Origin of the sequence: Paenibacillus massiliensis 2301065 = DSM 16942 (genome assembly GCF_000377505.1) — a bacterium.
GTDB classification, from domain to species: domain Bacteria; phylum Bacillota; class Bacilli; order Paenibacillales; family Paenibacillaceae; genus Paenibacillus; species Paenibacillus massiliensis.
Genome location: NZ_KB898207.1, coordinates 1 through 57,671, shown reverse-complemented (window position 1 = coordinate 57,671; position 57,671 = coordinate 1). Strand labels below are relative to the sequence as shown.

Annotated in this window: 56 protein-coding genes, 1 tRNA gene, 1 rRNA gene, 1 other RNA gene and 1 riboswitch (1 of these 60 running past the window's edge); of the genes, 43 read left to right on the top strand and 16 right to left on the bottom strand. The window is 49.0% G+C overall.

Features of this window, described 5'->3' with window-relative positions:
- The 10 genes from D328_RS0126795 to D328_RS0126750 form a co-directional block, all read left to right on the top strand.
- Nucleotides 1-368: the 3' end of a D-alanyl-D-alanine carboxypeptidase family protein gene (locus tag D328_RS0126795; RefSeq protein ID WP_026281398.1), read on the top strand. 1,018 nt of this gene lie to the left of the window's left edge; 368 of the gene's 1,386 nt are visible here — the last part of the coding sequence; the start codon falls outside the window, past its left edge; the stop codon is at nt 366-368.
- 157 nt (nt 369-525) lie between these two features.
- Nucleotides 526-1,407, top strand: coding sequence for a pyridoxal 5'-phosphate synthase lyase subunit PdxS (gene pdxS, locus D328_RS0126790; RefSeq protein ID WP_018888129.1), 882 nt, complete (start codon nt 526-528; stop codon nt 1,405-1,407).
- A 13-nt stretch (nt 1,408-1,420) separates the two neighbouring features.
- The gene (gene pdxT, locus D328_RS0126785; RefSeq protein WP_018888128.1) at nt 1,421-1,996 is read left to right on the top strand and encodes a pyridoxal 5'-phosphate synthase glutaminase subunit PdxT; all 576 of its coding nucleotides are present in this window, start codon (nt 1,421-1,423) and stop codon (nt 1,994-1,996) included.
- Nucleotides 1,997-2,156: 160 nt separating this feature from the next.
- Nucleotides 2,157-3,437: a serine--tRNA ligase gene (gene serS, locus D328_RS0126780; protein ID WP_018888127.1), complete on the top strand. Its 1,281-nt coding sequence runs from the start codon at nt 2,157-2,159 to the stop codon at nt 3,435-3,437.
- Nucleotides 3,438-3,520: 83 nt separating this feature from the next.
- Nucleotides 3,521-3,609 (top strand) — tRNA-Ser (locus D328_RS0126775).
- A 121-nt stretch (nt 3,610-3,730) separates the two neighbouring features.
- Nucleotides 3,731-4,198: a DinB family protein gene (locus D328_RS0126770; protein WP_018888126.1), complete on the top strand. Its 468-nt coding sequence runs from the start codon at nt 3,731-3,733 to the stop codon at nt 4,196-4,198.
- Between the two features lie 159 nt (nt 4,199-4,357).
- Nucleotides 4,358-4,699, top strand: coding sequence for a hypothetical protein (locus D328_RS0126765; protein WP_018888125.1), 342 nt, complete (start codon nt 4,358-4,360; stop codon nt 4,697-4,699).
- A 100-nt stretch (nt 4,700-4,799) separates the two neighbouring features.
- A complete protein-coding gene (locus tag D328_RS29870; protein WP_018888124.1) occupies nt 4,800-5,039 on the top strand; it encodes a hypothetical protein in 240 nt (79 codons plus the stop codon).
- 164 nt (nt 5,040-5,203) lie between these two features.
- Nucleotides 5,204-5,356 (top strand): small acid-soluble spore protein P, encoded by a 153-nt coding sequence (locus D328_RS0126755; RefSeq protein WP_018888123.1) that lies wholly within the window; start codon nt 5,204-5,206, stop codon nt 5,354-5,356.
- A gap of 324 nt (nt 5,357-5,680) precedes the next feature.
- Complete coding sequence (locus tag D328_RS0126750; protein WP_018888122.1) at nt 5,681-6,757, top strand: hypothetical protein; 1,077 nt, start codon at nt 5,681-5,683, stop codon at nt 6,755-6,757.
- Between the two features lie 187 nt (nt 6,758-6,944).
- Here the strand turns inward: D328_RS0126750 and D328_RS0126745 are convergent, their stop codons facing one another.
- The gene (locus tag D328_RS0126745; protein WP_018888121.1) at nt 6,945-7,517 is read right to left on the bottom strand and encodes a GNAT family N-acetyltransferase; all 573 of its coding nucleotides are present in this window, start codon (nt 7,515-7,517) and stop codon (nt 6,945-6,947) included.
- On the bottom strand, nt 7,514-7,999 hold the full coding sequence (tadA, locus tag D328_RS0126740) for a tRNA adenosine(34) deaminase TadA (RefSeq protein ID WP_018888120.1): 486 nt from the start codon (nt 7,997-7,999) through the stop codon (nt 7,514-7,516). Before tadA ends, D328_RS0126745 begins: the two co-directional genes overlap by 4 nt.
- A 324-nt stretch (nt 8,000-8,323) precedes the next feature.
- Here tadA and D328_RS29865 point away from each other — a divergent pair, with 324 nt between their 5' ends.
- Nucleotides 8,324-10,171, top strand: coding sequence for an ATP-binding protein (locus D328_RS29865; RefSeq protein WP_233426249.1), 1,848 nt, complete (start codon nt 8,324-8,326; stop codon nt 10,169-10,171).
- Nucleotides 10,172-10,176: 5 nt separating this feature from the next.
- Nucleotides 10,177-10,878 carry a pseudouridine synthase gene (locus D328_RS0126730; RefSeq protein WP_018888118.1) on the top strand — a complete coding sequence of 234 codons (702 nt, stop codon included), beginning with the start codon at nt 10,177-10,179 and terminating at the stop codon, nt 10,876-10,878.
- A 175-nt stretch (nt 10,879-11,053) separates the two neighbouring features.
- Here the strand turns inward: D328_RS0126730 and motB are convergent, their stop codons facing one another.
- Together motB and motA are read right to left on the bottom strand one after the other, a co-directional pair.
- On the bottom strand, nt 11,054-11,851 hold the full coding sequence (gene motB / locus D328_RS0126725) for a flagellar motor protein MotB (RefSeq protein WP_018888117.1): 798 nt from the start codon (nt 11,849-11,851) through the stop codon (nt 11,054-11,056).
- On the bottom strand, nt 11,844-12,638 hold the full coding sequence (motA, locus tag D328_RS0126720) for a flagellar motor stator protein MotA (protein ID WP_018888116.1): 795 nt from the start codon (nt 12,636-12,638) through the stop codon (nt 11,844-11,846). The genes motB and motA overlap by 8 nt, the downstream gene beginning before the upstream one ends.
- A gap of 259 nt (nt 12,639-12,897) precedes the next feature.
- Here motA and D328_RS0126715 point away from each other — a divergent pair, with 259 nt between their 5' ends.
- The 3 genes from D328_RS0126715 (at nt 12,898) to rbsK (ending at nt 14,690) form a co-directional block, all read left to right on the top strand.
- The gene (locus D328_RS0126715; protein ID WP_018888115.1) at nt 12,898-13,191 is read left to right on the top strand and encodes a hypothetical protein; all 294 of its coding nucleotides are present in this window, start codon (nt 12,898-12,900) and stop codon (nt 13,189-13,191) included.
- A 139-nt stretch (nt 13,192-13,330) separates the two neighbouring features.
- Complete coding sequence (locus D328_RS0126710; RefSeq protein WP_018888114.1) at nt 13,331-13,630, top strand: 4a-hydroxytetrahydrobiopterin dehydratase; 300 nt, start codon at nt 13,331-13,333, stop codon at nt 13,628-13,630.
- 94 nt (nt 13,631-13,724) lie between these two features.
- The gene (rbsK, locus tag D328_RS0126705; protein ID WP_018888113.1) at nt 13,725-14,690 is read left to right on the top strand and encodes a ribokinase; all 966 of its coding nucleotides are present in this window, start codon (nt 13,725-13,727) and stop codon (nt 14,688-14,690) included.
- 103 nt (nt 14,691-14,793) lie between these two features.
- Here the strand turns inward: rbsK and D328_RS0126700 are convergent, their stop codons facing one another.
- From D328_RS0126700 to D328_RS0126680, 5 genes are all read right to left on the bottom strand, one after another.
- The gene (locus D328_RS0126700) at nt 14,794-15,294 is read right to left on the bottom strand and encodes a GNAT family N-acetyltransferase (RefSeq protein ID WP_018888112.1); all 501 of its coding nucleotides are present in this window, start codon (nt 15,292-15,294) and stop codon (nt 14,794-14,796) included.
- 268 nt (nt 15,295-15,562) lie between these two features.
- Nucleotides 15,563-16,063 carry a C40 family peptidase gene (locus tag D328_RS0126695; RefSeq protein ID WP_018888111.1) on the bottom strand — a complete coding sequence of 167 codons (501 nt, stop codon included), beginning with the start codon at nt 16,061-16,063 and terminating at the stop codon, nt 15,563-15,565.
- Nucleotides 16,064-16,068: 5 nt separating this feature from the next.
- A riboswitch (cyclic di-AMP (ydaO/yuaA leader) is annotated at nt 16,069-16,206 on the bottom strand.
- 334 nt (nt 16,207-16,540) lie between these two features.
- Nucleotides 16,541-16,996: a hypothetical protein gene (locus D328_RS29860; RefSeq protein ID WP_154659333.1), complete on the bottom strand. Its 456-nt coding sequence runs from the start codon at nt 16,994-16,996 to the stop codon at nt 16,541-16,543.
- 170 nt (nt 16,997-17,166) lie between these two features.
- Nucleotides 17,167-18,006: a hypothetical protein gene (locus D328_RS0126685; protein ID WP_018888109.1), complete on the bottom strand. Its 840-nt coding sequence runs from the start codon at nt 18,004-18,006 to the stop codon at nt 17,167-17,169.
- A gap of 12 nt (nt 18,007-18,018) precedes the next feature.
- A complete protein-coding gene (locus D328_RS0126680; protein WP_018888108.1) occupies nt 18,019-19,992 on the bottom strand; it encodes a M1 family metallopeptidase in 1,974 nt (657 codons plus the stop codon).
- Nucleotides 19,993-20,160: 168 nt separating this feature from the next.
- Between D328_RS0126680 and D328_RS0126675 the strand changes: the two genes are divergently transcribed.
- Nucleotides 20,161-20,664 (top strand): YwhD family protein, encoded by a 504-nt coding sequence (locus D328_RS0126675; RefSeq protein ID WP_018888107.1) that lies wholly within the window; start codon nt 20,161-20,163, stop codon nt 20,662-20,664.
- 139 nt (nt 20,665-20,803) lie between these two features.
- Here the strand turns inward: D328_RS0126675 and D328_RS0126670 are convergent, their stop codons facing one another.
- The 3 genes from D328_RS0126670 to D328_RS0126660 form a co-directional block, all read right to left on the bottom strand.
- Entirely contained in the window at nt 20,804-21,544 is a 741-nt protein-coding gene (locus D328_RS0126670; protein WP_018888106.1) for an MBL fold metallo-hydrolase, read from the bottom strand.
- Between the two features lie 117 nt (nt 21,545-21,661).
- The gene (locus D328_RS0126665) at nt 21,662-22,357 is read right to left on the bottom strand and encodes a DNA-3-methyladenine glycosylase (protein WP_018888105.1); all 696 of its coding nucleotides are present in this window, start codon (nt 22,355-22,357) and stop codon (nt 21,662-21,664) included.
- Nucleotides 22,358-22,636: 279 nt separating this feature from the next.
- Nucleotides 22,637-24,637 carry a transglycosylase domain-containing protein gene (locus D328_RS0126660; protein ID WP_154659334.1) on the bottom strand — a complete coding sequence of 667 codons (2,001 nt, stop codon included), beginning with the start codon at nt 24,635-24,637 and terminating at the stop codon, nt 22,637-22,639.
- A gap of 253 nt (nt 24,638-24,890) precedes the next feature.
- On the opposite strand from D328_RS0126660, the gene speE reads away from it, so the two are divergent.
- The 6 genes from speE to D328_RS0126630 all read left to right on the top strand — a co-directional run bounded on the left by speE (nt 24,891) and on the right by D328_RS0126630 (nt 32,658).
- Nucleotides 24,891-25,718 carry a polyamine aminopropyltransferase gene (speE, locus tag D328_RS0126655; protein WP_018888103.1) on the top strand — a complete coding sequence of 276 codons (828 nt, stop codon included), beginning with the start codon at nt 24,891-24,893 and terminating at the stop codon, nt 25,716-25,718.
- 323 nt (nt 25,719-26,041) lie between these two features.
- Nucleotides 26,042-27,244 (top strand): WD40/YVTN/BNR-like repeat-containing protein, encoded by a 1,203-nt coding sequence (locus D328_RS0126650; protein ID WP_018888102.1) that lies wholly within the window; start codon nt 26,042-26,044, stop codon nt 27,242-27,244.
- 219 nt (nt 27,245-27,463) lie between these two features.
- Entirely contained in the window at nt 27,464-29,161 is a 1,698-nt protein-coding gene (locus tag D328_RS0126645; RefSeq protein ID WP_018888101.1) for a methyl-accepting chemotaxis protein, read from the top strand.
- A gap of 156 nt (nt 29,162-29,317) precedes the next feature.
- Complete coding sequence (locus D328_RS0126640; protein ID WP_018888100.1) at nt 29,318-29,740, top strand: DUF1934 domain-containing protein; 423 nt, start codon at nt 29,318-29,320, stop codon at nt 29,738-29,740.
- On the top strand, nt 29,740-31,419 hold the full coding sequence (argS, locus tag D328_RS0126635; protein WP_018888099.1) for an arginine--tRNA ligase: 1,680 nt from the start codon (nt 29,740-29,742) through the stop codon (nt 31,417-31,419). Before D328_RS0126640 ends, argS begins: the two co-directional genes overlap by 1 nt.
- A gap of 267 nt (nt 31,420-31,686) precedes the next feature.
- Nucleotides 31,687-32,658, top strand: a complete 972-nt coding sequence (locus D328_RS0126630; RefSeq protein WP_018888098.1) for an MBL fold metallo-hydrolase — start codon at nt 31,687-31,689, stop codon at nt 32,656-32,658.
- A gap of 119 nt (nt 32,659-32,777) precedes the next feature.
- Here D328_RS0126630 and D328_RS0126625 read toward each other — a convergent pair whose 3' ends face one another.
- The gene (locus D328_RS0126625; protein WP_018888097.1) at nt 32,778-33,677 is read right to left on the bottom strand and encodes a LysR substrate-binding domain-containing protein; all 900 of its coding nucleotides are present in this window, start codon (nt 33,675-33,677) and stop codon (nt 32,778-32,780) included.
- Between the two features lie 183 nt (nt 33,678-33,860).
- On the opposite strand from D328_RS0126625, the gene D328_RS0126620 reads away from it, so the two are divergent.
- Genes D328_RS0126620 through D328_RS0126605 form a run of 4 tightly spaced genes read left to right on the top strand, consistent with a single transcriptional unit; the run spans nt 33,861 to nt 38,970 of the window.
- Nucleotides 33,861-34,844, top strand: a complete 984-nt coding sequence (locus D328_RS0126620; RefSeq protein ID WP_018888096.1) for an ABC transporter ATP-binding protein — start codon at nt 33,861-33,863, stop codon at nt 34,842-34,844.
- A gap of 19 nt (nt 34,845-34,863) precedes the next feature.
- Nucleotides 34,864-35,922: an ABC transporter substrate-binding protein gene (locus D328_RS0126615; RefSeq protein ID WP_018888095.1), complete on the top strand. Its 1,059-nt coding sequence runs from the start codon at nt 34,864-34,866 to the stop codon at nt 35,920-35,922.
- 13 nt (nt 35,923-35,935) lie between these two features.
- Nucleotides 35,936-37,603: an ABC transporter permease gene (locus D328_RS0126610; RefSeq protein ID WP_018888094.1), complete on the top strand. Its 1,668-nt coding sequence runs from the start codon at nt 35,936-35,938 to the stop codon at nt 37,601-37,603.
- Complete coding sequence (locus D328_RS0126605; RefSeq protein ID WP_018888093.1) at nt 37,600-38,970, top strand: MBL fold metallo-hydrolase; 1,371 nt, start codon at nt 37,600-37,602, stop codon at nt 38,968-38,970. The genes D328_RS0126610 and D328_RS0126605 overlap by 4 nt, the downstream gene beginning before the upstream one ends.
- Before the next feature lie 227 nt (nt 38,971-39,197).
- Here D328_RS0126605 and D328_RS0126600 read toward each other — a convergent pair whose 3' ends face one another.
- Both D328_RS0126600 and D328_RS0126595 read right to left on the bottom strand, forming a co-directional pair.
- The gene (locus D328_RS0126600; protein ID WP_018888092.1) at nt 39,198-39,806 is read right to left on the bottom strand and encodes a DUF1349 domain-containing protein; all 609 of its coding nucleotides are present in this window, start codon (nt 39,804-39,806) and stop codon (nt 39,198-39,200) included.
- A gap of 307 nt (nt 39,807-40,113) precedes the next feature.
- Nucleotides 40,114-41,271 (bottom strand): S8 family peptidase, encoded by a 1,158-nt coding sequence (locus tag D328_RS0126595; protein ID WP_018888091.1) that lies wholly within the window; start codon nt 41,269-41,271, stop codon nt 40,114-40,116.
- A gap of 342 nt (nt 41,272-41,613) precedes the next feature.
- Here D328_RS0126595 and rpoE point away from each other — a divergent pair, with 342 nt between their 5' ends.
- Both rpoE and D328_RS0126585 read left to right on the top strand, forming a co-directional pair.
- Complete coding sequence (gene rpoE / locus D328_RS0126590; protein WP_018888090.1) at nt 41,614-42,159, top strand: DNA-directed RNA polymerase subunit delta; 546 nt, start codon at nt 41,614-41,616, stop codon at nt 42,157-42,159.
- Nucleotides 42,160-42,654: 495 nt separating this feature from the next.
- Nucleotides 42,655-44,256 carry a CTP synthase gene (locus D328_RS0126585; RefSeq protein WP_018888089.1) on the top strand — a complete coding sequence of 534 codons (1,602 nt, stop codon included), beginning with the start codon at nt 42,655-42,657 and terminating at the stop codon, nt 44,254-44,256.
- 211 nt (nt 44,257-44,467) lie between these two features.
- Here D328_RS0126585 and D328_RS0126580 read toward each other — a convergent pair whose 3' ends face one another.
- On the bottom strand, nt 44,468-44,848 hold the full coding sequence (locus tag D328_RS0126580; protein ID WP_018888088.1) for a hypothetical protein: 381 nt from the start codon (nt 44,846-44,848) through the stop codon (nt 44,468-44,470).
- Nucleotides 44,849-45,160: 312 nt separating this feature from the next.
- On the opposite strand from D328_RS0126580, the gene D328_RS0126575 reads away from it, so the two are divergent.
- From D328_RS0126575 to D328_RS0126510, 15 genes are all read left to right on the top strand, one after another.
- Nucleotides 45,161-45,541, top strand: coding sequence for a response regulator (locus D328_RS0126575; RefSeq protein WP_018888087.1), 381 nt, complete (start codon nt 45,161-45,163; stop codon nt 45,539-45,541).
- A gap of 484 nt (nt 45,542-46,025) precedes the next feature.
- Nucleotides 46,026-46,880: a class II fructose-1,6-bisphosphate aldolase gene (fba, locus tag D328_RS0126570; protein ID WP_018888086.1), complete on the top strand. Its 855-nt coding sequence runs from the start codon at nt 46,026-46,028 to the stop codon at nt 46,878-46,880.
- Between the two features lie 216 nt (nt 46,881-47,096).
- On the top strand, nt 47,097-48,350 hold the full coding sequence (locus D328_RS0126565) for a UDP-N-acetylglucosamine 1-carboxyvinyltransferase (protein WP_018888085.1): 1,254 nt from the start codon (nt 47,097-47,099) through the stop codon (nt 48,348-48,350).
- A gap of 262 nt (nt 48,351-48,612) precedes the next feature.
- Nucleotides 48,613-49,953, top strand: coding sequence for a transcription termination factor Rho (gene rho / locus D328_RS0126560; RefSeq protein ID WP_018888084.1), 1,341 nt, complete (start codon nt 48,613-48,615; stop codon nt 49,951-49,953).
- A 139-nt stretch (nt 49,954-50,092) separates the two neighbouring features.
- Complete coding sequence (locus D328_RS0126555) at nt 50,093-51,370, top strand: radical SAM protein (RefSeq protein WP_018888083.1); 1,278 nt, start codon at nt 50,093-50,095, stop codon at nt 51,368-51,370.
- Between the two features lie 56 nt (nt 51,371-51,426).
- Nucleotides 51,427-51,954: a hypothetical protein gene (locus tag D328_RS0126550; protein ID WP_018888082.1), complete on the top strand. Its 528-nt coding sequence runs from the start codon at nt 51,427-51,429 to the stop codon at nt 51,952-51,954.
- A 130-nt stretch (nt 51,955-52,084) separates the two neighbouring features.
- Entirely contained in the window at nt 52,085-52,282 is a 198-nt protein-coding gene (gene rpmE / locus D328_RS0126545; RefSeq protein ID WP_018888081.1) for a 50S ribosomal protein L31, read from the top strand.
- Nucleotides 52,283-52,445: 163 nt separating this feature from the next.
- An RNA gene (ffs, locus tag D328_RS30895) (signal recognition particle sRNA large type) lies at nt 52,446-52,711 on the top strand.
- Between the two features lie 191 nt (nt 52,712-52,902).
- Nucleotides 52,903-54,636, top strand: a complete 1,734-nt coding sequence (dnaX, locus tag D328_RS0126540; RefSeq protein WP_018888080.1) for a DNA polymerase III subunit gamma/tau — start codon at nt 52,903-52,905, stop codon at nt 54,634-54,636.
- Nucleotides 54,637-54,682: 46 nt separating this feature from the next.
- Nucleotides 54,683-54,994, top strand: a complete 312-nt coding sequence (locus D328_RS0126535; protein WP_018888079.1) for a YbaB/EbfC family nucleoid-associated protein — start codon at nt 54,683-54,685, stop codon at nt 54,992-54,994.
- A 33-nt stretch (nt 54,995-55,027) separates the two neighbouring features.
- Nucleotides 55,028-55,627, top strand: a complete 600-nt coding sequence (gene recR / locus D328_RS0126530; protein ID WP_018888078.1) for a recombination mediator RecR — start codon at nt 55,028-55,030, stop codon at nt 55,625-55,627.
- A gap of 141 nt (nt 55,628-55,768) precedes the next feature.
- Entirely contained in the window at nt 55,769-56,275 is a 507-nt protein-coding gene (locus D328_RS0126525) for a GNAT family N-acetyltransferase (protein WP_018888077.1), read from the top strand.
- Nucleotides 56,276-56,573: 298 nt separating this feature from the next.
- Nucleotides 56,574-56,888, top strand: coding sequence for a hypothetical protein (locus tag D328_RS29855; RefSeq protein ID WP_018888076.1), 315 nt, complete (start codon nt 56,574-56,576; stop codon nt 56,886-56,888).
- Nucleotide 56,889: 1 nt separating this feature from the next.
- Complete coding sequence (locus tag D328_RS0126515; protein WP_018888075.1) at nt 56,890-57,156, top strand: pro-sigmaK processing inhibitor BofA family protein; 267 nt, start codon at nt 56,890-56,892, stop codon at nt 57,154-57,156.
- Between the two features lie 443 nt (nt 57,157-57,599).
- A 16S ribosomal RNA gene (locus tag D328_RS0126510) occupies nt 57,600-57,671 on the top strand; the annotation flags it as partial.

The window sequence follows — 57,671 nt, the reverse complement described above, 5'->3', positions numbered from 1 at the left end:
TAGCTCCAAAATCCGTCGTTCAAGGCGTGGAGAGCGTACCTGTTACCAAAGGTAAAGAGAAGACGGTTGGTGTCGTCACAAGTGATGCTGTGAGCTTCATTGTTCCTAAGAACGCGGCCAATCCGCAGCTTACTTTTTCGACGAATATTACACCTGAGGATCAGTTGGTTGCGCCTTTGACACAAGGTGCCAAGGTTGGAACTGTAACCTACTCCTATAAGACAGATGGGATGGAGCAGGCACAGGAAAAGACAGTGGATCTGATCACGACAGCTGCCGTGGAGGAAGCGGGTTGGTTCAAAATGTTGTTCCGTGCCATTGGAAGCTTCTTCGGGGATCTATTCGACGGGATTAAGAATCTCTTCTAGCTTTGAACTGTGGATTTTTGTTGTGATTTTAATCCTATTCCAGTAGAATAACAAGTTAGAATAATACACAAGATCATTGTGTTAACGCACAGTGAATGTATAGGTTACATGAGCTTACAATTCTTCTATGGTAGAACCATAACACAGGAGGTCAGGTATGGAAACGGGAACATCGCGTGTAAAAAGAGGTATGGCGGAAATGCAAAAGGGTGGCGTCATTATGGACGTCATGAATGCTGAGCAGGCAAAAATTGCTGAGGCTGCGGGTGCCACTGCGGTCATGGCTTTGGAGCGTGTCCCATCTGATATCCGTGCAGCTGGCGGGGTAGCTCGTATGGCTGATCCTACCATTGTGGAAGAGGTTATGAAGGTCGTTACCATTCCCGTCATGGCGAAGGCGCGGATCGGGCATTATGTAGAAGCAAAGGTGCTTGAGTCTCTGGGCGTCGACTATCTGGACGAAAGTGAAGTCCTCACGCCAGCAGACGAGGTATTTCATATTGATAAAAAAGAATTTACTGTTCCATTCGTATGTGGCGCGAAGGATTTGGGTGAAGCACTGCGTCGGATCGGTGAGGGTGCCTCGATGATTCGTACAAAGGGTGAGCCGGGTACTGGTAACATCGTAGAAGCAGTTCGTCATATGAGATTCATCAATAGTCAGATCCGCAAGGTACAGAATATGTCCAAGGACGAGCTGTATGCCGAAGCCAAAAATCTGGGTGTTGCCTATGAACTCTTGTTTGAAGTACATGAGAACGGCAAACTGCCTGTGGTGAATTTTGCAGCTGGTGGTGTAGCAACTCCAGCGGATGCAGCGTTGATGATGCATTTGGGTGCTGATGGGGTATTTGTTGGTTCCGGCATCTTCAAATCGGACAGCCCTGAGAAATTTGCACGTGCTATCGTGGAAGCGACCACTCATTATACGGACTATAAGCTGATCGCTGAAGTGTCCAAGAATCTGGGTACGCCAATGAAGGGCATTGAGATCTCCAAGCTAGCTCCACAAGACCGCATGCAGGACCGCGGCTGGTAAGGAGAGCGGGTTCATGAAGATTGGAGTACTGGCGCTGCAGGGCGCTGTAGCAGAGCATTTGAAGAGTATTTCGTCTGCAGGTGCAGAAGGAATTGCCATCAAGCAGATCGAACAATTAAGTGAGATAGCTGGGCTTATCATTCCTGGTGGAGAGAGCACTACGATTGGCAAGCTGATGCGGAAGTACGGTTTTATCGAAGCGATCCGGGAATTCTCGGGGCAGGGCAGGCCGATATTCGGCACCTGTGCAGGTCTAATCGTACTGGCCAAGGACATTGAAGGAAGCGAAGAACCACATCTTGGACTGATGAACATCACTGTAAGCCGTAACGCCTTCGGTCGCCAACGCGAGAGCTTTGAGACAGATCTGGACATCAAGGGGATCGAGCAGCCTGTACGTGCGGTGTTCATTCGTGCTCCACTCATTAGCCAGGTAGGTGAAGGTGTAGAGGTGCTGTCAGAGTACCAAGATGAAATCGTTACTGCGCGTGAAGGGCATCTGCTGGCGTCGTCATTTCACCCGGAGCTGACTGACGATTATCGGCTGCACCAGTATTTCGTGGATATGGTCAAGCAGCAGAGTATGTAAGATGCATATGAAAGCATAGGCATGTCAATCAAACCAACCTTGACCCTTCATTCTGACTCCTTAACTCGGTACAAGCCTCTTGGAGCCGATTAAGGCATAGGATTAGCCAGAGAAGATGTTTCTGCTGGAGGGTCAGGGTTTTTGTGTAGGAGGGCTATTCGTGTTAGATGTCAAAATATTGCGTAACGATTTCAGCCGTGTAGAACAAGCGCTGCAGAATCGCGGCAAGTCGCTGGAGCTCATTAGTGGTTTCCCGGAGATGGATACGCGGCGCAGAGAGCTGCTGCAGGAGAGTGAGGCGCTCAAGAACCGTCGAAATACGGTCTCTGGTGAAGTAGCTAAGCTCAAGAAGAACAAGGAAAATGCAGATGAGCTAATTCTGGAAATGCGTCAGGTATCTGATCGCATCAAGGAGCTGGATGATCAGGTCCGTGAGCTGGAGGAGCAAATCGAAGAGCTTACCATGGCGATTCCTAACCTGCCAAGCGGAGATGTTCCTGTAGGCGCGTCCGAAGAAGAGAATCAGGAGGTTCGTCGTTGGGCGGAGCCTAGAGTGTTTGACTTCACTCCCAAGCCACATTGGGAAGTTGCACAGCAGCTTGGTATCCTTGATTTTGAAGCAGGTGCCAAAGTAACAGGTTCACGCTTCACCTTTTACAAAGGGCTGGGTGCACGTCTGGAGCGAGCGCTGATTAACTTCATGATGGATCTGCACAGCACGGAGCATGGCTACGAAGAGATGCTTCCACCATATATCGTCAATAAAGACAGTCTGTATGGAACAGGACAGCTTCCCAAGTTCGAAGAGGACCTCTTCAAACTCCGGGATACCGAATATTATCTGATCCCTACAGCTGAGGTACCCGTAACCAACTATCACCGTGAAGAGATTATGGATGCAGAGGAGCTTCCTAAGCATTATGTTGCCTATAGCTCTTGCTTCCGCTCTGAAGCTGGCGCAGCTGGCCGTGATACCCGTGGATTAATCCGTCAGCATCAGTTCAATAAGGTGGAGATGCTGAAGCTGGTTCACCCGGAGACCTCTTACGATGAGTTGGAGAAAATGACGGCAAATGCTGAACGTGTACTTCAGCTATTGAACCTGCCATACCGCGTATTGTTGCTGTGCACAGGGGACATGGGGTTCAGCTCTGCGAAGACTTACGATCTTGAAGTGTGGCTGCCTGAGAGCGGTGTGTATCGTGAGATTTCCTCTTGTTCGAATTGCGAGGATTTCCAGGCACGTCGTGCCAACATTCGTTTCCGGCCAGAGGCCAAGGCGAAGCCGGAGTTCCTGCATACACTGAACGGCTCTGGATTGGCAGTAGGACGCACGGTAGCGGCTATCCTGGAGAATTACCAAGAGGAAGATGGCTCTGTTCGCATCCCAGAAGTGCTACAGCCTTATATGGGCGGAGTACAGGTCATTTCCCCACGTTAAGAATAATTGCATTTCTCAATAACTTGTGGTAAAATAATTTTGTTGCGCTCTTGTGAGAAGTCAACATTATGTTTTACCTACTCGGAGAGGTACCGAAGCGGTCATAACGGGGCGGTCTTGAAAACCGTTAGGGGGCAACTCCACATGGGTTCGAATCCCATCCTCTCCGCCATATTATATAAATACAACTACTTGAATTGGATTGAGACCTTATACATGAGTGTGAGGAGGATGCCGTTTAAGTAGTTTTTTTGTATTTGCAGGAGATCACTCTATGATGGAGGTTAAGGGTTATGCACACAATTCAAAAGTTATTTGATCATATGGATTGGGCCAATCTGCGATTGCTTGAGGCTTTGCGAGTAGCCACACCCGCTGAGGCAAGTAAAGCTGCAATTCTGTTTCGACACGTGCTCCAGGCGGAGAGCATTTGGCTGACAAGGCTTCAGGGTCAAAGTAGCAAGGGAATTGCAGTATGGGTCCATGAGGCTGACATGGATACTTGTGAGGAGCTAACCAAGGCCAACCGAGAGGGATTTCAGGCTTTGCTGGGCGCATTATCAGAGGATGCATTGGATTTGCCTGTAGAATACGCCAGTCAGAATGGCACACCTCATAGGACATCTACCCGTGACATTTTAATACATATTGCTCTGCATGGTCAGTACCACCGAGGACAAATCAACGCTATGCTTCGTACGGTTGGGTTGGAGCCGGTGCCTATGGACTATATTTTATATTCGCGAATTGCTCCACAATAACGCCATGCATACAGGGGGAATACCAGACGTTACTTCGAGTCACTCACCCGGTTGATCGTCTCCAAGAAGAGGATAAGAATCAGCTCTAGCCGGGATCAGGAGAGGATGTATATATTTCGCCTCTTTGCCGCACCTTATCAAGACGGAGGAGGTGCTAACATGAATAAAGAACTAAACATAGACCAACAGCAGTTAGTTCAAGCTTGGCAAGAGCGCTTGCCTGAGTTGTTGCATCCAGGAGATCATTCGCTGGTCGCGGCAGATGAGGCAAATGGTAAAGCGCTGCGCATTCATATTGATGCTAATGGGCGTCAAAGCTATTCATTGGACTTCGCCTGTACGTACGTAGATACACGCGAGGTGCAGGTCCAACTCGTCGATGTTGAACGGGATGGACAGACGATTGATGAGCGGGGAGATTATGTTCAGGAGCTCGCTGATCATTACACGAGACATATTCATCAATGCGCCCAAGCATTGCAACAGATTACGAACCCCTAGTTAAAATGCGCGACCGTCTACCAGTATAAGAGGTGGAAGTAGCGTGCAAAGAAAGCCTTGAAGAAGTGAAGCGTTCTTAATAACGAAGGATGTCCAATTGATGGAACTTCAGATGTCCAATCCGATGGAACATTTAATGGAATGGAAAGGATGTGTAGCGAGCATGAGCAAAGCCAAGCAAGGCCTGGACAAAAACCTGAGCAATGTAGTGCAGGACCTGAATACTACCCGTGTGAATTCTCATCACGCACAGCAGCTTCAACAGGATCGCAATGATCGCAGACATCAGGACGCTCTGAACCATGATGAGACTGAGGATATGAACCCAAGTCATTCCTGAAGGCACAGATGAACAAGCTCTCCGATAGAGGGATAAGTAGTTCATAAGTTCAGAACATCGATCTGCTTGAGATTCAGATACGTACTATACTGATCAAGTAGACGGCGTCCATGACAAAATACATCTGTGTGCTTCAACTATGTTTGCATAAGGAGGTATAAAGGATGAGCAAGCCCAAAGCAGTACCAGTACCGGAAGCTCAGGACAATAAGTCCAGAAGAAATGACGACCGAAGCGGTGGCATGCAGGAGCCGTTGTCGGGCTCCAAAAAGGTGAAAAATCGCAACCATGTCGACCATCTGAATCCGCAAGGTTAGTACCTTAACCGAATCAGATTACATGTGTAATGATCTGGGACGTAGTATTAGCTGAAAGTGTTCTATGCTTCGAATTTGACCTATTTAAAATAACAGCGTGCGAAAGGAACTCTGATTAGTCCACATACTAATCAGGGTTGTTTTCTGTTCCATGCGTTAATATACACAAAGCTTATGTCTCAGGTATCAATTTCCCTTTAAAGTGTTTCAATACCTCGCTAGTTAGGTTATGATTAAGGTGATATGTGTTATATTGATGAACAATCGATAAATGCATATCTATTTTTTTGAGGGGTTAATACGAGGGGAGAGACAGAACTTAGCATGAACAGAAAATGGACAACATTGGCAATGTGTGCGCTACTGGTCTTCATGTTGGCACTTGTAGGCTGTGCTAAAAAGCAGGAGCCGAAGGAACTGATTAACTCAGTTGTAGAGAAGACGAGCACAATGACTTCCTATGAGATGGCTACAAAATTGACTATTAATGACCTATCCTTCACTTCACCAGCGCTGGAGAACGATCCAACAGCTGGCATGATGATGAGTATGCTGAAGGATGCTGAACTTACAGTGAATGGCGTCTACCAGCTGGAGCCAGCACAGACGGAAGTAACAGTAGGTATTCATCTGAAGGGTGATATGGCAACAGAGCTTACGATCCCTATGGTAGTAACCCAAGATAAAATGTATGTGAAAATCCCAAGAATTCCGATGCTGCCAATGCCGGAGACGGTTGTAGGCAAGTTCCTAGAGCTGGATCTGAAGGAGCTGGCGGAGCAAAGCGGTGGCGAGTTCACTGCAGGATCAGTGGATCAAGTCCAAGCACAGAAGCTTGTGAATGAACTGTCTACTGCTGTACTTGCAGAGTATGATCAAGATACCTATTTCAAGGACATTGATCCTAAGGATGCTGCTCTTCCAGAGGGTGTAAATGCCAAGCAAGTCGTGCAATTCAGTGTGACTAATGATAACGTTCAAGAGGCACTGAATATTTTCATCACAAAGGCACTTCCTAATGTGCTCGATATTCTAGCTAAGGAAGAGTACAAAGAGCTACTCCAAGGAGATCAAGCTGAGATTGTAAAAGCCAAGGAAGAGCTCCAAGCCAATAGCGGAGAGATCACCAAGCAGCTTGATGAGCTGAAGAAATCGCTGAAGGTGAATCAGTTCGACGTTAACACTGCGGTGAACAGCGACGATCTGCCGATCTATCAAGAAATGAAAGCAAATCTGGAGTTCAATGATGCAGAATCCCAAAGCAATGTGAAGGTTGCCTTCACGGGTACATCCCAATACTCCAAGATTAATGAGAAGCAGACCTTCGTCATTGGCATTCCAACGGGTGATGACGTAATCACGATGGAAGAGTTCCAACAACAAACAGGTGCAGGCTTCTAATATCAGCTTCATCATAATAAACTGACAACAGATCGTGTAGCTAGTTCTCTTGCGTTTGAGAGGATCCTCTTACATCTGTTGAAAACAAAAAGCAACGCCCGACCATGCCAATGATATGCATGATACGGGCGTTGTTTTTGTGTACAGGGAATTCATGCTAATGCATGCTAAGCAAGAGCGAATGAGGCTACCCTTGCAAATAATCCAGCTCATCATCTACCATAACAGCGAATCTGCGATGATCCTGCCACTCACCATGAATCTTCAGATAGCGACGCGAGATACCTTCGCTCTGAAAACCAGCCTTGAGCAGTACTCGCTGCGAGGCTTCATTATGCAGAAGTGTACAGGCTTGAAGTCGATGAAGCCGCAGGGCGTTGAAGCCATATTGGACAATAAGCTTTAGAGCGGCTGTCATATGGCCTTTTCCAGCATCCCCCTGATTGATGAAGTAGCCAATATCGGCGTATTGGGCAACGCCCCGAACGATATTGGATATGTTAATCTGCCCTATTAATCGCTCGTCCTTCAAATCAAACAGGCCAAACAAACAACCCCGGTCCGCCGCGGCATCATCAAGACGTTGCTGAAGGAACCTTTGTTGGCCGTCTAGGGTAAAAAAGGATTCCTCCCGGATCGGCTCGTAGATCGCATGCGCCTCTCTATTGTGGATGCGAAGCTCCAGCAGTCTGTGTGCATCCTCTAGCTGAAGCTGGCGCAAAAAGATTCCTTGGGGGGTGTTATATAAAGTAATAGTCATACTGGATCGCCTCCTTTAGTTTTTTTGCGTAGCTGTCGAAAAAAATCAGTAAGCAAAGAGGAGCAGTCCGACTGAAGTACATTCGGAATCACCTCTGTCTGGTGGTTAAAGCGAGGTTCCTGTAACAGGTTCATCAGCGTTCCTGCACAGCCAGCCTTCGGATCTGTTGTTCCATAGATGACTTGGGGCACTCTGGACTGCACGATGGCTCCTGCACACATAGGGCACGGCTCTAACGTTACATACAGACGGCAATCCAGTAGACGCCAAGCGTCCAAATGCTCACTAGCCTGGCGAATGGCAACAATTTCTGCATGGGCTGTGCCATCTTTTGTCGTCTCGCGCAGATTATAGCCGCGTCCAATAATCTCATTATTATGCACAATGACAGCCCCAATGGGGACCTCGCCAAGCTCCTGTGCTTTTAAAGCTTCAGCTATCGCCTGTCTCATCCAATATTCATGATTATGCTCTTGCTCCATGATGCTTAATGTGGGCCCCTTTCTCCAACGGTTATTCGACGAACAGATATTCCGTTGTTAACATGATGTGCATAACTCTGTGTATAAGTCTGAATTTATACACAGAGTTATGCACAATCCGTTAATAATTTTGTGGATTTGTGTATAATCTGTGGATGAAATCCTTCTTTATTGTAGTCAATGCCAGAGTTAATGACAATACCAAGTGATCCCGGCTGAAATAACACCTTCTTTTCTTTTCAAAATGCTGTAAAGCGGTTATGATGGAATTACTATTGCCAGTTATCCCCATAACCCGTTAAGGGGTGAACTTTCAGTGTGTCGATGAAAATAAAACTAACTCTAATTATGTCAGGTTCTGCACTATTGATTCTGTTGTTGAACATTGCGCTTAATCTCTATTTATTGAATGAGAACGAACGAAGGGCTGTTGAAGTACAGCTGCATCAACTGGCGGAGCAGCTTAGTCACGCTGCCAACGAGAGTGGAAATTATGTGAGTGATAACATTGTAGCGCATACGGTGGAAAGCGATCCAAGAATTCTGGAGATTACGGGGGTGCGCGCACAGCAGCTTTTGGAGGGAACAGCGAACGATAGCTCTTTGGCCGTAGCCTTCGGCAATTATGAGCAGGGTACTCTAAGTGATGAAAGATCTGCCATTGAGGAGGCTGTTCGCACCTCCAATATGGTATTCCAGTACAGTGGCTGGGGGCAGAATCAAGTCGTCAAGATCTTCTATCCGTTCTATTCCAATACCTTCGAGGCATATGTCATCCGCATCATGGCGGATAACTCTCAAGTGGCTATCATGGTACAGGAGCAGCTGCTGAGCATGGTAGTTATCTCATTAGTATTACTTGAGGTCATTATTATCGGCAGCTACTTCTTGGCCGGAATGATTATTAAGCCAATTCAGGGTATTCTCGGCAAAGTGAATGAGATGGCGGCAGGGCAGTTTGATACGCGCCTGACGATTCGTAGTCAGGATGAGCTGGGACAGCTGGGAAGCCGTATTAATGTCATGGCCAACAATCTAAGCCTGTATACCCACCGTCTGGAGCAAATGAACGAGGAGAATCGCAAGGTCAAGGATTACCTGGAATCGGTCATTAATCAGACTGCTGATGCTATTCATGTGACGGACGCCAACGGGATTGTCGTGCGTGTCAATCGGGCATTCGAACAGCTATATGGTTGGCGACAGCAGGAGATTCTGGGCAAGCAATTGGACTTCATTCCGGAGGAATTGAAGGAAGAGCATATGCAGCAGCAGCATAGATTGCTCGAAGGGCATCAGATTCATTCGTATGAGTCGGTGAGATTACATAAGGATCGAAGTCAGGTCGAAGTGAGTATCAGTATTTCTCCGATTCATGATGAGAATGAAGGGATTACGGGCTACATCAGCGTCTCCCGGGACATTACCGGGCACAACCGAATGGAGGAGCTGCTCCGTCGCTCCGAGAAGCTGAAGACGGTGGGCCAGCTAGCCGCCGGGGTCGCACATGAGATTCGTAATCCGCTCACGACATTGCGCGGCTTTCTGCAGCTTCAGCAGCAGACAGATCGCTTGAATGCAAAGCATGTAGACCTTATGCTATCGGAGCTCGACCGTATTAATCTGATCGTGGGTGAGTTTCTGATTCTGGCGAAGCCGCAGGCGGTTCAATATCAGAAGCTGGATATTCGATATGTACTGGGCGATGTGGTATCTCTTTTGGACAGTCAAGCTCATCTGCATGATATCCAGTTTGAGCTGGAGATCAGTCTGGCCTGCGCTATGGTCTATTGCGAGGAGAATCAATTGAAGCAGGTATTCATTAATCTTCTGAAAAATGCCATTGAAGCCATGCCAAGGGGAGGAATCATCCGTATTAGTTTGTTCTCTTCACCGGGAAGCGTTACAATCAAGATCAAGGACCAGGGTCCAGGCATCGCGCCTGAGATTCTGGCGAAGCTGGGTGAGCCCTTCATTACCAGCAAGGCTTCGGGGACCGGGCTAGGACTAATGGTGAGCCAGCGTATTATTCAGAATCATCAGGGTACGCTGGAGATTGAGAGTCATTCAGAGGAAGGAACAGTTGTTACCGTGCATCTGCCCGAGGCCCAGAGACATTCAGCTTCTAAGCTGGCAGGTCCTGCAGAGGGTAAGAATGAGATAGGAGTGTAGAGAGCTTGCGTATCAATAAGTTTATCAGCGAGACAGGCTTCTGTTCGCGACGTGAGGCGGACAAGTTGGTAGAAGGCGGTCATGTGACAATTAACGGCGTGACTGCTGTGCTGGGGAGTCAAGCTGAGGAGGGTGACGATGTCCGTGTGCATGGCAAGCCGCTGACGGGGAAGTCCGGGCATGTCTATATCGCCTTGCATAAGCCTGTAGGCATCACCAGCACTACCGAGAGTCATATTCAAGGGAATATTGTAGATTTTGTAGGACATACAGAGCGAATCTTCCCGATCGGACGGCTGGATAAGGACTCTGAAGGGCTTATTCTGCTGACGAATGACGGGGATATTGTGAACAAAATTTTAAGGGCAGAAGGCCGTCATGAGAAGGAGTATATCGTCACTGTGAATAAGCCGGTGACAAGCTCATTCCTGCACGGGATGTCCACAGGGGTAAAGATTCTGGGGCAGCGTACCTTGCCTTGCAAAGTGACTCAGATCGGGGAGCGAGTATTCCGTATTATACTGACGGAAGGTAAGAATCGACAAATCCGGCGAATGTGTTCTGCGTTCGGCTACGAAGTGTACCGTCTTCAGCGTATTCGCATTATGAATATCCAGCTCGGCACGCTAGCGAGAGGTAGCTGGCGTGATCTGTCGCAGGCAGAGAAGCAAGAACTGGGGCAGTTGCTCGATTACAAGCTTACTTAGCACATATGTGCTAAGTCTGAAGCTGGGGAAGAGGTATTCTGCCTGTACTTCCACCAGTAAGTATATCTGCAGCATGACAAGCACGAAGACCTCAAGCTTGTAGTAAAAAGGTAGTAAATAGGCAGCAAAAGAGGCATCACCTGACTCATGGAGTTCAAGGAGATGCCTCATTTTCTTATGGATTATTGTTGGCTGAGGTTGCACTTATGACTTGTGTTCCGTTCTGATACTTACGAATGACGGATATTTCAACACGTCTGTTCTTCGATCTACCTACGTTATCATTATTGGAGGCCGTCGGACGATACTCTCCATAACCGATGGCACTGAATTTGCGTGGGTCCAGCTTGTCATCCAGCAGGAGAATACGCATGAAATTCAATGCTCGATCAGCACTCAGCTCCCAGTTCGAAGGGTACTGGCTGTTGGATATTGGTATATTATCGGTGTGCCCCGATACAATGATATCATAGTCTGGAAACCGTTCCAGCATTGCAGCGATGGCTAGAGCAATCTTACGTGACTCAGGCTTCACGATAGCCTGTCCTGATGCAAATAGCGCATTATCGGCGATGGTAATCATGAGCTGAGACTGATTGAGCTTGGTGCTGAGCAGATCTGTGAGGCCGTTGCTTGAGATGTACTGATCCATCTGCTTCTTGAGCTTCTCCAGATCCTCTTGCTCTTGCTTGGCCAGTTGTTTTTGCAGATTATCAGTCGTCTGCTTGCTCTTGCCCAGATCTACAGTAGGCTCTGTAGGATTGGCAGACTTATAATCAAGAACGCCCGTACCGCCGTTGAAGGCGGCGCTCATGGATTTGGCCATCTCCTCGAACTGTTTGGCATCCAGAGAGCTCATTCCGAACAGTACGATGAACAGGGCGAGCAGCAGGGTCATTAAGTCCGAATAAGGGAGCAGCCAGCTTTCGTCTGCATGTTCTTCATGCGGCTCATGTCTACCTTTTTTACTCACTGCCCCTCTCCTCCCTGTCGCTCATGGTTGCCCGCTCTGTCGGAGTCAGGAATACAGTCAGCTTCTGGCTGATTGCGATCGTGGATACACCAGACTGAATAGACAACAGACCTTCAACCATCATGAGCTTCACTTCGACTTCTTTTTTGGATAGACGCTTCAATTTATTGGACATCGGGTGCCATAGGACGTAACCTGTGAAAATACCGAGCAAGGTGGCGATAAATGCAGCTGCGATCGCATGGGAGAGCTTCTCCATGTCACTAAGGTCAGCAAGTGCTGCAATCAGACCTACGACCGCCCCGAGTACCCCGAGCGTAGGAGCATACATGCCGGCCTGTGAGAACATTAACGCACCACTACGGTGTCGATCCTCTGTGGCATTAATATCTTCCATTAATACATCTCTTACAAATTCCTGATCGTTACCGTCGATAATCATCCGCATACCACCGCGCAGGAAGGCATCATCAATTTCTTCGACTTTGGCCTCCAGGGCCAGCAGACCTTCACGACGAGTAATGGATGCCCATTCCATAAAGGTAGAGATCAATTCCTTGCGGTCAGGCAGCTTTTGTTCGGTGAACAGAATCTTGAACAGCTTAGGGACCCTTTTCATATCTGACATTGGAAAGGCCATGAATACACTCGCGGCGGTACCCACGAAGATGATCATGTAGGCAGCGGGGTTATTCACCAGATTGACAACCGGTGCTCCCTTCAAAATCATACCTACAACGAGCGAAACTAGCCCGAGTACCAGCCCGATAATTGTTGAAATTTGCATGATACACCTCATCCATGAGAAATTATTAACAATCTGCGCCGAAAGGACATCCTTGCCCCGGCGTATTGAAACGCGATTATAGTATTTATCGACACAATCCGCTTTTTTTTTAAGGGCAATTTTCCGGTATAATATAGTGCACAAGTACGATTCTTACTTTTGGCTTACTGAATTTGTCCCCATAAGAGCATCTATTGATTGGAAATTATGTAACCGGGCAGGGAGCAGAAGCCGCTACAGGAAGGATGAACAGGCCAAGATGGGCGTAAAGCATGGACGTGAATATGAAGAGATTTTGCGGGAGCTAACAACTGCCGTAGGACAGATTGCGGATAGCTATTTATTTTTTGAGATGGAGTCGGACGAATGGGGGGCCCTTGGTCAGGTAGAGCAGCACGAAGTGAATGAGGCGCTTGCGGAAGATTTGTTCTATGCACTGAGTGAGAATCCCGTTATTACGGTGGGTAGTGGGGTCATCATTCATGATCCGGAACACCATCGGATTAATATCCTCATCGGTGAGGAAGAAATTACCGTTGTATCCCTGGTATAGAAGCCCTTGGTGGCATTCTGGCTATCGTCATGGTAATATGAAACACGATATTAATCGGCGCATTGCACCATCGAAGGCAGCTAATGCTGTGAAGAGGTGTAATGGCGGGGGTTTGTCTAGCGGAGAGGAGTAGAGAATCATGCCTTTTACACAAGAAGAAGTTGAGGCCCACCTGGAGAAGCTCGAAGGCTGGGAGTTGGAAGAGGGGCGCTGGATTATCCGCAAATTCAATTTCTCAAGCTTCATGAAGGGAATCGCATTCGTTGATGAGGTTGCTGGCATATCAGAGGCCTTTAATCATCACCCCTTCATTACCATTGATCATAAAATTGTTACGCTCCGTCTAACCTCCTGGGATGATGGAGGAATAACAGCTGTGGATATTAAGGAAGCTCAGCAATTTAATGAGCTCTACGAGAAGATGCGTGCAGTTGATTAGAATTGGGCATGGATGCGTGAGGTCTGCCCTAGATTGTGAGAGGACAGGGTTCACGGCTCAACTATGTGCTTAGCACAGGATGGAGAACGAGACGATGAATGAGCGCAATGATACTATTGCTGTTGTAGGAAGCCTGAATATGGATCTGGTGGTTAAGGCGACTCGTGCACCTGAGCAGGGGGAGACTGTGTCGGGTGAGGCACTGTATTATCTTCCGGGGGGAAAAGGAGCCAATCAGGCTGTTGCTGCTGCAAGACTGGGTGCGTCTACGTACATGGTTGGGACGGTCGGTGATGATGCCTTTGGTCAACAGCTAATCGACTCTTTGCAGGCAAGTGGCGCAGACACAACGAAGATTCGCAGATTGTCCGGGCAAACGACAGGAACGGCCTCCATCTGGCTGTCTGGCGGAGATAATCGGATTATCGTCATTCCCGGTGCAAATGGACAGCTGACCCCTTCCATCCTACATGAGGAAGAGGTAGCAGGGACGATTGGTCAGGCCAAGCTGGTGCTGCTGCAACTGGAGGTACCACTGGGCACAGTGACCGAGGCGGCACGTATAGCTGCTGCCGGAGGAGCGCGGGTCGTGCTGAATCCGGCCCCAGCCGTGGAGAACCTGCCCGAGGAGCTATTGCGGAATACGCATGTGATCACACCTAATCGAAGTGAGCTTGCTATGCTTACCGGACGTGGGGTGTTGGAGGAACGTGAGGCGGTCGAGGCCGCAGTAGCAGAGCTGGCTGCATCCATTGGAGCCGATGTAGTAACGACTCTGGGGGCAGATGGAGCAGTGTACGCCTCCATCCCGGAGGCTGGTAAGGACATCGTAGTACGTCATGTGAAGGGCTATACGGTAGATGTTGTAGACACTACGGGCGCGGGAGACTGCTTTAATGGAGCTCTGGCTGTGTCCTTGGCACGAGGGCAATCGCTCGATGAGGCAGTATCCTATGCGATGGCTGCGGCCGCTCTGTCCGTCACCAAGCTTGGAGCCCAATCGGGTATGCCAACTGCGGTGGAGGTCGAGGCCTTCCAGAAGAAGCAGTCTCAAGTCTGAGTGAATACCTGATGAAGAGTTATGGCCGCTGGGGAACACTATTACAATAGAAAAACAGCGAATAATGTAAGGGAGTCGTGCACTAACACGGCTCCCTTTTGCATTATTCGCTCTGGCTACCTGCCTGATAGACCATACAGTGGAAGGGCTTCATGCCCTCAGGAGTCTGTCTCTCGTAGGTGTCCGTAATTCGAAAGCCTGCCGCCTGATAAGCACGGATGGCCCGTTCATTCCAGATCAGCACCTCAAGGTCAATCTCGTTCTCCGGATTCCTTCGTATGGCTTCATTAACGATGGCTGTGACAAAATGCTTGCCCTGTCCGTGTCCGCACAGATCGGGGCGCATACCTAGACCGAGACGGGTAACACCAACCATGGGAAAGAATTGTACAAATCCACATAGCGTGCCGGTAGCATTGAAGACAACCGCATATTGGGCCTGTCGTAGCTCGGGATTACCGAATTCAATCTCCAGTGCTTTCATCTGCTCCCAGGGGAGCCAGCCGTATATGTCATAAGGTGGAGTGTATTTCCAGCTGCTTATGATGGCTCCATGAGCCTCCTCCATGGGGAGGACATGATAGTCACCTGCTTCAGATGTCACCGTCTTCAACTCCTTGCATATCTTGAATATTAGCTTAATATCCCCCAATGAGTGGGTCAAGTCAACCTCTCATCTTACGTGATGGTATGTTTGGAAGCTAGCCGGCGGGGTAAATAGTCTATATAGAACGTTATAACCATTCGGTTATGTGCATAATTTCTGCAACCTTTCTTTGACTTACATCGTTAATGAAGTAGAGAATACAAAAAAACCGCAGAATGATCTGCGGTCTTATCCGTTGGATATATTATTGGAAAAATTAGCTTAATTATTCCACATCGTCGAAATCTTCACTGTCGACAGCTGCTTCATGATAAGTGTCTGTACTCATGATGCGTTTTGCACCTACATAACGATTCACATAGTAGCTCTCGCTCATAGAACTGATAATAACGCCACGAGAAGAAGAGGAGTGGGCGAATTTGCCGTCGCCGACATAAATGCCTACATGAGATACGCCTCTACCGCTAGTATTATAAAATACCAAGTCGCCTGCTCTCAGATCCGCGCGGGAGATAGCTGTTCCCATCTTGTATTGTGCACCGGATTGGTGCGGCAGCTTGATGCCAAGTTTGTTGAATACAAATTGAGTGAATCCTGAGCAATCAAATCCGTTAAGAGTTGTTCCACCAGCACGATATTTAGTACCAACGGCATCATCGATGACCTGATTCATCTTAGAGTCCGCAAAAGCGCTTCCTGCTCCAAAGGAGAAAGTGGAGAATGCGATCGCGAAGCTCACAGCTGCGATAGTTAGTTTCTTCTTCAAAAAAGACAAGCCCCTTCCAATGCCTACGAGGTTAGCTTAAGGATTCGGTAAGAAGGTCCCCTATGATCCCTCTGTTACAAGATCAATTCACCCAAAACTGGTTCCCCCGCTCCCCAGGTGCGAGGATTCGGCAACACATAATTTTGCACCTAGATTCAAGCGATATCAGCAGATTACAAGTTATTCATAATCATCACGGGAAAAATTACAAAGTTGTTACTATCCAATCACTGCGACTATTGTAACAAAGGATTATCAATTTGGCAAATGTTTCAAAGCAAAAAGTAACAAAAAAGAAGCCCTAGCATTTTTGCAAGGGCTTTCTTTGTAAAAATAATGCGTAATTATGAACAAGAACAGACGTTTTTTCTTGCTTTTTGGTCAAGATTCCTTCGTGTATGTGCAGTGGATTTCTTCAGGAATGTCTCTTTTTCAAAACACGATTACAACGATTTGTTCCTCAACATTGCCAATAGTTCATACTTTTTCTTGAAAATTTTCTTTAAAGAATTTCTCGCCTTTTGAAGATAGCTTCCCCTCTTCGTATGCCCAGGACAACAGATACTCCTGAAGACTGACATCAATCTTAAGTGATAAGGGGATAAGTTCATGTGCGTGGATCTCGTCTTGCTTAGCTGATGTTATTAATTTGTTAGCCCTGAGCATCAAGGGGTATTCTATCCGGCGCTCGTATTCACCGATGTTACGCATCAGTACTTCATCCTCAAGCAGGGAGGAGATTCTATCATTAGATATAAGGTTGTTATTAACATAATAGTTCATAAATAACGGCATTTTTTCACCGATAGCCTTTGTAACCCGCTCCAAGTCACTATTGCTTTGAATTAGAAATACGGAGGTGAACGAGACAAAATAATTGGCGTAATCATGTATCATGGTTCTAGGGTGAACGTGAAAATCTACATCCAGCACCGATGATAATATCTTCCCGAAGGCATTGGAATCCAGCCATAGCGAATACATGTTGTCTGGTTCACGATAGTATAGGAGTAATAAACCCTCTACATTCTGGCGGTCCCTAGGCTGCTTCGATTATATTAGTACAGTTTTCACTATATATCTACTGATTTGAGTAAGCACTACTATGAAGACAATCTTGAAGCTGGTGGAGCAACAGAGTGCCAGAGTGCATATTGCGAGCTAACGTGCCAGAGCCCGAACAGACTGGTCACGACATGATACAACTGCTGAAGAATGAGCGCAGCGAGACCTGTCCACAGCCACTGTACACCACCAAAGAGAAGGAATAGCAGACAGGAGAACAGACCGAGCAGTAAGGATATCGTCATCCCGGGAAGCAGATACCGCAGACAACGTAGGAGAGCTCCCCAGGCTCCAGTGTGGCTGACAGTGCCGAGCTGCATGTGCAGGATGCATTGCTTTATAAGCCAGCCATAAGCGATCCATGCGGCTACATAAGGAAGGATGTAGGTAAGATGAGCGAGATTTTGCGGAAGTCCTTCGATATGGGGAAGCAATCTCTGAAGTATCCAGTATCCAGGCAGCCAGATCAGGCAGGTCTCAATCCAGTAATAGAGCATGGATGAGCGCCAAGTCGTCTTCATGCCATGGAAGAAGGCGAGCTTACCGTGCTCTCCATCCTGGGCATACAGTGCGTAGTAGATACCTGCGCGAATGATTGGGGTCACTATCATGCGTATAAGCGCCATCACAATGATGACCCATATATAGGTCTGGACGCTACGCTCTCCTGTGAGCGCCAGCTGGCCCTCTATCCAGAACAGCGCTTGGTTCAGCTCGCTTTGCTCCTTTCCAGGATAGCGGAGCAGGATAGGGACTACAGCGTATTGCACAACTTGGTAAATGAAGACACCCCAGAGCAGACGGTATAAAAACAACATCACGACTATGTGCAGCCGGGCGCACACCAGCCCCCAGCCTTCCTTAATATATGCAGGCATTCAGCAGACACCTCACCATGACAGACTTCCAAGCCATAGCTCAATCAGCTTGGTAATACCTAGATTCCAGCGGATAGAGACCTGCTCATCAAGCCGGGCCCGAAGCATGTTATTGATATGCTTGTGCTCCAGTACGATGGTATGCAGTGGATCGATGGTAACGAGAGCGACTGGTGAGCTGCCTTCGAGCTTATAGGTAACGCTGCTGTCTGCACCGTTCCAGGACTTCATGAGCTGTTGTCCATTTTCAAATGTGATCTGAATGGGTACCGCCGGCACATCTCCCCCGCGCTTGGAGATCGTGACTGTCGATTCATAACGGCCGGCTCCAAGTCTCTTCGTCCTTATCTGATCGACCGCAAAATCGGCCATCTGACTACCGTACACATATTGCTCAAAGAAATCGCTCCAGGACTTATGGGTAACCTGTTCCACGACAGACTGGAAATCCTGCGAGGTCGGATGCTTGAAGCGGAATTTGCGCGCATAGGTGCGCATAATCGTATTCATTTTGTTCTTGCCCACCTGCTGCTCAATGGAATACAGAATCAGCTTTCCCCTGAGATAGGAGTTCTGGGCGTAGTTCGTGGACGAGCTGTATTTCCATGCTTCCCGGGTCAAAGGCTCTGGTGATGATATCTGACTGGCCTGTAAGGGCAGATTAGGAATTAAGCCATACTCCTGCTCCATCAAGCGGTCTTCAGCATAGCTAGTGAAGCCTTCGTCCAGCCAAGGCTCTTCGAACTCATTACTCGCAATCATCCCGTAAAAATACTGATGCCCAATCTCATGCACTACCGTGCGCTCAAGCTCATAGCCAGGTTGGCTGTCATCTGCTCCAAAGGCTGTGATCAGAGTAGGATACTCCATGCCGCCGGCTCCATTGCCCATCTTGGGAGGGACTACGATGGATAGTGTGGAATACGGGTAGGTGCCGAACGATTTGCTATAGTTCTCCAGTGCTGACTTGGCAGCATAGAAGTAACGATCCTTAAGGTCCTTGTGAGCAGGATCGAGATAAAGCTTGATCTTAACGCCAGGTACGCCTGCAGAGGAGAAGGGCTCCTCCGCTGTTACGAAGTGGGGTGAGGCTGCCCAGGCAAAGTCATGTACATCATCCGCATAGAACTGATAAATCTTTTGCCCATTTTGTGTAACAGGGGTACTGGTCGGGAAGCCTGTAGCAGCTACAATGTAGCGGTCAGGGACGCGAATGCGGACACTGTAAATTCCGAAATCTGCATAAAATTCCGAGTTGCCATGATATTGATGCAGGTTCCAGCCCTCCACAGCCCGTCCTCTACGGCCTTTCGGCTCATATACACTCAGCTTGGGGAACCACTGTCCAGCCATTACAAAATCCCCAGCCACGCCCATGCGGGCGAAGATCTGCGGAAGCTTAACCTCGTACTTCATATGCAGCGTGATACTCTCCCCGCCCTTGACTGGCTTAGGAAGGCGAACCTTGAGCAGGGTGCGGTCATTCACATTTCCATCATCCGGCTGTACATATTGCGTACGGTGCATCAGGGAAAGCCCGTCCTCGGTTGTTAGCTCCTTGAGCGTAATGGAGCCATATCCATCCTTGGGCATTCGGTCATTGCGCAGCTTGCCGCCTGATTCCTTCATGAAGGTTGTATTGGCGGATTCGAAGGCATTCGGATACATGTGGAGGTATAGCTCGGTTACCGTTTTCGTGCCGGGATGCTTCCATGTTACGGTCTGGGTGCCTTGCAATATCCCTCCATCCTCCAAGGCGACATCCATGTGATATTCCACAAGCCGTTTGCTTAACACTTCAGCCTGGGGTGCAGGAGGGGGCGTGGGTGGTGTTGGAACCGCCGCTGCTGCGGAGGGCTTGGCCGGATTGGAGGCAAGCGCAGAGGCGGGATCAGGATACAGCCAGCTGCCAGCTACCAGCTCTCCTGTGATGAGCACGATCATGAGCAAGCACTGAATAAAAGTTTTGGCGCGTGTTGGAGCCATACATTGGATACCTCCCGTTGACAAGCATCTACAGCATGTATATGTTTGCAATCAGGAGATTATTAGTTAAAATATTTAGAGTACATACTGGTTGGTATGGATGCTATGGAAGTTACCTGCTGGAATTAGGGTTGATATACTAAATACAACGTGTCATGGAGGATCGATATGGAGCAGAATCAGGATGGCAAGAAGCAGATTGCCTTGAATATTGTAAGCGCGAAGAGCAAGCACAAGGGCTTTGGTGCAGGGTCCATTGACCTGAATAACATGTCACCGGTCATTATTGATCGTGGTGAGGCCAAGATTGATATTGGAGCGATGCATGCCAAGAGCAAGGTGGAGCGCGGTATTAAATTTTCTACCAATAAAGAAGATGTACCCAATGGACGTCAGGTATGGCTCGTCTGGGTAGCGGTGGATCGTACACCAGAAGGCCGCTTGTATGCAGGGGCTACGGCATGTGAGATGTGGATTGATGAAGAGGCCAAGCGTGGCTGGAAGATTCTCGCCGAACATGTGAATAAGATGGATTATGCCCTGAAGCGTCGCATCATGCTGGATGAGCTGGGGCAAGAGGAGAAGGCAGCGCTGAAAACTCTGCTGATCTCCCATAATGAAGAATGGTGGAATGCCTCACCTGATGAGCTGAAGCAAGCACTGGAGGCCTAGCATTCGTAGCTGCGATTGATGTATCGTTAGTAGACTGAGCATGAATTCTGTTGTACAGAGTATATGTATACAAAAATAAGACCGGAAGAGATCCTATGATCCTTCCGGTTATTTGTATGGCTGGAAAGCAGCTATTGTGTTAGGTGTAGGAACGAAGCAGCCTTTGCAGGGCAGGCAGAACCTCACCGCTGAAAATCCCGCCATGATAGCAGATCAGTGTATCGATCTCATAGTTGGCCAGTTGCTGAACGGATCTCACTGCCTCGGGAAGATTCAGCGTATATTGCGGATTAGCAATTCCTAGCTCTCCACTGGGCTCAATAACTACAGCATCACCGGCAATCAGTGTGCGGCTAGCTGCCAGATAAATGGAGATATGTCCAGGTGTATGCCCAGGCGTATGCACAATTTTCATTCCTGAGCACCCAGGTGGCTGCTCCTGATCCTGCACAGTCTGATCGACTGGGGCCGATTCAAGTGACTCCAATACCCCGATGAATTCCTTCGCTGCTGGCAGCTCCTGTACAGGGAGGAGATTCAGCGAATCCAGAGCCTGTTGTAGGCGTGGTGCGGTGCACTTTCCTTCTATATATTGAGCCTCCAGCTCATGGGCAATAATACGGATGTGGGGAAACGTTCGTTTGATCTCGGCAAGCGAGCCTACATGGTCCAGATCATGATGTGTCAGGATTATTCCTGTTAGGTTTGAGAAAGAAGTCCCTTCTTGATTTAATGCTTTTTCGATCTTAGATATGAAGCCGGGGTACCCACAATCCACCAGGAAAGTATGCTGCTCATCTCTAATCAAGGTTGGGGTAATGACCTGGGTCTCTCCGTTATAGTCAAATTCAATATTTAGAGCTCGAATATATATGTTCATTTCATACGCACCTCCATGTACTTATGCCTTTACCCCCAATAGGATACGGTTGTAAGGTTTCTAAGGAAAATAGTAAAGTATCCTACCGTCAGGGAAAAGGTCATAGATGAGACAGCCTCAATGTTGTCCGTTGATCTGGTCCAAGTTACCATATTTCTTATAAAAGGATAGTGGCGCCTTGGGTACCGAATTAAACGCATGATCCCGGATGATGAAGCGCCAAGGCTTCTCGGCGTAGGCGCCTGCGTAGTCGATATTAATGCGGGGCCCGCTCATAATTTGCATATCTGGGTCTATCGTGGCCGTCTCTAGCCAGAGCGGCCCCTCTGTACTGCGAAGCGAGCAGCCGTTAAGGCTCTTATCAATACGCAATGCACGACATAGCTTGCCTGGACCATTGCTCATATCAGCTGGCTTCCTGAGCTCAGTCCCTCGATAGCGCTTCATTAACAGCTCATCCTGTAGTGTCAGCGGTTCGACGGCACGGATCAGTACGGCCTGAGGGTCATCTATGGCGCCAGTGACTACATTGAGACAGTGGTACATTCCATAGATGAGATAGATATATGCAGGACCACCCGCCTGGAACATAAGCTCCGTGCGGGCCGTGCGCCGATTCTGGTAAGCATGGCTGCCCTGATCCTCAGCCCCTCCATAGCTCTCAGTCTCCACAATGCGGCAGCGAATGACCCCATCCTCGGTAGCTCTAACCAGCGTATGGCCCAAGAGCAGTGGAGCGGCTTCTAAGGCGGTAAGGGGGTAAATGTCGGATATAGTGACTCTCTCAGCATCGGCAGAGCCATTATTCAGCAAGTGGACGCCTCCTTTCTCGGCCTTTCTCGTACGAGGTGACCTGAAGCGTCTAATACTTCTGATCCCTTTCTTCTATTGTATCGGCAATCGGTTGTATAGCAATCTTATGTATGGTTGTTACCCAAGTATGGTTACCAATGTACGGTCATCGAATGTGTGGTTATTAAATGTGTGGTTATTAAATGTATAGTCATCGAATGTATAGCTAACGATGGATTACGACATAACAAGAGCTTCACTCTGGCCGCAGCCAGGGTGAAGCTCTCTTTTACCATCGACTTAATCCATCCACCAGCGCTTGAAGTCAGACCACCAGGAGCGCTTCTCTTCGTGTCTAATCTCTGTGGTTCCAGCTGGCTCTGGCACAAGTGGCCCTCCACCATGTCCGTCACATGTCTCCTTAGGCTCGGTGCCGCTGACGAACACCTCCAATTGCTTGTTCGGGCACTGGGCTGAAGCCAGCTTGCCTGAGTCAGGATCAACATAGACGCTCACGACTCCATCCGGAATCGGAAAAATCTTGGGTGGCACATTCGCCAGAGCTTGCTCAGTATACTCCGCGAAGATCGGAGCCGCCCTTCTGCCATCCGTCGTACTGATTGCACGGTTCTTATCGTAGCCGACCCAGACCGCTGTAGCGAGCTCTGGTGTATACCCGACCATCCAGGCATCGGTATGCGTCGTGCCGCTTTTCCCGGCTACAGGGCGTTTCATCGTCTTCGCAACACGGTTGCCTGTTCCGCCCTCTTCGAAGACGCCCTCCATCAAGCGGGTCAGCACATAGGCGGCGGCGGGCTTCACGACCTGGACACCAACAGGTTGGGGGGCTTCATAAAGGATGCGTCCGGTTGCATCCGTGATTCGGAGCACCGCGATAGTAGGGCGCTTCTGGCCTCCTCCAGCCATGACAGCGAAGGCCGATGCCATCTCGAACGGACTGACGGGGGAAGCACCCAGAGCGAGAGAAGGTACTGCCTCCAGCTCAGTGGTGACACCCAGCTTACGTGCCATCTCAATGACGGATTCTGCTCCGAGCTGCATGATCGTGTTGACCGCGTAAATATTGTCGGAGGCCGCAATGGCTCGCCGCATATCGATATCTCCCCAATATTTATCCCCGAAATTGCGGGGCTGATAGGTCTTGCGGTCATCGTCGTATCGGAACAAAGTAGGCCTGCTCTCGAATTTGGAGGAGCTGGTCAATTGCCCCGAATCAATGGCGGTCAGGTACATGATCGGCTTGAACGACGAGCCTGGCTGCCGGGTCGCAGTCAACGCGTGATTATACTGGTTGACTCTATAGTTACGTCCGCCGACCATGGCCTTGACGTGACCTGTACGAGGATCAATCGAGAGAAGGGCTGTCTGCAGCTCCTCGGTACCCTGCAATCCTTTGGCTACAGCCTGTTCTGCAGCTTCCTGCATCCCCATATCGAGTGTCGTATAAATGCTGAGTCCCCCATGCTCCAGCAGTGCTTTGCTAATTCCCAGCTCGTTCAGAACAACATTGCGGACGTAATCCCGAAAATATGGCGCGGCCTCCACCGTGGTTCGTTCGCTTGGCGCCTTCAGCGGCAGCAGCTGTTCATAGGCCGCAGATGCCTCGGCGGGGCTAATTTTGCCAGTGTCCACCATGGCCTGTAGCACAACTTTTTGCCGGTTTTTTGCATTCTTCATGTGATTATAGGGTGAATAATAGGTAGGGCCTTTGGGAATCCCGGCTAGTAGAGTGCTTTCCGCCAGATTGAGCTCACGGGCAGTCTTCCCGAAGTACATCTGGGCAGCTGCTTCAATGCCATAAGCCCCATGACCGTAGTAGATCTGATTCAAATACATCTCCAGAATCTGCTGCTTGCTGTATTTCATCTCAAGCTGAGCTGTATATACGGCTTCCTTGGCCTTCCGTGTCCAGGTCTTCTCATGACTTAGATAGAGGTTCCTGGCCAACTGCTGTGTCAGGGTACTCGCCCCTTGTGACATGTTCATCTCTTGCAGATTCACGAGTACGGCACGGGTAAGGCCCTTAAGATCAAAGCCAAAATGCTCGAAGAACTTTCGGTCCTCCACAGCAATAGTTGCATCAATGACGGGCTGTGCAATGTTCTCCAGTGCTACAGGGATGCTGTCTTTGCCGCCGGCTGAGAAGGTGGCGATCACTTGTCCGCTGCTATCTAGCATTCTGGAGTTGCGGTCCGTATCTGCCAGAGGCAGGCTGGTCGTATATAGATACAATGCGGCTACTGCGGTTAGTAATACGCATAACACACCCGTAACCCACATGGTCTTGAGAAGCAGTATAAAAGCACGCAGGCGTGATTTGGGCCTGCCATCTGCGCGACTCACGCTTCCACCTTCTTCCATGGTTTTATACTCAGTATGTGCAATCTGCATCGGTCTATTCATGTGCTTGGGACAGGCGGTTAGTAGTGAAGATGCAAGAAGAGTTGTGGGATGGTTCTGGATGTATGCACCATGGAAGCCAAGGTGATGATAGGAAGACCAACACTATGTTAACGGAAAGAAGGGATATACGATGGAATTGTGGTACACGGAGAAGCAGACACCAACCTTCGGAATTACAGCCAAGATCACACAGACCTATGTAACAGAACAGACGGAATATCAGGAGCTGGCCATGATCGAGACGGAGGAATTCGGCAACATGCTCGTGCTGGATGGGATGGTTATGACGACGGTAAAGGATGAATTTGTATATCATGAAATGGTGGCCCATCCGGCGCTTCACACGCACCCGAGCCCCAAGAGCGTACTGGTTGTCGGCGGGGGAGATGGTGGTGTAATTCGTGAGGTGATCAAGCATCCCGAGGTAGAGAAGGCTGTGTTGGTTGAGATTGATGGCAAGGTGATCGAATACTCCAAGAAATATTTGCCGGAGATTGCAGGAAAGCTGGATGAACCGAACGTAGAAGTGCTGGTGAACGACGGATATATGCATATTTTGGAGCACAAAAATGAATATGATGTCATCATGGTCGATTCTACCGAGCCTGTCGGTCCGGCTGCGCCGTTGTTCGAGCGGGGCTTCTATCAAGGGATCTATGAGGCGCTCAAGGAGGATGGCATCTTCGTCGCTCAGACCGATAACCCGTGGTTCAAGGCGGACCTCATCCAGAAGGTAAACAAGGACGTCAAAGAGATTTTCCCGATTGTTCGCGTCTATAGTGCCAATATTCCAACCTATCCAAGTGGGCTGTGGACGTTCACGTTGGGCAGTAAGAAATACGATCCGCTAGAGGTGGATGAGTCACGGATTCCTGAGATGGACACGAAATACTACAGTCCACGCCTGCATAAAGCAGCATTCGTATTGCCTAAGTTCGTAGAAGATTTGACGAAGTAGACTGCTGCAGCTATGACTGCTTGTAGCTAAGCTACTGGATGCATTCAAGTCTTTATCCAAGGACAGTCCCCAGCAGTATGACAGCCCACGCTCTACTGGAATGTGGTAGTAGATTGGAATTATGAGGTTAGCTGAATATAGCGAGGTATGGCCATAGTAGCCGTCTTCCCTGGTGGTCTGCAGGCGAAGGCGGTTTTTCATGCGGATATGGGGCATACTGGTGTCATTTTTTTAGCCGGATATGTATATATCGTAACTTGTATATGTATACCTTGACCTATAAAATGTGAGGTGTGAGACAAGCCATTCAGGAGGTGTTCATCATGAAACGAATGAAATCAAGTCAGTCAGCCAGATTGTCATGGAGCACCCTATATCGGCGAATAGGAATCATAATGCTTATGGGACTGCTGACGGTGGCGAGTATGCCAGCAGGAACAGTGAATGCTACAGCGGCAACCGGAGCATGCATGAGTGGAGATCAGGAATTGTTAAGCAAGCTGAAGCAGGAGGGCACAGGCCATCCGAGAGAGCAGCTGGTCCTGACGGATATTGATTTTCTGAATACGAAGACGGGCCGCGTAGCGGGCAGTGGTTTTTTAATAGGGACATCGGATGCAGGCTGTCATTGGCAGGCTATTTATACAGGTCAGTGGAATTTCGCGCAGATCGACTTCCCCAATAATGTGCAAGGCTGGGCTCTGGCCACTGTAGGCGAGCAGCCGACGATGTACTTACTAAGAACAGAAGATGGTGGATCGCATTGGAAGCGCCTGAATACGCCAGCTCCGTTCATCCGCATTCAGCTGCTGAACAAGAGCACGGGGTTCGGCTATACATCGTCAGGTGCTTATGTGACCAAGGACGGTGGTGACAGCTGGAGCAAGGTCAAGGTGCCAGCCAACACGCGTGGAGCGACCTTTGCTAGTGCACAGGATGGATGGGCAACCGTCGTTCGTCCGGGAAAAGGATATGCGGTGATGAAGACAGTGAATGGAGGCATTAGCTGGAGTCTCGTATTGGAGGTTCCCTTCAAGGACCCCGTTCAAGGTGATCTGTATGTGAAGGATAAACAGGTCTATGCCTTGCTGTATGGCGACTCTGGTATGTCACAGGTGTCTTACGCGCTGTATGGCAGCAAGGATGAGGGTAAGCAATGGCGACAGGTGCTGAATCAGGCGACAGCAGGCGGAGGCCCGGCACCAGGTGGACAGGTATCCAAGGTGCACGAAGGTCCTGCTAACCCTGGAGGACATCCAGGTAATATGGAGCTGATCGGGAGTCAGACTGCATTTCTGGCTGGTGGCTCTCCGGCAGCCGGCAAAGTGGCCGTAGGCTACACTACTGATGCCGGTGTTCATTGGACCAACAACACTCCTGTAGTAGAAGGTTATGGTGCGAGAATATCATTTACAGACAGCAAGACAGGGTATATGGCAGTGATCGGCTCTTCGACACCAGCAGTGTATGCTACACAGGATAGCGGTAAGCATTGGAGCCAGCTGCTGAGGTTACCATCCCTTTGATATCCATATGAGGTTTGGCCGAGGTTGCTGCAAGGTGTGGAGCGGAGGAATTGTAAAATCTTCGCTAAATTCATCGTCTACTCCGAAAATAGCATTATATTTGCCAATTCTTATGATCTAGATCACATGTGAAAACATCGCTCCCTCCCTATAATGAGTACAGCCCGAGGGCCTTAACGGCTTTCGCGTACAATTTCATATGGGAATGGGAAGTGAGTTATGGGCTTAGCATCTAAAATTACGTATAGCCTGATTGCTCTGCTGTTGGTCATGGGCATGATTCTGGGGATATTCAGCTACCAGACTGCTTATGAGCAGGTGAAGACGTCGGCTGGCGTTGAATTGGTCGGCTGTGCCAATATTACGACAGGGCTGGTTAATCCCAGCGATGTCGAGCAGCTGCTGCAAGGTAATAACGCAGGTCTGGCAAGTATGGAGCAGCGATTGAATTGGACCGTGGAGCATAAATCTCTCTTCAAGGAGGTCTTTCTGCTCTCGCTGGACGGTAAGATTCTAGCCGCCGATCAGAATGTGAAGGCGCGTGGGTATCAGTCAGGAGATAGCTTTTATTTTGATCCAGTGGCGCAGCAGATGATTAAGGAACAGAAGCATTCCATGTACTCGGACGTATTCACCTATGATGGTGTGGAACTGATGTCTGGCTATGGGCCTATTTATAAAAATAATGACTCCAGTCAGGACATTATTGCTGTGATGGTGATCAACTTCGATGCCTCCATCCTGAACGAGCGTACCTGGGATACCCTGTCTACGCCGCTAATGATTGGAGCTGGGGTGCTACTGGTGACAGCTCTGTTGATCTATCTTCTGGTCCATTGGATGATGAGGCCGATTACGCTGTTAACAGCGGAGGTGGATCGGGTGACGGCGGGAGATCTGACGATCAAGCCGCTCCCATGGACGAGCAAGGATGAGGTAGGAAGGCTCGCACGTAGCGTGGAGACGATGGTGGCGCAGCTACGGGACATGATAACGAAGGTGAACGATGCCTCCTTGCAGGTGGGCTCATCAGCACAGGAGCTGTCAGCCAGCTCTGAGGAGACCAGCAAAGCCAGTGAGCAAGCCGTCATGATTATTCAAGAGATGTCTGATGGCGCAGAGAGACAGCTACAGAGCCTTGAGTCCGGATATGCAACGATACAAGACATGGCTACACACTTATCTCGCATGACTGAGCATGCTCATGAGGCTGCACGTATTGCTCGCGAATCATCCTCCTTTGCTCTCGCAGGAGGACAGTCCGTGGCGCTCAGCAATCAGCAGATGAACGCCATGGATCGTCGAATCAGTGAGCTATCTTCAATTATTCAGAGCTTAACAGGCTTCTCTACACAGATTAACGGTATTTTGGGCGTTATCACCGGTATTGCAGGCGAGACCCATTTGCTGGCGCTCAATGCAACCATTGAAGCCCAGCATGCTGGAGAGCATGGGAGGAGCTTTGGTGTCATTGCACAGTCCGTCCGTCAGCTGTCAGAGCGATCCACGGCTTCTGTGAAGCAGATTGCGGATATTGTATCAGTCGTCGTGCAACAGATGCAGCTGGCCTCCGAGATGATGCAGACGACCTCCGGGGAGGTTGCCCACGGTACGGAGCTGGTGCGCAGCGCCGGAGAGGCTTTTGTCGCCATCGAGCAGTCTGCACGTCAGACAGAGACGGCTATTGCAGAGGTAGCAGGGGCGGCGGACCATTTATTGCTGCGCTCGGACCATCTCGTGCAGTCTATGAACGAATTGGTTGAAGTAGCGGATACGACAGTGGACGGAGCGCAGAGCATGTCCGCTGCATCTCAGCAGCAGCTTGCGGCGATGCAGGAGGTAGATGCCTCCGCAGCGCTGCTGTCCGAATTGTCGGGCAAGCTACAGCAATTAATCGAGCGATTCAAAGTATATTAGAAATGAAGAATAAGGACCGGAGATTTCTACTCTTGCAGTATGAAATTTTCCGGTCTTTTGTGATAACATAGAAATGTGCTGCTAAATCCCAATTGAATTGCTTGGGTGAACTGGATATAGTAGTACAATAGGACAGATATGCAGGGAGTCAAAGCCATGCCGCAATTCACACAGGTAAGAGTCCGTCTGCACAGTCGCCACCAAGGTGAAGATGTGGTGCAGGACATTCCAGCTGAGGCCATCCTTCGCGGCAGCACGCTGTACATAAGGTATGAGGAACCGCAGGAAAGTCCGCTGGGCGGAACAACCAATGTCACGATTAAAATAGGACAAGCTGAACTGAAGCTGATTCGACACGGTGAGGTGCAATCCGAGCAGTCCTTCGAAGAAGGAAAACGACTGCCCGGTTTTTATCGTTCTCCTTACACTAATTTTTCCATGTCCACGGATACTAGCAGGTTAACCATTCAGCGTGAAGGTCTGACTGCGCATGTGGAATGGGACTATGATTTATATGTGTATGAGGATTTGTCCGGAGCGTTCGCTATCAGTTTGCATATACAGGAGGAACAGGAATAATGACGAGCAATCCCCTTGAACGAATTCACCAGCAGGTGGTGGAAGCCATCGAAGCTGCGGTACTGGCAGCTGGTATTGTGAGCCAGGAAGAGATTCCGGCGATTACACTGGAGGTCCCGAAGGATAAAGCGCATGGCGACCTCGCTACGAATGTGGCTATGCAGTTGACCCGTATTGCCAAGCGCAATCCGCGTCAGATTGCTGAGCAGATCATTGAGCATTTGGATCGGAAGTCTGCATCCATCGAGACAGCGGAGATTGCAGGCCCGGGCTTCATTAATTTTCGACTGGACAAGAGCTATCTGTATCCGGTAATTCAGCGTGTGTTGGAACAGCAGGCGCAATATGGACGGGTAGAGGATGGAGCTGGCAAGAAGGTACAAATGGAATTCGTAAGCGCGAATCCGACGGGAAGTCTTCATCTCGGTCACGCGCGTGGTGCGGCTGTAGGAGATGCACTCTGTAATGTGCTGGATTTTGCAGGCTATAAGGTAACCCGTGAGTACTATATCAACGATGCCGGTAATCAGATCTATAACATGAGCCGCTCCATCGAGGCACGTTACCTTCAGGAGCTGGGGCAGGATGCCGAGATGCCTGAGGACGGATACCACGGTGAGGATATTATTGGCTTCGCCAAGGAGCTCGTGGCTGAGAAGGGGGATTCGCTGCTGTCGATGAGCCCTGGTGACCGTGCAGGCTTCTTCCGCGATTATGGTCTTGAGAAGGAGCTTGGCAAGATCAAGCGTGATCTGGAGCGCTTCCGTGTGCCATTCGATTCCTGGTTCAGCGAGACCTCACTGTATGAGAATGGTGAAGTATTGAAGGTGCTGAATGAGCTTCGTGATCGCAACGAGATCTACGAGGAGGAAGGCGCAACCTGGTTGAACACCACCAAATACGGTGATGACAAGAACCGTGTATTGATCAAGAATGATGGGACTTACACCTATCTGACACCGGACATTGCTTATCATCGGGATAAGTATGCCCGCGGCTACGATACGATCATTAACATCTGGGGAGCAGACCATCATGGTTACATTCCACGGATGAAGGCGGCTATGGAGGCACTGGGTAATGATCCAGACAAGCTTAAAGTCCTCATTGCGCAGATGGTCAGTCTCTTCCAGAACGGCGAGAAGGTCAAGATGTCTAAACGTACGGGCAAAGCGGTAACGATGGAGGATCTGATGGATGAAGTGGGCGTGGATGCCATCCGTTATTTCTTCACCATGCGCAGTATGGACTCGCATCTGGATTTCGATATGGATCTCGCGATCTCCACGTCCAACGAGAATCCGGTATTCTATGTACAATATGCACATGCTCGTGTATGCAGTGTGCAGCGTCAAGCAGAGGAGCAGGGTATTACATTGCGCCCACTCTCTGAGATTGCACTGACCGAGCTGAATACCGAGCGCGAGTATGATCTGATTCGCAAGCTGGGTGAGCTGCCTGAGGAAATATCCGTAGCAGCAGCCAACTACGCACCGCATCGTGTCATCCGCTATGTATATGACCTGGCATCCATGTTCCACAGCTATTACAAGGCCGAGCGTGTCATCACTGACAATGTAGAGCAGACCCAGGCTCGTCTGGCGTTGCTGTCTGCAGTACGTGTTGTCATTGCGAACGTACTGAAGCTGGTAGGCGTGAGCGCGCCAGAACGGATGTAGCTTGTTCAACCGTACCTCTTAAGTGATTACAATTTAAATAAAATGGTCTCAGAGCTAGTTTTGTTGTAGGACGGATTGTAATGCGAAGTGTGCTGAGACTCAAAGAAAGGGCCATCCTAGGGGGTGGCCTATTTTCTTTATAAGGTGCAGTAGCCGCGGTTTCAGCCCATTTGGGTGCTCTCCACCAGGATTCTTTGGAAAAAAATTCATTGTCGACCACATTCTTCTGGCTTATAATCTATTCCCATATTGATGGGAGAGGTGACTATGAACAATAGGATTGAATCATTTAGGGGATCCAGACATTTTCGACTGAATCGCGTAGCGGATAGTGTAGTAGCAGCAATTGCAATTCCTGGTACAGGTTCTTTGGGGAATGCAGCAATCATTGATTTAGGCGATACAACTGTTGTGGTGGATACCTTCTCGACAATACAGGCTGCAGAGGATTTGAAGGCAGCTGCAGAGCACCTTACGGGAAACCCTGTGTCCTACGTAGTCAACACGCATTGGCATAGTGACCATACTTCTGGAAATCAAGTGTTCATCCCTACGGCCCAAATCATCTCAACATCCATTACTCGAGAGATTATGGATACGTTTGCGAGAGACAGATTGGCTCAACATCTGAAAAACATGGAGAAGCTCAATCAGGCTATTGATGAATCGGATGTGCAAATACAATACGAGACAGATGAAAAGCTGAAAAGGGAAATGGCATGGGAAAATGCTACCGACCGTGAGTTCGTGAAGATGCTACCTAATCTCGTACATTCGCTGCCGACGGTCACTTTTGAGCAACAGATGACCATACATGGCAGCAAGCGTAGCATTCAGCTCCATACCTTTGGCGGCGGTCACACGCAAAGCGATGCAATCGTGTACATCCCGGAGGACAAAATTGTCGTAATGGGGGACCTGGTACTATCACAGCATCACCCGGTTCTAATGTATGCCAATCCTCAGGAATGGCTTAATATTTTGGGGCAGGTCGAACTGCTGGATGTCGAGACTATCGTACCGGGACATGGCGAGGTATGCTCTTTGCAAGAGCTTTACGAAGTGAAGGGATACATAATGCGTATCACTGAAATAGTGACCGAAGCCGTTCAGCGTCAGGAAAGCATTGATGAGATTCATGTACCGCTAGAATATCATGACTGGTACTTTACTACATATTTCAAGTCAAATTTGAGTAAAATTCATGCCATGATTACGGAATCTGTGGGTGTACGATAAGTATTCGTTTAAATATTTATAAATTTCTGAAAAATGGGGATGTTCACTTGGGTGACAACCCCATTTTTCGTATGAACGGAAGCCTTCCTGTCAGAATCTTTACTTGGGCCCAATAGAGATTAGACAGGCTGGTATGCGAGTGCTATATACCCGGCTAGATGTTGAATGAGTGCCGAACGGTGCCGATCTGAGTTGCTGACGAGGTAGATGTACCGTTCGTAAGGGTTGTCAGGAATCGGCTGAGCGATAAGTTGCCCCCTAGCGACTTCGGCCTCCACAGCAATACGGGATACGAAGGATACGTGCTCTCCCAGCATAACTGTCTGTTTAATGGCCTCCAGAGAGTCCATCTCCAGTCTGGACGTAAGGGATCTGCCTGCATTGGCTAGCCACTTGTCCGTTAGCTGTCGTGTGTTGGAATCCCTGCCGTGGAGAATGAAGGAGGCCGAGGCCAAGATATCCGGGGTAAGCTCCTGCGTGCTCGCCAGTGGATGTGTCGGGGCACAGATTAAGACCAGCTCATCCTTACAGATCTGTTCAGCTGTTAGGGAGCTCATAGTGAATGGCTCGGTGGAGACGAGACCAAGATCGAATTCACGGCGATGCAACTTCTCTTGAATGACTGGAGCGGTCTTGACGGACAACGAAATCTGAATGCCAGGATACTCCTGAGAGAACCGATGCAAAATGGATGGCAGAATGTAAGTTGCCGATACATAGCTCGCGCCTATGGAGATGTGGCCACGCTGCAGGCTGTCGAATTCACGGACCACCCGCTGCGCTTCGTTCGCGAGCGCGTTAATTTTGACCGAATAATGCAGTAAGGCACGTCCCGCATCCGTGAGCAGGATTCGACCCATACGTGCATCGAAGAGCTTAACCCCCATTTCCTTCTCCAGATTTTTCATATGAAAGGTCACCGTTGGCTGCTTCAATCCCAGCAAATCGGCAACTGCGGTGATTTTCTGATGCTTATCCAGCAATTCCACGATATGTAGCTTTAGTAGATTCAGGTGCAATTCACTCTCTCCTTTCAAGCTGGTACCCAGCTGAAGATCCCTCTATATAGATTAAATCTATGAATGTTAATAGAATTCATTGAAATTATTAATTTTGCTCTTACCTTCCGCTGACACTGCTCTTAAATTGAACAATTACACTGTAAACAGTCATGACAGATAAGAAATAACAGGGAGTAAGCAATGGATCTGAATATACAAGGAGTTAGCAAGACATTCGGTGAGACCACTGCACTGCATCAGACGGATCTCGTCGTACGCCATCGTCGGTTCACTACGTTACTTGGTCCTTCCGGCTGTGGCAAAACAACGCTACTGCGGATGATAGCTGGTCTGGAACGTCCTGATACAGGACGGATAACCATGGGTGACCAGACGCTGTTCTCAGCTACGGAGCGCAAGGATGTGCCCGTGCACAAGCGTCAGTTCGGCATGGTGTTCCAGGATTTCGCCCTCTGGCCGCATATGACGGTGTATGACAATGTAGCCTATGGACTTATGGCAGGCAAACGTCACAAAGATGTACGTAGCACGGTGATGGAGGCATTGGCATCTGTACGGCTTCAGGGTATGGAGCAGCGCTATCCTCACGAGCTCTCGGGTGGCCAGCAGCAGCGGGTCGCATTTGCGCGGGCGGTGGCGATTCGTCCCAGACTGGTGTTGTTCGATGAGCCGTTAAGCGCGCTGGACGCTGTATTGCGTGAGGAAATGCGGGTGGAAATGATGTCATTGGTACATGATCTCGGACTGACGGCGCTCTATGTCACGCATGATCAGATGGAGGCCATGTCCATGTCGAATGAGATTGTGGTGATGAACAGCGGGCAGATTCTGCAATCAGGAGCCCCGGAGGACATTTACAATCGTCCTTCGAATGCGCTGGTAGCTCGGTTCATTGGCAAATCCAACTGGTTGATCGAGAACGAGATCATGTTCCGGCCAGAGCACATTTTATGGGAGTCAGATCCCCAGTCTTCTGCTAAGCAGTTAGAGCGTTATCGTGTGAACATACGACATGTCAGTTATTTAGGAGACCGATACGAGATTGGACTCACTACAGATACAGGGCAGCACTGGCTGGCCTACCATCACACAAGGTTATCTGTTGGTGAGCAGCGCGATGTCTTTGTATCCAAAGAACATATTCACTATATGAAGCAATCATGAATTAGGGGGAGATGGAGAGATGAAGAGCAAGATGAAATGGACACGTGGGCCTATGCTGAGCAGTCTGGCCTTGATGATTGGGTTGGCAGTGACAGGCTGTGGAGCGGCGGGCCCTGCGGCGACGACAGGGACATCTGGAGCTGAAGCAGGAGCAGCACCAGTATCAGCAGAGAAGAAGCTGGTCGTGTACAGTGCCGGACCAGAGGGGCTGGCCAAAAATCTGATTGCAGGCTATGAGCAGGCAAGTGGTGTTAAGGTGGAGATGTTCCAAGGTACGACTGGCAAGATTCTGGCCAGAATGGAAGCAGAGAAATCCAATCCAGTCGCAGATGTCGTCATTCTGGCATCCTTGCCATCCGCACAGGGACTCAAGGCTGACGGCTTGACCATGGCTTATCCAGAAGCTGCGAACGCAGACAAGCTGAACCCGGACTGGTCCGATGCTGAGGGTCATTACTTCAGCACCAGCGCATCTGCACTTGGCATTGCGTACAACACGAATGAGGTCAAGATCCCACCGACATCTTGGGCAGATCTCAGCAAGCCCGAGTTCAAGGATCAGGTGAACATTCCCGATCCATCGCTGTCAGGGTCTGCATTGGACTTCATGACGGGCTATCTGAGCGTGAAGGGCGAGGAAGGCTGGACGTTGTTCGACGACTACAAGGCTAACGGAGTTGCGCTCGCTGGAGCGAACCAGGAGGCGCTTGATCCGGTTATTACTGGTGCAAAGGGCGTAGTTGCGTCTGCGGTAGATTATATGACTTATAAGGCCAAGGATAAGGGCGAGCCAATCGACATTATTTACCCGAAGGAAGGCACTGTAATCAGCCCACGACCAGCGATGATTATGAAATCCAGCCAGCACGTGGATGAAGCCAAGGCATTCATTGACTACCTGCTCTCGGATGAAGCACAGAAGCTGGTGGGAGATGCTTATCTGCTACCAGGGCGTACGGATATTCACGCTGAGAATCGTGCCAATCTCGATGAGATTCCGGTGCTTGCAGTGGACTGGAACTGGATGTCTGAGCACGGTGCTGACGTAACTGATCGCTTCCTGAAGCTATTCAAGTAATACGGGAGTATACATGACGAGTCGTTATATACGGGCGTGTAGCATAGCATTGGCGCTGCTCGTCCTTACTTTTCTAATTATTGTTCCGCTGGGTATGATCTTCGTTCAGAGTGTGTATCCCGAGGGAGAGCTGGATATATCATCTCCATTCTGCGTTATGCTGGAATCGGAGCTGTCTGGTGTGTTACTGGACTCAATTTGGCTAGGTGTATGCGTAATTGCGGGAACGACGGTGCTGGCGCTGCCCTTGGCATGGATGATGTCGAGTACCAGCTTGGGCAGGTACCGCTTCCTGGATGTTATTTTCCTCATTCCGTTCATGACGCCACCTTATATTGGGTCCATGGGCTGGATTCTGTTCATGCAAAAGAATGGTTATCTGGAGCAGCTCGTACCATCTGCCTCGAGGATCACTCCTGCATTCTTCAGCTTTGGGGGTATGGTGATGATCATGAGTCTACACTTGTTCCCCTTCCTGTATTTGCTGCTGAGAGGGGCGCTGATTCAGATCGGAGGAAGTCTGGACGAGGCAGGAGCCGTTCATGGTGGGGGCTTCCTGTACCGCTTCCGCAGAATCATAGTCCCCCTGCTGCTGTCTGCCTTCGGCATGGGCGCGATGCTGATCTTCGTGAAGACCATCGCAGAGTTCGGCACCCCTGCTACCTTCGGAAGAAGGATCGGGTATGAGGTGATGACGTCAGAGATTCACAAGTACATCTCTAGTTGGCCTATTCATTTTGGTAAAGCAACGTCGCTGGCTTCCGTCCTGCTGGCCGTATGCTTGGTCGTATGGTACATGCAATCTCTCATCAGCCGTAAATACTCCTATCGACTGGTAGGTGGCAAGGGAGCGAGAGGTACCTCATATCGTCTAAAAGGCTGGGCACTGTGGCTCTGTTACGTGTATGTACTGCTGCTGCTGTTGTTCTCTATAGGCGTACCTTACTTCTCCATTATTGCGGCATCTACAATGAAGCTGAGAGGCGTGGGATTGGCCTGGGATAACTTTACGCTGGATTATTATGTGCAATTGCTGACATGGGGTTCTGAGAGCATGAATGCTCTGGTTAGCAGCACGCTGTTGTCGCTCGCCGCATCTACGGTAGCCGTCATCTTAGGTACCTGGTTCGCTCTCATTATTGGGCGCTCTGCGACGAGAGTTGCACGGGTGACGGATTTGTTCAGTCTACTGCCTAACACGGTCCCTGGTATTGTCATTGTCGTGGGTCTAATTCTGCTGTGGAACTCACCATGGATGCCGATCCGACTGTACAACACATATGGAATGGTAATATTGACGTATGTAGTGCTGTTCGTTCCTTATACAGTTCAATACGTCAAGGCAGGACTGAATCAGCTTGATCCTTCTCTATTTCAGGCAGGCGCGGTATTTGGAGGGGCACCCTTCTATATTTTCCGGCGGATTATGTTGCCTCTGATATTACCGGGGATGCTGGCAGGCTGGATGATGACGTTCACCATTGCCTCACGTGAGCTGGTAGCTTCATTGCTGATCCTGCCGCCTTCTGTTCAGACTTCTGCCACTTATATCTTCGCGCAGTTCGAGCAGGGACAGGTATCCCTTGGTATGGCGATGGCTGTCGTCACAGTGGGTCTTACTACAGCGATATTGATATTAATCGAGAATGTAAGCTCGACAAGAAAGTGGAATGCACGATGATTAGTGTGACAATCTGGGGAGGAGCAGGGGAGCATGGACGTTCCTGCTACCTGATCACAGGCGAAGAGCATAAGATCCTGCTGGATTGTGGTGTAAAGAAGGTTGGCACCGGCGAATATCCGTTGCTGTCCAATGAACGGGTGCCTGAGCTGACCGCAGTATTCCTGTCCCACGCCCATGAGGACCACTCCATGGCATTGCCCTTGCTTTACAAGCTGGGCTATCGAGGAGAAGTATGGACGACGCGCGCGACAGCAGAACAGCTTGACTCCTATTTCCGTTCATGGTCTACCTTCGTTCATGCAAGACAAGGTGAGCTCCCCTACGAAGAGGAGCATATTCAAGCAATTACTTATCGTTACATTGAAGAGACTGTATCTGCAGGACAATGGCATAGGCACACTGAAGGAGTATCGTTCAGATGGGGCCGCACCGGTCATTTGGCTGGATCCGTATGGTATGACGTGGTCATGGAGGGCCGGCGAATCTTCTTCTCGGGAGATTACAATGCTGAATCTGAACTGATTGCAGCAGATCGACCAGAGGTCCAGGTAGCAGAGGAAGCTTCGCTATCTATTCAGCAGAATAAGGGCGGTTGTCCCGATATTTCGATCGTCGATGCAGCGTATGGCATGGATGTGGAGACACAGGAGGACAAGCAAAGCCAATTGCGTGCGGAACTGGTGGCGACCTTTCAGAATGGGGGGCATGTGCTAATGCCTGTTCCGGCCTTTGGAAGGGGACAGGATCTGCTAGTGTGGGTCGGTGAGCAATTTCCTGACATCCCTCTGATCGTTGAGAACAAGGTCTGGAATGGCTTGAGGCAGTTGCTACAGTGGAAGGATTGGCTGCGTCCAGAGGCCGAAGCAAGAATTGTGGCGGCAATGGATAGGAAGTTGCTACATATTCCGTCCAGTGATGCCGAGAGAGTACAATTGCTCGCCGCAGGTCCATCTGTCATTTTCACGGCGGATGGCACAATGGAGTCGGTGAGCTCTCAATGGTATTACCAGCAGTTAGCCACGGAATCCACGCATACAGTGCTGCTAACGGGTCATACCTACAAGGATACATTCGGAAATAGGTTGCTGAAGGGGGAGCTAGTCTCCGGGTTCAATGTGAAACGAATCACATACAAGGTGCATCAAGGACTGGAGGATGTCCGTGTCATGCTTCGCAGCATGCCAGCGCGCCAGACGTTGCTGGTGCATGCTCCTTGGGAGGAGACTAATCTTGTACGCGATGAATTGGAGGGCTCCGGGTTCAGTGGCATATACTCTCTAAAGCCAGGGATGACTTTGGGCTGCACCGAAGTACTGAGTGTCCCTATAGTGTCTACAGTATCTGAGTCAGGTCCAGCAAGGTAGCAGGGTAGATCGCAGAGTGGGGCTGAATGGCGACCACACAACACAGCGGGAGACCAGCCTTGGTGAGATAAACTAGTCAAATGGCTAGTTTAGGTCAACAAAGGTCTTAAGGGGTAGTCCAAGCCGAATAAACGGTCTGGCTCCCCTTTGTTGTGCTCTATCGTCGAAATAACCAGCCGATGCCTATTTCATATTGCGTAGCCTGATTGGCCGCCCAATCAATAGGGTCAGGACACGACCTCGCGAATGTCGCCGTCTACGCCATGCTGCAGCTCCAGTGACTTGAAGATTACCTGGCAGCCCTGCCCGATAGGAGACTGGGCTACAATGCCGATCTTAATGTCCTCTGGGCAATCCAGTCCGAAATAGCGAACGAGCTTCCAGCGTTGTCCATCCTTCGAGTAATGAAAGGCGAAGCTGTTGCCAGCTCTTGCAATGCTTAAGTAAGGTGTAGGGACACCGGTAGGGGCAGATACACAATCATCGGATGTGCCACGGGTCACGACACTGAGAATGGATGGCTCCTCCTCGAAGAATTCAAAGCATACCTTCGCCCAGTAATTCTCCTTCGCCATGATCATTAAGCAGCCAGAGTCATATTGCTCCTTCATATCGACACGGACCTGTGTGGTCAGTCGGAAGTCTCCGCTTACGTTGGTATAGAGAAAAGGCGCTGAATTCTTGGGTGCGGAACCGCCTGGGTCAAGGAAAAAATCACCGCCAGCAGGAGCCTCGATGACAAGATTTCCATCCTGAAATCCCCAGTCCTGAGGCTCATTAATCCATTTCAGATTCGAAGATAGCGCTTTCTCAAAACAGCCTTCAAACAGGTTCATTAGACTCGCTCCTTACCATCAATCATCATTATTCGAGGTGGAGATTGGGATAAATCGACAAAATATCACTGTTCTAGTGTGCCTGCTCATCCCATCTACTTACCTAAGATTCTATATTCGGCTGCGAGCTGCTGAATTCCTGTTAAAGGTCTGAGAACTCTTGAAATATCGCTAATCAGCCTATGAGATTCACATAAGACTGTGAGATTCACATCAGCCTGTGAGTTCGCAAGGGGAAGAGTGGGGCAGCCACTTCTCGTTCTGCCCTGCTCCTTATCTTGTTTCCGTTATGAAGTGTAGCGACAGCTTATTTCAAGCCTTCCTGAAGCAGACGATAGGCATCGATCTCTCCAAGTTTGCTGGTCCGACGCGTAGCCCCCTTGGGAGAGCGAATGGGAGAAGATGTCTTGCGCAGCAGCGCCTTGATCTCGGAAGGAGACAGGTCAGGCTTCTGGGCGAGCAACAAGGCAATGGCGCCGCTGACATGAGAGGTGGCCATAGACGTTCCACTCATCTCATGGTGTCGACCCTTGATCCAGGAGGATATGATTTTGTCTCCAGGGGCATATACGTCCACGTAAGGACCACGATTGCTGAAGGTGGCGACTCTTTTGAATCTGTCTGTAGCACCTACGGCTATGGTCTGTGGGTAACGTGCCGGATAATCAATGCTGCTGCGTTTGCCATCATTTCCAGAGGAGGCGACGATGGTAATCCCGCTTTGATGGGCTCGATTCACGACATCCAGCAGCGCTTTACTACGGGTCTTCATGCCGAAGCTCATATTAATGATATGAACCTGGTTGCGTACACACCAGTCAATGCCAAGGACAATATCTGATACATAAGCGGAGCCATTATGGTCAAAAGCTTTCACAGGATAGATGATGGTATGTGGGGCGACACCCATCAAGCCGGATTGGCCGTTGATGCTAGCAATGGTACCGGCAATATGAGTTCCATGACCGTTATCGTCGTAGGGCCATAAAGCACGGTTCAACAAATTAACCCCTCGTGCGAGTGCGTGCTGAAGATCCGGGTGCTGAAAATCCACACCAGTATCAATAATGCCGATCCGGACACGGGAGCCTGTTGAGATTGGCCAAATGCGGGGGGCACGAATTTGCTTGATCCCCCACGGAATGTCGCCCTCTGGCTCAATACGGATCTGCGGGGTACTACTCTTATGAATTCGAACACTGGAGTCACGTTCAATCACCAGTCTGTCCTGAAATCGCTCCAGACGTTCGCGGCAGGCGGCAGGAGCAATCAGGGCACGAATGGAATGGGCAGCCTGAATACGCCGAAGGCCAGAGAATCCGGATTTCATCTTCTGTAGGTGCGACAGACATTCCCGATATTGTCCAGGCCTGTTGAAGCGGATGATGTGCTTGTGACGTCCGCCATGGGCGGCGGAGCTCTGGATGGCTTCATGTAGCTGCTGCAAAAAAAACGAGTAATCCATACTCTGCGCTCCCCTCAGATGAGCTGTGCTGAGGTATTGTATGAAGGACATGGGGGAACGGCATGAGGAACTTGCCCCTTTTTTTACAGAATAGGCCTGCGCTCGTGTCAAATGTGCTGAACGGACATAGGATACATAGAGGGCTCAGGCCCTTAATGCACCAACTTTGAGGGCGCGTCCTTCAAAGCGGATACAGTCGAGAGGCGGGGGGAATTTCCTTCCGTCCTTTTTCCTTGATTGGACTTGGCCCTACATACTTGCATTTTGTGCCTAAATAGGTTTTACTTATGTGTGATAATGGATAGTGACTTGTGAATTATGCGTGAGAGGAAGTGTCCTTTAGTGAGTACGCCACTCAATTTGAAGATTGACCCTGAGAAGGTCCATGAAATTCCTATGGTGGATCTGGCGTTTATGGTGCTCAAAGCAGCCAATACGCCTTATTACTACCGTGACTTGATGAATGAGGTCGCCAAATTGCGCGGCTTGACCGAAGATGAGATTAATGATGTTATCGCTCAGCTATATACGGAAATCAACATCGATGGGCGGTTCGCTTGTGTCGGCACGAATCTGTGGGGACTGAAGCGCTGGTATCCTGTAGACAAATCCGAAGACGCCCTTACAGGCGCCAAGCGTCCACGTATCATCAATGATGAAGACGATGAGGACGATGACTATCAGGACGAGGAAGAGGAAAGCTACGACGCGGACGACGACTTCAGCAGTGATGATTCCGATGATGTGGATGATGACCTGTTCGATGGCGAAGACGACGACGATGATGCGGATGAAGAAGTTATCCTTGATGATGAAGATCTTGAGGATGAGGAAGAAGAAGAGGAAGACGAAGAGTCCGAAGAAGAAGGCGAGCCGGACGATCGTTAATTCGACTTGGAGAAGGGCGAGTATCTCTGCTTGATAGCAGGGGTGTCTGCCCTTTTTTTCCTGTTATAACGCCTTGGAGGTAGTCGTTTGAAGAGGCGGCAAACTTTTGTAAAATCTAGTCCCAACTTTCCTTGACACGACAATACACACAAGGTAAACTATTGCTTGGGCTTATGATTAGTATGTATATTAAATCATTCCGAGTGATAAAAAGTGCCCCGTACAGCGGGAGTGCTTTTTTTGTTTTTATAATGTCAGAAGTATAAGTTACGGAGCATCAGCTTCCTGATATTGCAAGGAAAACAACGATATATGTTTTTCTTATAGGGTGCTTGCACCTGTGGTAACCAGGGCGAGGCGGCAGGGTTGAAAGATCATTCTGCTGCCTTCTTTCATGGATGATGATCCGTGCTGGATGGATGACGATCTGGCGGGTTACGCTAACATCATAATGTCGCCTGAATTTTTGGACTATATTTAGGAGGGTATTAAACAGTGGCAAAGTATATTTTCGTGACGGGCGGGGTTGTATCATCTCTTGGTAAAGGTATTACTGCGGCTTCACTAGGAAGACTTCTCAAGAACAGGGGATTGAAGGTTACGATCCAGAAGTTCGATCCCTATTTGAATGTCGATCCCGGGACAATGAGTCCTTATCAGCATGGTGAAGTATTCGTTACGGATGATGGCGCAGAGACGGATCTGGATTTAGGCCACTATGAGCGTTTTATCGACATTAACTTGTCCAAGAATAGCAATGTAACCACTGGTAAAGTCTATTCCAGTGTCATCAGCAAGGAGCGTCGTGGTGAGTATCTGGGCGGTACAGTTCAGGTTATTCCTCACATCACGAACGAGATCAAGGAGCGCGTGTTCCGTGCTGGTCGTGAAGCAGGTTCCGATGTAGTCATCACTGAGATCGGTGGTACAGTGGGCGACATCGAGAGTCTTCCGTTCCTGGAAGCGATCCGTCAGATCAAGAGTGAGGTTGGACGTGAGAATGTGATGTACATTCATGTAACCCTCATTCCATACATCAAGGCTGCCGGTGAAGTGAAGACTAAGCCGACTCAGCATAGCGTAAAAGAACTGCGTAGCATCGGTATTCAACCGAACGTGATCGTGTGCCGCACCGAGCATGAGCTGTCGGCCGACATGAAGGCCAAGATTGCCCTGTTCTGTGATATTGACGCGAATGCTGTAGTGGAATGCCGCGATGCTTCTACTTTGTACGAAGTACCGCTTAATCTCCGTGAGGAAGGCCTTGACGAGATTGTCGTGAACCACCTCAAGCTGACCACGCCACCACCAGATATGAAGGATTGGGAGAGCCTGGTTGAACGGATTAGCAAGCTGGAGAAGACGGTTGAGATTGCCATTGTAGGTAAATATGTAGCTCTGCATGATGCGTACCTGAGTATCGTGGAATCTCTCTCGCATGCAGGCTTTGATGCCAATGCAGATGTGAAGATTCGCTGGGTCAATGCAGAGGAGATTACAGACGAGAATGTACAAGGACTTCTGGGCGGAGTTGCTGGTATTCTGGTACCAGGTGGCTTCGGTGATCGTGGTATCGAGGGCAAGATTAGTGCTATTCGCTATGCCCGTGTGAACCAGATTCCATTCTTCGGTATCTGCCTGGGTATGCAGGTATCCGTCATCGAGATTGCTCGTGCACTCGCAGGATTGGAAGGAGCGAACAGCTCGGAGATTAACCCTTCGACTGAATATCCAGTTATTGACCTGCTACCTGAGCAGAAGGACATTGAGGATCTGGGTGGCACTATGCGTCTAGGACTGTATCCTTGTAAGCTGGCAGAAGGCTCCTTGGCTATGGCCTGCTATGACGATGAGCTGGTGTATGAGAGACACCGTCACCGGTATGAGTTCAACAATGAGTATCGTGAAGTGATCGAGAAGACTGGTTTGAAGATCAGCGGTACTTCACCAGATGGACGTCTGGTAGAGATCGTCGAATATCCAGATCACCCTTGGTTCCTGGCTGTTCAGTTCCATCCGGAGTTCACCTCCCGTCCGAACCGTCCGCAGCCGCTGTTCCGTGAATTTGTCAAAGCAGCCCTGCAATTGCAAAACTAAGCTTGATCGATTATGGGCGTTGCACGGTAGGTGCATGTCTGGATCATTGGCATAAAATAAAAAATGATCTGTAGCAGTCCGGTTGGTTATAGCAGCGGGTATTGCTAACCTAAATAGCGCGTGTCGGTGAATTTCACCGATGCGCGCTATTTGTGTTCAGGGGCACGTATGATCATAATGCAGCAGGTGCATCTCTAGGCACAGACTCTAACTAGAATTCACCTTTCCAAATGGGGCGCAGGTTGGTGTAGCCCATATCCCGCAGCGTGTCCCATGCATTTTCAATAATGTGTGGTTGCCCCTTACACCAGAGCTCTGGCCGCTCCTTCTTCAGATAATCAATGATCTCGGCTATATGTCGGGGCTTGCCTAGATGAATGATCGTCTGTTCATTGTTTTTCTGTGCAGTAATGTCGTAAAAGCACCAGGAGGTGAAGGGGTCTTCGTCCGGTGGATCGGCTGCAAAGACGAGCGTGATTTTTATATTTTTGTCTACCTTGGGTGAGATATGTAGGACAAAGCGTGGTCCACCCGAATGCCAGTACACAAATGCGTGATTATCGACGGTAATATTTCTTAATGGGCTCTTCATTGTGTGCCCTCCCCTTGCGTTAATACACTGAACTTTACTTAACTACTCTGCTAAACACACTAATTTGGGATGCCTCGACAAGCCGACGTCGCCACATCAATTCGTTGCCCTTTCATAGGCATAGTGTATCTTATTTTAAGTTGCTTCTACAGTTTGGAGATACGATATTTTCCACAATTTTGTATCTGTGCAGGATTTCCCCGTACAATCTAGAATATCTTTGTATCAAACCTTATCTGATGCAATGGCATACTGCGCAACTTGAAGGGAAAGGCATCTGTTGTTGTTTTCATGACCTTGGGAGGTAAGAATGTGGAAAAGAAGAAAGTGTTGATTGTCGATGACCAGAACGGTATCCGTATTCTACTCATGGAAGTGTTCAGCAGTGAGGGATACGAGACATTCCAGGCTCCTAACGGCAAGATCGCTCTGGAGATTGTCGAGCAGGAGGTTCCTGATCTTGTGTTGCTGGACATGAAGATCCCGGGAATGGATGGACTGGAGATTCTCAAGCACATCAAAGCTATGAAGCCAGCCGTGAAGGTCATCATGATGACAGCTTATGGAGAATTAGACATGATCAAGGAAGCGACAGAGTTGGGTGCTCTGATGCATTTTACCAAACCGTTCGATATTGATGAGATGAGAGTTGCCGTTAATGGACATTTACAGCATAGTGGAATTAACCGTTAAAGCTGATTGTTGAGTCCTGCGCCCAGCAGGATTTCTTTGTCGTGTGCGTAGGCCAAGCCGCTGTAAGGCCCAGCTAGGAAGACGGCATATCATTGACGGCTTCTAACAACTGGAGTAATTCCTTCAACCCTTTAGAATAGGCCTTTCAGAATGATATAATATTCAAAGAAGGATTATTTATTTTCTGTGCTGGTGTGAGGAATTGTATAAATCGACAGGTAGCCCTTCAATCCTCAACATATAGATCGAAGTGATTCTATTCGTCTATACGTTGTGTTGATCAGGGCACTTCCTCCTGTCAATATTGCGAACCCCATAAACGTTGGGAATGAATTATGAAAAATACTTATGAAACAACGTGCAATATTCCCTTCAATGATTGTAAATGCTTGTTTAGTATTTGACATGGGATGTGGTATAATAACCCCGTATTGTAAGTCGGCTAAACAAATACAGACAAACGATAATCCTAGGAGGATGAACCATGCCATTAGTATCGATGACAGACATGTTGAACAAAGCGTTGAAAGGAAAATACGCAGTAGGTCAATACAACATTAATAACTTGGAGTGGACCCACGCAATCCTTGAAGCAGCTCAAGAAGAGAAATCCCCAGTAATTCTGGGTGTATCCGAAGGTGCAGCTCGTTACATGGGCGGATTCAATACCGTTGTAAAAATGGTTGAGGGTCTGATGGCTGACCTGAAAGTAACTGTTCCTGTAGCTATTCACTTGGACCACGGTTCTTCCGTTGAGAAATGTAAAGAAGCAATCGATGCTGGTTTCACTTCCGTAATGATCGATGACTCCCACAGCCCGATTGATACTAATATCGCGACGACGAAGCAAGTCGTTGAATATGCACATGCCAAAGGCGTATCCGTTGAAGCAGAAGTTGGTATGGTAGGCGGTCAGGAAGACGATGTTGTTGGTGACGTAATGTATGCGAAGCTGGACGATTGCGTACGTATCGTTAACGAGACAGGCATCGATACACTGGCTCCAGCTCTTGGCTCCGTTCACGGTCCTTACAAAGGCGAGCCTAACCTGGGCTTCAAAGAAATGGAAGAGATCTGTAACGCAGTAAGTCTTCCACTCGTACTTCACGGCGGAACTGGTATCCCAACTCATGACATCAAGAAAGCAATCTCTCTGGGAACTTCCAAAATCAACGTGAACACTGAGAACCAAATCTCCTTCTCCAAAGTTGTGCGCGAAGTATTGGCTGAGAAGCCTGAAGCTTATGATCCTCGTGTATTCCTGAAACCAGGCCGTGAAGCTATCAAACAAACAGTTATCGGCAAAATCCGCGAATTCGGATCCAACAACCAAGCTTAATCTAGCTTAGGCAACACTTTGAATGGCGAGTCTAATTGGACAAGTCTGCATGAATGTAAGCTTTAGCGGCTAAATGTAGCCAAATTTGAATAGAATGATATGGAGAGCACACCGCTTAGCCGGTGTCTTTCCATTTTCACCACTTTCACAGTACAAGCACCTCAGCATCATGTCTGCATCACCAGTTGCAAGTCACGTAGGAGGAACTTCTGGATTATGGAAAAATTGATGATCACCGGCGGACGTAAACTTCAGGGTATGGTATCCATCAGCGGAGCTAAGAATAGTGCGATCGCTTTGATTCCTGCCGCGATATTGGCGGAGTCGGAAGTAGTATTAGACAATCTGCCGCTCCTCAGTGATGTGGCGGTGTACGCAGAAATATTGGAGGAGCTCGGGGCCTCTGTAGCTTGGGAAGGCAGCCAGATGCGAATTGATCCTTCGGATATCAAGTCAATTCCTATGCCGAATGGTCCGGTGAAGAAGCTGCGTGCTTCTTATTATATGATGGGAGCTATGCTTGGACGCTTTAAGGAGGCTGTAATTGGCCTGCCTGGTGGCTGTAACTTTGAACCTAGACCGATAGATCAGCATATTAAAGGATTTGAGGCACTTGGTGCAACCGTGAAGAATGAGCATGGGGCGATTCATCTTTATGCGAAGGAATTACGAGGGGCCAAGATTTATCTGGATGTGAGCAGTGTAGGTGCTACCATTAATATTATGCTGGCGGCAGCGAGAGCCAAAGGCGCGACAACTATTGAAAATGCGGCCAAAGAGCCTGAAATTATAGACGTGGCAACACTATTGAACTCCATGGGAGCCAGCATTAAAGGAGCAGGAACCGAGACCATTCGGATTGAGGGTGTATCGGAGCTGCATGGCTGCCGACACTCTATTATTCCTGACCGGATACAGGCTGGAACCTACATGATTGCAGCCGCCGCCACCCGTGGCAATGTATTGATCGACAACGTAATCCCCAAGCACATGGAAGCTCTGACGGCCAAGATGCAGGAGATGGGTGTGGGTATTGAGGAGTATGATGAGAGCATTCGCGTCATTGGTGCTCCAGAATATGCTCATGTTGATGTGAAGGCTTTGATCTATCCAGGCTTTGCTACGGACCTTCAATCCCCAATGACCAGTCTGCTGACGCAGAGTCGCGGAGTCAGTGTATTGAGTGATTTTGTATATAGTAATCGCTTCAAGCATGTCCCGGAATTAGTTCGTATGGGAGCGAAGATTCGCGTGGAAGGTCGATCAGCAATCATTGAGGGCAGTCCGCTGAATGCAGCTAAGGTCAAGGCCTCTGATCTGCGAGCGGGTGCGGCACTTGTCATTGCTGGCCTAACTGTCGAAGAAGGTATAACCGAGGTTACGGGTGTAGAATACATCGACCGCGGCTATGATCATTTGGTATCGAATCTGCGTATGCTGGGTGCAGATGTGTGGCGTCAAACGGAGTAGTAGGGTTGCGTTGACACAGCTAACATCGAGTGTTATATTATCCGATATATTCCATAGGCGATCTTGCCTGGAAGTATCGATAGGCTAACCGCAAACAAGGTGATAGATATAGAGGCTGCGGATACATTTGATATCTGTATAGCCTCTGTAATATTATAAATTCTTAAAGAGGTGCATAACCGATCTATAATTGGGTAATTATAGTTTAATGGGATTTTTGTGCCTGTCTGATGGACTTATTAATTGAATAGGTGGTTATTATATGGATCTGCAAATTTCCAATTTGGAAGAAATGAAGCTGACCGATTTGTATAAACTGGCGAAACAGCACCAGATACCTTACTACGGTCAGATGAAGAAGAAGGAACTCATCTTCGCGATTCTGCGGGCGCAGGCCGAACAAAGCGGACTGATGTTCATGCAGGGAGTTCTGGAGATTCTTCCTGAAGGATACGGCTTCTTGAGGCCGATTAATTACCTCCCGAGTGCGGAGGATATTTACATCTCTGCATCACAGATTCGCAAGTTCGATCTTCGTACGGGTGATCTGGTATCAGGGAAATGTCGAGCACCTAAGGAAAACGAGCGTTACTTTGGATTGCTGCAAGTGAATGCAGTGAATGGTGAAAGCCCCGAACATGCTGCTGAACGGCTGCATTTTCCAGCACTGACTCCACTCTATCCACAGAAAAAGCTAGTCCTAGAAACATCCCCCAAAAATCTGTCTACTCGCATCATGGATATATTAGCTCCCGTCGGACTTGGACAGCGCGGACTGATTGTTGCACCCCCTAAAGCCGGTAAAACACTGCTTCTCAAGGAAATTGCCAACAGCATTTCTACCAACAACCCAGAAATTGAGTTATTTGTGCTGCTGATTGATGAGAGACCGGAAGAGGTTACGGACATGTCGCGCTCGGTAAAGGGTGAGGTTGTTGCGTCTACCTTTGATGAGCTGCCAGAAAATCATATTAAGGTTGCTGAACTGGTGTTGGAGCGTGCACTGCGTCTCGTAGAGGCCAAGAAGGATGTTGTAATCTTGCTGGATAGCATCACTAGACTTGCTCGTGCCTACAACCTGGTCATTCCTCCATCTGGCCGTACACTTAGTGGTGGTATTGATCCTGCTGCATTCCATCGTCCCAAGCGGTTCTTCGGTTCTGCGCGTAATGTGGAGGAAGGCGGTAGCCTGACGATCCTGGCAACGGCTCTGATTGATACAGGGTCACGGATGGATGATATTATCTATGAGGAGTTCAAAGGAACGGGGAATATGGAGCTCCATCTCGATCGCAAGCTGGCGGAACGGAGAATATTCCCGGCTATCGATATCCGTCGATCTGGTACGCGCCGTGAAGAGGTGCTGCTGAACAAGGAAGAGTTGGATACGATCTGGGCAATTCGCAAGAATATGAATGACAGTCATGATTTTGTAGAAGGCTTCCTGCGGAAGCTGCGTAATAGTGAGAATAATGCCGAATTCCTGGCGTCCTTCGACACCAGTTCGCTTGGCAATAATACAAGCAACTCTGGCACAGGAACCAGTGGCCAGCGTAGAACGTCTCGTTCCACGACAGCTTCTGTACCAGCCTCCACGAACTAACAATTCTCTGACTCCCACCGACGACGTTGCCTTTCTGGCATGAGTTATTACGGGTTGTTGGTGTGGCGGTCTGATTCCCTCAGTGACGTATTACAATCAACTTGAATCTACACTGGAAGGAACGAAAGGAGTTCCATTTATGTATTTGGTATACGCCGATGCTAACGGGAATGTATATGACCATGCTTCCTTGCATGGACTTGCCCGCAGCGCGGATATGATTGTCGAGATTATGGAAGAGGAGCTAATCCCTCTACCAGCGGGAGCTACTCTGGTTAGCCTTCCAAGCACCCGGCCAATAGGTATGGACCCGAGCACGGGTGAGATGGTTCCGTTGCCTGGCGATTTGCAAGCCGTAGGTGCCCTGCTACCGCAAGGCTTTACGCGGCTGTGTCTTCCGGGCTATGTGAAGACCGATAAGGATTATAAGTTACCTTTATTCGGATATGCCGCGGTGGTGTGGAAGGATGGTAATTTCTATGTAACTGCTGAACAGAGCGATAACCCGGATAAGTGGAACCCAGATCATTGTGACCGTACTCAGGTGAAAAGGGGAGTAGAGCGACTGGTCCAGCAATACCCGGACAATCGTCTATACGAGCATTTAACCAATTGTGCGCTTGGTTATGAATGCCTGACCTCGTCGAATACCTTCCTTGGTCGCTGGGAGGGTGGAGTCCCCGTCTCCTATTCCTGTAATGCTGGCTGCTTCGGATGTATATCGGAGCAACCGGAGGATAGCGGCTTCGTCTCTCCGCAGACCCGGATGAATTTCCGTCCCCGCGTGGAGGAGATTGTAGAGGTGATGCTGGAGCATCTGAAGACACCGGAATCGATTATCAGCTTCGGGCAAGGCTGTGAGGGAGAGCCATCCACTCAAGCCAAGCTCATTATCGAAGCGATTCGTGAGGTTCGATCCATCACAGATATGGGCTACATCAATATCAACACGAACGCAGGGCTGAACGATCATATCCGGGGCATCGTGGATGCAGGACTTGATCTGATGCGTGTGAGTACGATCAGTGCGCTGGACGGACATTATAATGCGTATTACAAGCCACGTGGTTATACACTGGAGAATGTCGAGAAGTCCCTGACCTACGCGGCCAAGCAAGGCGTCTACACCTCCATTAACTATTTGATCTTCCCGGGCGTAACCGATCGTGAGGAAGAGATTGAAGCGATGATTGAGTTCATTCGCAGAACAGACCTGAAGCTCATTCAAATGCGGAATCTGAATATTGATCCGGAGAGCTATCTGGAGCTGATTCCTCCAGCCCAAGGCGATGTGCTGGGAATGAAGCAGATGCTGGAGATCTACCGGGAAGAATTGCCGGATGTTGTAATTGGATCGTTCACACATGTTCCCCCAGAAGGCAGTGCACGCCTCAAGAAATCCATTCCCTTGCTCTAACAATTCCGGATGATTGAAGTATTTTTTAGTGCGCGTGAAAAAGGCGGGATGTGTCTATGTGGCTACAGCATGTTGTGCTGAGGTGGGATAAGTATACTAGGGGTGCCCCTTACTCGTCACTCAGGAACAGGTATCAGCGTGCATTCAAGCTTCCGGCAACGGCTCTTGAATTCCATCGGGATTATGGTATGCCTTGTCATACTATAAGTATATGGCAAGATCAGGAGGGTTTTCGCCAAAAGGAAAGTCTTACTATACTCAAGCCTGGTGCTGAAGAGTGGAACATCGGGTGTATAGATGTACTCCGTGAGGATGAATGGCTACATGTTGATTTTCGCTATGAAGCCTTCCTTGGCGCTCCTTACAGGTATGATTATTGGGGGAATTTGCTGCATGAGCGTGCTTTTTCCCTGAAGTCTGATGAGTACGGGCGAATCCAATATAATGGCCGAATTTCAACCCACGAGGATCCTTATTATGAGTTGAACATTATGAACATCTATAATGGGGAAAAGGTGGACAAGCACTGTTTTAGCAGCCACGAGCCTGATCAAGAGTATAGACAAATTGTGGATTTATACTAAGGTGTGTTTTGCGGTATTTTAAATACAATAAAGTATTTGCATATTAACATGGGTAGTGCTATAATTCGTTCATGTGTCTACATTACTCTGGGTGGACTAAGAAACTCAGGGCGGAAAGAGGTGAAACTCAATGCAACAAGCAATCCAACCGAAATACTTCAAGACAACTGTAACTTGCGCTTGCGGTAACACGTTCGAAACCGGCTCCGTAAAAGAAGCACTGCGCGTAGAAATTTGCTCCGCTTGCCATCCTTTCTTCACAGGTAAGCAAAAATTTGTTGACGCTGGTGGCCGTGTTGATAAATTCAAGAAGAAATACGGTATCTAATCTGAATGTTGCCTGATGGCATCATTTAGTAGCCATTCCCCCTGTCTTTGGCAGGGGGATTTTTGTGTGCCTATCCTTGATAAATGGATAGGACAAATCATGGCATAATTGCCACACACCTGTTGGTTGCAATTTGTACATGCTTGAGATATACTTATTTTCACCGTGCTAGATGGGGAGGTAGCGGTGCCCTGTAACTCGCAATCCGCTATAGCGAGGTTGAATTCCTGTTAGAGGTATTGCTGATGTGAGGCTGGTCCCTGCGCTTGGCGTTGACGGCTGGGTCCTCCGCAATGAGCACTTGTGAACCTGGTCAGGTCCGGAAGGAAGCAGCCATAAGCAAGAGCGCTCTTGTGCCGGAGGGTAGCCTAGCCTGAGCTGATGTTCAGGATTGCCGCTCGGGTCGCAATATCAATAACAGGTGCACGGCTTAATTTTATCCACCGGACTATTTTTTTCTGTAGCATCAATATTCTCTGGATGGGGATTTAATTAGGTTATACAAATTAGCGATCGACATCTTGCGCAGCAGCGCGAGATGTTTTTTTGTGTTCAGGATTATAGTATAATGAGTAACACGATGAAGGTCACCATAGTGAACTGAAAGAGGGTAACGCGAATTGGAACACATAGCGTTGTACCGTGCTTGGCGATCCCAGTCGTTCCAAGACATGGTAGGACAGCAGCATATTATCCAGACCCTGCAGAATGCTATTCGCGACGGGAGGACCTCTCACGCCTATCTGTTCAGTGGGCCGCGGGGCACAGGAAAGACCAGTGCAGCCAAGATTTTGGCCAAGGCAGTCAACTGTGAGCGTGGGCCGTCTGTAGAGCCTTGTAATGAATGCGAGACCTGTGTTCGAATTACGGCGGGGGCGGTCATGGATGTGCAGGAGATTGATGCTGCATCCAACCGCGGTGTAGAGGAGATTCGTGATCTGCGGGATAAGGTGAAATATGCACCGACCGAGGTAAGACGCAAAGTCTATATTATTGATGAAGTACACATGCTGACGACGGAAGCATTCAACGCATTACTCAAGACGCTGGAAGAGCCTCCGACGCATGTAATGTTTATATTAGCTACAACCGAGCCTCATCGCCTTCCGGCCACGATTATATCCAGATGTCAGCGCTTTGACTTCCGGCGAGTGCCATTTGAAGAACAGTCTCAGCATCTGGCGCGGATCTGTGAGCAAGAGAATATCTCTGCTGATCCAGACGCATTGCAGTATATTGCTCGTTTGTCTGATGGCGGGATGCGGGATGCGATCAGCCTGCTGGATCAGATTGCTTCATTCACAGATGGGACTATAACCTACCAGCAGGTGCTGGGTATGACGGGGGGAATCCCTGCTGAGCAATTCGGCAAGCTGGCACGTGCGCTTCATGCGGAAGATGTGGCCACTGTATTACAGATGATCGATGCCTTCATGCAAGAGGGTAAGAGCGCGGATAAGTGCATGGAAAATCTGCTCTACTATTTCCGCGATCTATTGATGGTCAAGATGGTGCCGGGTGCTGACCGTATGACGCAAAGGTTGCTGGAGCCTGAGCATTTCAGAGAGGTAGCCGACCTGTTCACTAGTGAACAGCTGTTCCAGATTATTGACACACTCAATCACTATCAGAACGGTATGAAGTATGCTTCACAGCCGCAGACACTCTTTGAGGTGGCTTTGCTCAAGTTGTGTAGCGTCCCTGCTTCGCCTGGTCAGGCGACTACGGCATCAGCCGAGGCGGCTGATCGTGGCGAGGTGACGGCATTGCGTAAGCAGCTGGCAGACCTGGAACGTAAGCTGGAAGGTGCCCTGCAAGCGGGGCTATCAGCTGGCAAGGGACAGGAACAAAGCTCTTCAGGGCGTGGGCCATCCAAGCCTCCAGCAGCACGGGTGTCGTCACCGGCGAAGCTCCCTTCCCAACTTAGTGAATTCGTTGCACAGAAGGGAAGCTCTGAATTTTCCGAGGCTACTCGAAAATGGAGTCAGATTTTACAGCGGGTCAAGGAAGAGAAGGTCACGGTCCATGCGTGGTTCATGGATGGCGAGCCAGTATCGGTGTATGATGATAGTGTACTGGTAGCCTTCAAGAACAATATTCACCGTGATACCACGGAGAAGGCAGCTAATCGTCAGGTCATCGAGCGAGTGCTTCAAGAGCAGCTGGGCAGACCTATGCGTCTGGTGACGATGATGCTGCGGGATTGGTCCTCCGCGATTGAGGGCTCAGCCACCAAGCAGGAGGAAGAATTCCGACTGGAGCCGGAGGATGCTGGTTCGGGAAAGTCGAAGGAGCCCTGGATTGATGAGGCCATGGAGTTATTTGGCGAGGATCTGATCGTCATTAAAGACTAGGGCTGTTAATAGTCTATCTAGTAAACCAATTAAGGAGATGAATAACATGAACAATATGAACCAGATGATGAAGCAAGTGAAGAAGATGCAGGAGCAGATGCTGAAGGCACAGGAAGAGCTTGGAGGCAAGACTGTAGAAGGAACATCCGGTGGTGGTGTAGTAACTGTCGAGGTGAATGGTCACAAGAAGGTTCTGTCCATTGCGATCAAGCCAGAGGCTGTTGATCCGGATGATGTTGAAATGTTGCAGGATCTGGTCCTGACTGCTGTGAACGACGCGCTTACGAAGGCGGATGAGCTTGCTAATAATGATATGGGTAAATTCACAGGCGGCATGAAGATCCCGGGCCTGTTCTAATCTAATCTTTATATACGAAGGAGCAACAGACCATTGTACTATCCGGAACCGATAGCCAAGCTGATTGATGCTTTTACACGCCTGCCGGGCATTGGTCCCAAGACGGCTGCGCGTCTTGCCTTTCATGTACTGAACATGAAGGAAGATGATGTGATTGATTTTGCCAAAGCTCTGGTCAGTGTAAAGCGCAATCTCCATTATTGCTCGGTCTGCTGCAACATCACTGATACCGATCCCTGCCGGATTTGCCAGGATAAGACTCGAGATGCCTCGGTTATTTGTGTAGTCCAGGATTCCAAGGATTTGGTAGCGATGGAGCGCACCAAGGAGTTCAACGGGTATTATCATGTGCTGCAGGGGGCCATCTCTCCTATGGAGGGTGTGGGACCGGAGGATATTCGTCTGAAGGAGCTGCTGACTCGTCTGAGTGATGAGCGAGTGGAGGAGTTAATTCTCGCTACGAATCCGAACATCGAGGGAGAAGCGACGGCTATGTATATTTCCAAGCTGGTCAGACCTTTCGAAATGACGGTTACCCGGATTGCCCATGGATTACCTGTGGGTGGAGATCTTGAATATGCAGACGAAGTTACGTTGTCCAAGGCATTGGAAGGTCGACGTCAGTTGAACTGAGCGAAATATAATTGTCATCCAACTTTATAGCCAAGCCCAGGATTTGGGCAAGCCTAAAAGCCGCTATTGCGGCTTTTTTTGTCATAGGATGGCATTGTTTGAAGTGGAAAGGAATCAAGATGATCATAGGGCGGTGATTATATGTACGAGCGTATTCACATCATGGAGTATGGAGGCTGTGATCAATCACAGATATCGAAGCTTATATTACATATCCAGCAGGAGGAATACCGGATTCCCATCACGATAGAGGATCAGCCGGATTTATTGGCTATCGAACAGTATTATCAACGAGGCAACGGGAACTTCTGGGTAGCTAAGGACGGAGACCGGATCATAGGTACGATAGCTCTATTAGATATTGGACGACAGCAAAGTGCTTTACGGAAAATGTTCGTACACCATGAGTACAGAGGTACAGAGTGGAAGGTGGCCTATCGCTTGCTACAGGAGGCTATTCGTTGGGCTGGGAGTAGGCAGGTTAGCGATATTTATCTGGGTACAACGCCGCAGTTTGTAGCTGCTCATCGCTTTTATGAGAAGAACAGCTTTATTGAGATCACAGTAGACCAACTACCAGGTAACTTCCCGGTAATGCGGGTGGATAAAAAGTTCTATCACTATCATATTTCGCCTGTACAGCCTTAGACTACCTGAAGGATTATCCCAGGGATATGTCTGTCTTCTGGTAATGCAGGTGGTTTCTTTCTGAGGATTGTCTCTTAGATTAGTTCGATCCGGAGGCAGAACGTTGTAGAGTTGTTAGGTTGTCGCTATGGAATATTGTGCATTTGTCATCTGGAGCAATGTAGTTCTTGACTTGTTCAGAGGAGTTCTTCGCCTTCCGTACTGTTAGCAGAATGCGGTTCTAAGTTTGTCCCCTTTTCGATATGAATGAATAGAGGGCAGTCGAAAGACTGTGATGCGAATGGTAGGGAGGCGCGCGATGATGACTATCTGGTATAGCAAGAAGCTGCGCAATCAGCTCCGCAAGGAACGAATCAGATCGGAGCTTTACGCAGAGATTATCGAGGGTGTCCGCCTTGCTCATGCGGACTGGCTTAGAGCACAAAGAATGTTTGAGGAAGCCGTGGGTAAGGATCAGGTGGACTATGCTATTTTTCTGCTGGAGGCAGCAGAGTTGAATTATCAGATTCAGCTAAAGCGAGCAAAGCAAGCGAATGTACATCGTCCTGATTATGACAACGATGGTGAAGAGAGTGGAGGGGCCGAGAGGGCCGCTACAGGGGAGGTGCTGTAGGGTGAGGAGTGTTCTGTGGATACTGCTGTCATTCTCTTCACTTATGCTTGTATATATTCTTATCAAGAAGAGCATGGGGTTCAGATGGTTGGGTGTATTCGTAACTCATATGGCGCTTGCAGCAGTTGCAATCTATGTAGTGAACTACTCAGGTTGGATCACACATGCATACATTCCCGTAAATCCAGTAACAATTGGGACCGTCGCTACTTTAGGTCTTCCGGGGGTTGGGTTGCTGCTGGGAATCAAGCTGGCTCTTTTTACTTGATGGCGGTCATGCGTATGGTGGGGAGGAAGCGCATTGCGATCATGTCCTCCACCCTGCGGGCTCTATATGGATATTCGAAATGAGATCTGTAGGCTTATGGGGGAGTTATGTGGAGGGAGTAAGCTGTGGAACTATGCTGTGGAACTATGCCAAAATCATAGGTCTAGACCATGTGTGGGGGCTTCTGGGGAGAAGCTCTTTTTTGTTGAAATATAGCGTATGGAGAAAAAAATGAAAAAAGGTGTTGACCTATTTGTGAAGTGTATGCTATATTATAAAAGTCGCCGCTGAGATGCGGTGGTAACGCAAGAAAAGAAACGAATAAATGAAGTTGATCTTTGAAAACTGAACAACGAGTGAGCGAATTTCACGCAAGTGGGATTCAAACAATGAGATATGAATCTCGTCAGATTCAAAATGAGCTATCGCTCTTTTCAATAACTTTATTGGAGAGTTTGATCCTGGCTCAGGACGAACGCTGGCGGCGTGCCTAATACATGCAAGTCGAGCGGACT

What these genes read in the sequence shown, in the direction of transcription:
- pdxS (WP_018888129.1), top strand. Translation starts at nt 526, where the DNA reads ATGGAAACGGGAACATCGCGTGTAAAAAGAGGTATGGCGGAAATGCAA.
- pdxT (WP_018888128.1), top strand. Translation starts at nt 1,421, where the DNA reads ATGAAGATTGGAGTACTGGCGCTGCAGGGCGCTGTAGCAGAGCATTTG.
- D328_RS0126770 (WP_018888126.1), top strand. Translation starts at nt 3,731, where the DNA reads ATGCACACAATTCAAAAGTTATTTGATCATATGGATTGGGCCAATCTG.
- D328_RS0126765 (WP_018888125.1), top strand. Translation starts at nt 4,358, where the DNA reads ATGAATAAAGAACTAAACATAGACCAACAGCAGTTAGTTCAAGCTTGG.
- D328_RS29870 (WP_018888124.1), top strand. Translation starts at nt 4,800, where the DNA reads ATGGAACTTCAGATGTCCAATCCGATGGAACATTTAATGGAATGGAAA.
- D328_RS0126755 (WP_018888123.1), top strand. Translation starts at nt 5,204, where the DNA reads ATGAGCAAGCCCAAAGCAGTACCAGTACCGGAAGCTCAGGACAATAAG.
- D328_RS0126750 (WP_018888122.1), top strand. Translation starts at nt 5,681, where the DNA reads ATGAACAGAAAATGGACAACATTGGCAATGTGTGCGCTACTGGTCTTC.
- D328_RS0126745 (WP_018888121.1), bottom strand. Translation starts at nt 7,517, where the DNA reads ATGACTATTACTTTATATAACACCCCCCAAGGAATCTTTTTGCGCCAG.
- tadA (WP_018888120.1), bottom strand. Translation starts at nt 7,999, where the DNA reads ATGGAGCAAGAGCATAATCATGAATATTGGATGAGACAGGCGATAGCT.
- D328_RS29865 (WP_233426249.1), top strand. Translation starts at nt 8,324, where the DNA reads ATGAAAATAAAACTAACTCTAATTATGTCAGGTTCTGCACTATTGATT.
- motA (WP_018888116.1), bottom strand. Translation starts at nt 12,638, where the DNA reads ATGCAAATTTCAACAATTATCGGGCTGGTACTCGGGCTAGTTTCGCTC.
- D328_RS0126715 (WP_018888115.1), top strand. Translation starts at nt 12,898, where the DNA reads ATGGGCGTAAAGCATGGACGTGAATATGAAGAGATTTTGCGGGAGCTA.
- D328_RS0126710 (WP_018888114.1), top strand. Translation starts at nt 13,331, where the DNA reads ATGCCTTTTACACAAGAAGAAGTTGAGGCCCACCTGGAGAAGCTCGAA.
- rbsK (WP_018888113.1), top strand. Translation starts at nt 13,725, where the DNA reads ATGAATGAGCGCAATGATACTATTGCTGTTGTAGGAAGCCTGAATATG.
- D328_RS0126685 (WP_018888109.1), bottom strand. Translation starts at nt 18,006, where the DNA reads ATGCCTGCATATATTAAGGAAGGCTGGGGGCTGGTGTGCGCCCGGCTG.
- D328_RS0126680 (WP_018888108.1), bottom strand. Translation starts at nt 19,992, where the DNA reads ATGGCTCCAACACGCGCCAAAACTTTTATTCAGTGCTTGCTCATGATC.
- D328_RS0126675 (WP_018888107.1), top strand. Translation starts at nt 20,161, where the DNA reads ATGGAGCAGAATCAGGATGGCAAGAAGCAGATTGCCTTGAATATTGTA.
- D328_RS0126670 (WP_018888106.1), bottom strand. Translation starts at nt 21,544, where the DNA reads ATGAACATATATATTCGAGCTCTAAATATTGAATTTGACTATAACGGA.
- D328_RS0126660 (WP_154659334.1), bottom strand. Translation starts at nt 24,637, where the DNA reads ATGTGGGTTACGGGTGTGTTATGCGTATTACTAACCGCAGTAGCCGCA.
- speE (WP_018888103.1), top strand. Translation starts at nt 24,891, where the DNA reads ATGGAATTGTGGTACACGGAGAAGCAGACACCAACCTTCGGAATTACA.
- D328_RS0126650 (WP_018888102.1), top strand. Translation starts at nt 26,042, where the DNA reads ATGAAACGAATGAAATCAAGTCAGTCAGCCAGATTGTCATGGAGCACC.
- D328_RS0126645 (WP_018888101.1), top strand. Translation starts at nt 27,464, where the DNA reads ATGGGCTTAGCATCTAAAATTACGTATAGCCTGATTGCTCTGCTGTTG.
- D328_RS0126640 (WP_018888100.1), top strand. Translation starts at nt 29,318, where the DNA reads ATGCCGCAATTCACACAGGTAAGAGTCCGTCTGCACAGTCGCCACCAA.
- argS (WP_018888099.1), top strand. Translation starts at nt 29,740, where the DNA reads ATGACGAGCAATCCCCTTGAACGAATTCACCAGCAGGTGGTGGAAGCC.
- D328_RS0126630 (WP_018888098.1), top strand. Translation starts at nt 31,687, where the DNA reads ATGAACAATAGGATTGAATCATTTAGGGGATCCAGACATTTTCGACTG.
- D328_RS0126620 (WP_018888096.1), top strand. Translation starts at nt 33,861, where the DNA reads ATGGATCTGAATATACAAGGAGTTAGCAAGACATTCGGTGAGACCACT.
- D328_RS0126615 (WP_018888095.1), top strand. Translation starts at nt 34,864, where the DNA reads ATGAAGAGCAAGATGAAATGGACACGTGGGCCTATGCTGAGCAGTCTG.
- D328_RS0126610 (WP_018888094.1), top strand. Translation starts at nt 35,936, where the DNA reads ATGACGAGTCGTTATATACGGGCGTGTAGCATAGCATTGGCGCTGCTC.
- D328_RS0126605 (WP_018888093.1), top strand. Translation starts at nt 37,600, where the DNA reads ATGATTAGTGTGACAATCTGGGGAGGAGCAGGGGAGCATGGACGTTCC.
- D328_RS0126600 (WP_018888092.1), bottom strand. Translation starts at nt 39,806, where the DNA reads ATGAACCTGTTTGAAGGCTGTTTTGAGAAAGCGCTATCTTCGAATCTG.
- D328_RS0126595 (WP_018888091.1), bottom strand. Translation starts at nt 41,271, where the DNA reads ATGGATTACTCGTTTTTTTTGCAGCAGCTACATGAAGCCATCCAGAGC.
- D328_RS0126580 (WP_018888088.1), bottom strand. Translation starts at nt 44,848, where the DNA reads ATGAAGAGCCCATTAAGAAATATTACCGTCGATAATCACGCATTTGTG.
- fba (WP_018888086.1), top strand. Translation starts at nt 46,026, where the DNA reads ATGCCATTAGTATCGATGACAGACATGTTGAACAAAGCGTTGAAAGGA.
- D328_RS0126565 (WP_018888085.1), top strand. Translation starts at nt 47,097, where the DNA reads ATGGAAAAATTGATGATCACCGGCGGACGTAAACTTCAGGGTATGGTA.
- rho (WP_018888084.1), top strand. Translation starts at nt 48,613, where the DNA reads ATGGATCTGCAAATTTCCAATTTGGAAGAAATGAAGCTGACCGATTTG.
- D328_RS0126555 (WP_018888083.1), top strand. Translation starts at nt 50,093, where the DNA reads ATGTATTTGGTATACGCCGATGCTAACGGGAATGTATATGACCATGCT.
- D328_RS0126550 (WP_018888082.1), top strand. Translation starts at nt 51,427, where the DNA reads ATGTGGCTACAGCATGTTGTGCTGAGGTGGGATAAGTATACTAGGGGT.
- rpmE (WP_018888081.1), top strand. Translation starts at nt 52,085, where the DNA reads ATGCAACAAGCAATCCAACCGAAATACTTCAAGACAACTGTAACTTGC.
- D328_RS0126535 (WP_018888079.1), top strand. Translation starts at nt 54,683, where the DNA reads ATGAACAATATGAACCAGATGATGAAGCAAGTGAAGAAGATGCAGGAG.
- D328_RS0126525 (WP_018888077.1), top strand. Translation starts at nt 55,769, where the DNA reads ATGTACGAGCGTATTCACATCATGGAGTATGGAGGCTGTGATCAATCA.
- D328_RS29855 (WP_018888076.1), top strand. Translation starts at nt 56,574, where the DNA reads ATGATGACTATCTGGTATAGCAAGAAGCTGCGCAATCAGCTCCGCAAG.